At 41.3% G+C, this 57,671-nt stretch carries 51 protein-coding genes and 1 riboswitch (1 of these 52 running past the window's edge); of the genes, 23 read left to right on the top strand and 28 right to left on the bottom strand.

Annotation, left to right across the window (positions count from 1 at the left end; translation table 11 throughout):
• Window positions 1–170: 170 nt before the first annotated feature.
• Window positions 171–1,370 (bottom strand): hypothetical protein, encoded by a 1,200-nt coding sequence (locus tag AC59JO_RS07985; RefSeq protein ID WP_497304562.1) that lies wholly within the window; start codon window positions 1,368–1,370, stop codon window positions 171–173.
• A gap of 379 nt (window positions 1,371–1,749) precedes the next feature.
• On the opposite strand from AC59JO_RS07985, the gene AC59JO_RS07980 reads away from it, so the two are divergent.
• On the top strand, window positions 1,750–4,638 hold the full coding sequence (locus tag AC59JO_RS07980; RefSeq protein ID WP_497304560.1) for a T9SS type B sorting domain-containing protein: 2,889 nt from the start codon (window positions 1,750–1,752) through the stop codon (window positions 4,636–4,638).
• A gap of 123 nt (window positions 4,639–4,761) precedes the next feature.
• A complete protein-coding gene (locus AC59JO_RS07975) occupies window positions 4,762–6,390 on the top strand; it encodes an acyl-CoA carboxylase subunit beta (protein ID WP_413668162.1) in 1,629 nt (542 codons plus the stop codon).
• 164 nt (window positions 6,391–6,554) lie between these two features.
• Here the strand turns inward: AC59JO_RS07975 and AC59JO_RS07970 are convergent, their stop codons facing one another.
• From AC59JO_RS07970 to AC59JO_RS07945, 6 genes are all read right to left on the bottom strand, one after another.
• Window positions 6,555–7,298: a hypothetical protein gene (locus tag AC59JO_RS07970; RefSeq protein WP_497304558.1), complete on the bottom strand. Its 744-nt coding sequence runs from the start codon at window positions 7,296–7,298 to the stop codon at window positions 6,555–6,557.
• Window positions 7,299–7,314: 16 nt separating this feature from the next.
• The gene (locus AC59JO_RS07965; protein ID WP_497304556.1) at window positions 7,315–9,618 is read right to left on the bottom strand and encodes a family 20 glycosylhydrolase; all 2,304 of its coding nucleotides are present in this window, start codon (window positions 9,616–9,618) and stop codon (window positions 7,315–7,317) included.
• A 344-nt stretch (window positions 9,619–9,962) separates the two neighbouring features.
• Window positions 9,963–10,919, bottom strand: a complete 957-nt coding sequence (gene trxB, locus AC59JO_RS07960; RefSeq protein WP_497304554.1) for a thioredoxin-disulfide reductase — start codon at window positions 10,917–10,919, stop codon at window positions 9,963–9,965.
• A 73-nt stretch (window positions 10,920–10,992) separates the two neighbouring features.
• On the bottom strand, window positions 10,993–12,168 hold the full coding sequence (locus AC59JO_RS07955) for a dipeptidase (RefSeq protein ID WP_497304552.1): 1,176 nt from the start codon (window positions 12,166–12,168) through the stop codon (window positions 10,993–10,995).
• A gap of 113 nt (window positions 12,169–12,281) precedes the next feature.
• On the bottom strand, window positions 12,282–12,572 hold the full coding sequence (locus AC59JO_RS07950; RefSeq protein ID WP_497304550.1) for a DUF3592 domain-containing protein: 291 nt from the start codon (window positions 12,570–12,572) through the stop codon (window positions 12,282–12,284).
• A gap of 170 nt (window positions 12,573–12,742) precedes the next feature.
• A complete protein-coding gene (locus AC59JO_RS07945) occupies window positions 12,743–13,738 on the bottom strand; it encodes an aldo/keto reductase (RefSeq protein WP_413668158.1) in 996 nt (331 codons plus the stop codon).
• Between the two features lie 176 nt (window positions 13,739–13,914).
• On the opposite strand from AC59JO_RS07945, the gene AC59JO_RS07940 reads away from it, so the two are divergent.
• The 5 genes from AC59JO_RS07940 to AC59JO_RS07920 all read left to right on the top strand — a co-directional run bounded on the left by AC59JO_RS07940 (window position 13,915) and on the right by AC59JO_RS07920 (window position 19,250).
• Window positions 13,915–15,963 carry a vWA domain-containing protein gene (locus AC59JO_RS07940; protein WP_497304548.1) on the top strand — a complete coding sequence of 683 codons (2,049 nt, stop codon included), beginning with the start codon at window positions 13,915–13,917 and terminating at the stop codon, window positions 15,961–15,963.
• A 32-nt stretch (window positions 15,964–15,995) separates the two neighbouring features.
• Entirely contained in the window at window positions 15,996–17,246 is a 1,251-nt protein-coding gene (locus AC59JO_RS07935; RefSeq protein ID WP_497304546.1) for a dihydroorotase, read from the top strand.
• 7 nt (window positions 17,247–17,253) lie between these two features.
• On the top strand, window positions 17,254–17,919 hold the full coding sequence (locus AC59JO_RS07930; RefSeq protein WP_497304544.1) for a hypothetical protein: 666 nt from the start codon (window positions 17,254–17,256) through the stop codon (window positions 17,917–17,919).
• 36 nt (window positions 17,920–17,955) lie between these two features.
• Window positions 17,956–18,537 carry a DUF4199 domain-containing protein gene (locus tag AC59JO_RS07925; protein WP_497304542.1) on the top strand — a complete coding sequence of 194 codons (582 nt, stop codon included), beginning with the start codon at window positions 17,956–17,958 and terminating at the stop codon, window positions 18,535–18,537.
• 146 nt (window positions 18,538–18,683) lie between these two features.
• Entirely contained in the window at window positions 18,684–19,250 is a 567-nt protein-coding gene (locus tag AC59JO_RS07920) for a DUF4199 domain-containing protein (RefSeq protein ID WP_413668153.1), read from the top strand.
• Between the two features lie 171 nt (window positions 19,251–19,421).
• On the opposite strand, the gene rseP is transcribed toward AC59JO_RS07920, so the two are convergent.
• The 6 genes from rseP to AC59JO_RS07890 form a co-directional block, all read right to left on the bottom strand.
• Entirely contained in the window at window positions 19,422–20,756 is a 1,335-nt protein-coding gene (rseP, locus tag AC59JO_RS07915; RefSeq protein ID WP_413668152.1) for an RIP metalloprotease RseP, read from the bottom strand.
• Window positions 20,757–20,775: 19 nt separating this feature from the next.
• A complete protein-coding gene (locus AC59JO_RS07910; protein WP_497304540.1) occupies window positions 20,776–21,963 on the bottom strand; it encodes a 1-deoxy-D-xylulose-5-phosphate reductoisomerase in 1,188 nt (395 codons plus the stop codon).
• Between the two features lie 6 nt (window positions 21,964–21,969).
• Window positions 21,970–23,469 carry a GH3 auxin-responsive promoter family protein gene (locus tag AC59JO_RS07905; protein WP_413668150.1) on the bottom strand — a complete coding sequence of 500 codons (1,500 nt, stop codon included), beginning with the start codon at window positions 23,467–23,469 and terminating at the stop codon, window positions 21,970–21,972.
• Between the two features lie 2 nt (window positions 23,470–23,471).
• Window positions 23,472–24,248: a glycerophosphoryl diester phosphodiesterase membrane domain-containing protein gene (locus AC59JO_RS07900; RefSeq protein ID WP_413668149.1), complete on the bottom strand. Its 777-nt coding sequence runs from the start codon at window positions 24,246–24,248 to the stop codon at window positions 23,472–23,474.
• 5 nt (window positions 24,249–24,253) lie between these two features.
• Window positions 24,254–25,222, bottom strand: a complete 969-nt coding sequence (locus tag AC59JO_RS07895) for a glycosyltransferase family 2 protein (RefSeq protein ID WP_497304537.1) — start codon at window positions 25,220–25,222, stop codon at window positions 24,254–24,256.
• 104 nt (window positions 25,223–25,326) lie between these two features.
• Complete coding sequence (locus AC59JO_RS07890; RefSeq protein WP_413668147.1) at window positions 25,327–26,277, bottom strand: glycosyltransferase family 2 protein; 951 nt, start codon at window positions 26,275–26,277, stop codon at window positions 25,327–25,329.
• Window positions 26,278–26,493: 216 nt separating this feature from the next.
• On the opposite strand from AC59JO_RS07890, the gene AC59JO_RS07885 reads away from it, so the two are divergent.
• From AC59JO_RS07885 to rplT, 5 genes are all read left to right on the top strand, one after another.
• Window positions 26,494–29,097 carry a M1 family metallopeptidase gene (locus AC59JO_RS07885; RefSeq protein WP_497304535.1) on the top strand — a complete coding sequence of 868 codons (2,604 nt, stop codon included), beginning with the start codon at window positions 26,494–26,496 and terminating at the stop codon, window positions 29,095–29,097.
• A 233-nt stretch (window positions 29,098–29,330) separates the two neighbouring features.
• The gene (gene thrS, locus AC59JO_RS07880; RefSeq protein WP_497304533.1) at window positions 29,331–31,256 is read left to right on the top strand and encodes a threonine--tRNA ligase; all 1,926 of its coding nucleotides are present in this window, start codon (window positions 29,331–29,333) and stop codon (window positions 31,254–31,256) included.
• A 1-nt stretch (window position 31,257) separates the two neighbouring features.
• Window positions 31,258–31,824: a translation initiation factor IF-3 gene (gene infC, locus AC59JO_RS07875; protein ID WP_091207084.1), complete on the top strand. Its 567-nt coding sequence runs from the start codon at window positions 31,258–31,260 to the stop codon at window positions 31,822–31,824.
• A 91-nt stretch (window positions 31,825–31,915) separates the two neighbouring features.
• Entirely contained in the window at window positions 31,916–32,116 is a 201-nt protein-coding gene (gene rpmI, locus AC59JO_RS07870; RefSeq protein WP_090525627.1) for a 50S ribosomal protein L35, read from the top strand.
• A gap of 81 nt (window positions 32,117–32,197) precedes the next feature.
• Window positions 32,198–32,542, top strand: coding sequence for a 50S ribosomal protein L20 (rplT, locus tag AC59JO_RS07865; protein ID WP_022829871.1), 345 nt, complete (start codon window positions 32,198–32,200; stop codon window positions 32,540–32,542).
• 110 nt (window positions 32,543–32,652) lie between these two features.
• Here the strand turns inward: rplT and AC59JO_RS07860 are convergent, their stop codons facing one another.
• Together AC59JO_RS07860 and AC59JO_RS07855 are read right to left on the bottom strand one after the other, a co-directional pair.
• Entirely contained in the window at window positions 32,653–33,387 is a 735-nt protein-coding gene (locus AC59JO_RS07860) for an SRPBCC family protein (RefSeq protein WP_413668144.1), read from the bottom strand.
• Window positions 33,388–33,452: 65 nt separating this feature from the next.
• Window positions 33,453–34,781, bottom strand: a complete 1,329-nt coding sequence (locus AC59JO_RS07855; RefSeq protein ID WP_413668143.1) for a serine hydrolase — start codon at window positions 34,779–34,781, stop codon at window positions 33,453–33,455.
• A riboswitch (cobalamin riboswitch) is annotated at window positions 34,755–34,950 on the top strand. Its footprint overlaps the gene before it by 27 nt.
• A 121-nt stretch (window positions 34,951–35,071) precedes the next feature.
• Between AC59JO_RS07855 and AC59JO_RS07850 the strand changes: the two genes are divergently transcribed.
• The 4 genes from AC59JO_RS07850 (at window position 35,072) to AC59JO_RS07835 (ending at window position 39,173) form a co-directional block, all read left to right on the top strand.
• Window positions 35,072–37,024 carry a TonB-dependent receptor plug domain-containing protein gene (locus AC59JO_RS07850; protein ID WP_413668142.1) on the top strand — a complete coding sequence of 651 codons (1,953 nt, stop codon included), beginning with the start codon at window positions 35,072–35,074 and terminating at the stop codon, window positions 37,022–37,024.
• Window positions 37,025–37,075: 51 nt separating this feature from the next.
• Complete coding sequence (locus AC59JO_RS07845; protein ID WP_497304528.1) at window positions 37,076–37,648, top strand: DUF6580 family putative transport protein; 573 nt, start codon at window positions 37,076–37,078, stop codon at window positions 37,646–37,648.
• An 86-nt stretch (window positions 37,649–37,734) separates the two neighbouring features.
• A complete protein-coding gene (locus tag AC59JO_RS07840) occupies window positions 37,735–38,421 on the top strand; it encodes an SIR2 family NAD-dependent protein deacylase (protein WP_497304526.1) in 687 nt (228 codons plus the stop codon).
• 38 nt (window positions 38,422–38,459) lie between these two features.
• Window positions 38,460–39,173 carry a Dph6-related ATP pyrophosphatase gene (locus AC59JO_RS07835; protein ID WP_497304524.1) on the top strand — a complete coding sequence of 238 codons (714 nt, stop codon included), beginning with the start codon at window positions 38,460–38,462 and terminating at the stop codon, window positions 39,171–39,173.
• 225 nt (window positions 39,174–39,398) lie between these two features.
• On the opposite strand, the gene AC59JO_RS07830 is transcribed toward AC59JO_RS07835, so the two are convergent.
• Together AC59JO_RS07830 and AC59JO_RS07825 are read right to left on the bottom strand one after the other, a co-directional pair.
• The gene (locus tag AC59JO_RS07830; protein WP_413668138.1) at window positions 39,399–39,647 is read right to left on the bottom strand and encodes a hypothetical protein; all 249 of its coding nucleotides are present in this window, start codon (window positions 39,645–39,647) and stop codon (window positions 39,399–39,401) included.
• 7 nt (window positions 39,648–39,654) lie between these two features.
• Window positions 39,655–40,356: a DUF3291 domain-containing protein gene (locus AC59JO_RS07825; protein ID WP_413668137.1), complete on the bottom strand. Its 702-nt coding sequence runs from the start codon at window positions 40,354–40,356 to the stop codon at window positions 39,655–39,657.
• Between the two features lie 74 nt (window positions 40,357–40,430).
• Here AC59JO_RS07825 and AC59JO_RS07820 point away from each other — a divergent pair, with 74 nt between their 5' ends.
• The 6 genes from AC59JO_RS07820 to AC59JO_RS07795 are packed head-to-tail and all read left to right on the top strand — an operon-like array spanning window position 40,431 to window position 45,237.
• Complete coding sequence (locus AC59JO_RS07820; RefSeq protein ID WP_413668136.1) at window positions 40,431–40,907, top strand: GAF domain-containing protein; 477 nt, start codon at window positions 40,431–40,433, stop codon at window positions 40,905–40,907.
• A complete protein-coding gene (locus AC59JO_RS07815) occupies window positions 40,907–41,557 on the top strand; it encodes an alpha/beta fold hydrolase (RefSeq protein ID WP_497304522.1) in 651 nt (216 codons plus the stop codon). The genes AC59JO_RS07820 and AC59JO_RS07815 overlap by 1 nt, the downstream gene beginning before the upstream one ends.
• Window positions 41,554–42,156, top strand: coding sequence for a DNA-3-methyladenine glycosylase (locus AC59JO_RS07810; protein ID WP_497304520.1), 603 nt, complete (start codon window positions 41,554–41,556; stop codon window positions 42,154–42,156). The genes AC59JO_RS07815 and AC59JO_RS07810 overlap by 4 nt, the downstream gene beginning before the upstream one ends.
• Before the next feature lie 25 nt (window positions 42,157–42,181).
• On the top strand, window positions 42,182–43,465 hold the full coding sequence (kynU, locus tag AC59JO_RS07805) for a kynureninase (RefSeq protein WP_497304518.1): 1,284 nt from the start codon (window positions 42,182–42,184) through the stop codon (window positions 43,463–43,465).
• Between the two features lie 9 nt (window positions 43,466–43,474).
• The gene (locus AC59JO_RS07800; RefSeq protein WP_413668132.1) at window positions 43,475–44,329 is read left to right on the top strand and encodes a bestrophin family protein; all 855 of its coding nucleotides are present in this window, start codon (window positions 43,475–43,477) and stop codon (window positions 44,327–44,329) included.
• A gap of 5 nt (window positions 44,330–44,334) precedes the next feature.
• Window positions 44,335–45,237: a histone deacetylase family protein gene (locus AC59JO_RS07795; RefSeq protein ID WP_497304516.1), complete on the top strand. Its 903-nt coding sequence runs from the start codon at window positions 44,335–44,337 to the stop codon at window positions 45,235–45,237.
• Here the strand turns inward: AC59JO_RS07795 and AC59JO_RS07790 are convergent.
• Genes AC59JO_RS07790 through AC59JO_RS07775 form a run of 4 tightly spaced genes read right to left on the bottom strand, consistent with a single transcriptional unit; the run spans window position 45,234 to window position 48,261 of the window.
• Window positions 45,234–46,616: an MATE family efflux transporter gene (locus tag AC59JO_RS07790; RefSeq protein ID WP_413668130.1), complete on the bottom strand. Its 1,383-nt coding sequence runs from the start codon at window positions 46,614–46,616 to the stop codon at window positions 45,234–45,236. The two genes, AC59JO_RS07795 and AC59JO_RS07790, sit on opposite strands and share 4 nt — an antisense overlap.
• A 52-nt stretch (window positions 46,617–46,668) precedes the next feature.
• The gene (locus AC59JO_RS07785) at window positions 46,669–47,301 is read right to left on the bottom strand and encodes an AlbA family DNA-binding domain-containing protein (protein ID WP_413668129.1); all 633 of its coding nucleotides are present in this window, start codon (window positions 47,299–47,301) and stop codon (window positions 46,669–46,671) included.
• A 15-nt stretch (window positions 47,302–47,316) separates the two neighbouring features.
• On the bottom strand, window positions 47,317–47,775 hold the full coding sequence (locus AC59JO_RS07780) for a GNAT family N-acetyltransferase (RefSeq protein ID WP_413668128.1): 459 nt from the start codon (window positions 47,773–47,775) through the stop codon (window positions 47,317–47,319).
• Window positions 47,776–47,784: 9 nt separating this feature from the next.
• Window positions 47,785–48,261: a DUF4442 domain-containing protein gene (locus AC59JO_RS07775; protein WP_413668127.1), complete on the bottom strand. Its 477-nt coding sequence runs from the start codon at window positions 48,259–48,261 to the stop codon at window positions 47,785–47,787.
• Between the two features lie 174 nt (window positions 48,262–48,435).
• On the opposite strand from AC59JO_RS07775, the gene AC59JO_RS07770 reads away from it, so the two are divergent.
• On the top strand, window positions 48,436–48,633 hold the full coding sequence (locus AC59JO_RS07770; RefSeq protein ID WP_413668126.1) for a hypothetical protein: 198 nt from the start codon (window positions 48,436–48,438) through the stop codon (window positions 48,631–48,633).
• 77 nt (window positions 48,634–48,710) lie between these two features.
• Here the strand turns inward: AC59JO_RS07770 and AC59JO_RS07765 are convergent, their stop codons facing one another.
• The 7 genes from AC59JO_RS07765 to gyrA form a co-directional block, all read right to left on the bottom strand.
• A complete protein-coding gene (locus tag AC59JO_RS07765) occupies window positions 48,711–49,505 on the bottom strand; it encodes an SDR family NAD(P)-dependent oxidoreductase (protein ID WP_413668125.1) in 795 nt (264 codons plus the stop codon).
• 116 nt (window positions 49,506–49,621) lie between these two features.
• The gene (locus tag AC59JO_RS07760) at window positions 49,622–50,425 is read right to left on the bottom strand and encodes a phytanoyl-CoA dioxygenase family protein (protein ID WP_413668124.1); all 804 of its coding nucleotides are present in this window, start codon (window positions 50,423–50,425) and stop codon (window positions 49,622–49,624) included.
• Window positions 50,426–50,432: 7 nt separating this feature from the next.
• A complete protein-coding gene (locus AC59JO_RS07755) occupies window positions 50,433–51,521 on the bottom strand; it encodes a GNAT family N-acetyltransferase (RefSeq protein ID WP_413668123.1) in 1,089 nt (362 codons plus the stop codon).
• A gap of 176 nt (window positions 51,522–51,697) precedes the next feature.
• Window positions 51,698–52,558 (bottom strand): glycosyltransferase family 2 protein, encoded by an 861-nt coding sequence (locus tag AC59JO_RS07750; protein WP_413668122.1) that lies wholly within the window; start codon window positions 52,556–52,558, stop codon window positions 51,698–51,700.
• A gap of 515 nt (window positions 52,559–53,073) precedes the next feature.
• Entirely contained in the window at window positions 53,074–54,336 is a 1,263-nt protein-coding gene (locus tag AC59JO_RS07745) for a tetratricopeptide repeat protein (RefSeq protein WP_413668121.1), read from the bottom strand.
• Window positions 54,337–54,341: 5 nt separating this feature from the next.
• On the bottom strand, window positions 54,342–55,460 hold the full coding sequence (locus AC59JO_RS07740) for a tetratricopeptide repeat protein (protein WP_413668120.1): 1,119 nt from the start codon (window positions 55,458–55,460) through the stop codon (window positions 54,342–54,344).
• Window positions 55,461–55,465: 5 nt separating this feature from the next.
• On the bottom strand, window positions 55,466–57,671 hold the 3' portion of the coding sequence (gyrA, locus tag AC59JO_RS07735; RefSeq protein ID WP_413668119.1) for a DNA gyrase subunit A. It continues 389 nt past the right edge of the window; 2,206 of the gene's 2,595 nt are visible here — the last part of the coding sequence; the start codon falls outside the window, past its right edge; the stop codon is at window positions 55,466–55,468.

Genomic DNA, 57,671 nt, shown 5'->3' with positions numbered 1-57,671 from the left:
ATGATAAAGCCGAGTATATTATATTTTTGTTGCAGTACTACCACCGGGTGCCTTTATATTAATATGCTACCGGCATCCGGTTGTCTGATTAAGCTAATGCCATTGCACCGCAATTTGTTGAAACACCCAGGGGTAAATTAGAAAGAAAAGTCTTCCTGTTTTGCCGGTTGTTAAGCAGCAGCCCATGTTTTCTTTGCATCGAGATTAGCCGTAGCATCTTTTACCGAAAGCACGAATTCAGTTGCGGTTGCGTCGGTACCTGTTGGTTGGTAGTCAAAACTGATTTCGGTTGGAGTTATCGTTATAGCCGATTTATCAATCACCTGATTATTGATCGTTATAATCAAATTCTTGAGGTTTAGATTTTGACCGGGTATTTTTACATGGTTTACTCCCTTAGTGTTAATCTTCTCCGGGCTTACCTTAGTCATATCTACCGTAGCAGCCTTGGCAGCCGGTTGTGGCGAAGGTGTATTTGCTGCTCCGGGATGTGTATCTGCCGGTTTTAGGATTGCTTCAAATATAACCTTTAGCTTTTGTGTCGCTATATCAGTAAATAATCCCACCAATCCGGCTGTTAGCATAATTGCCGTTAAATTAATTGAAGTACCCTGATCATTAGTTCCCGGGCTGGAAGTACCGTTTGTTGCAAAATAAATCAGCAGTGCCAGGCCTGATGCCGTAAAAGGCTTTATGATATACCACGGATACCAGCTTCGTTGAAACCTCTTCATCCCGATATAAAAAGTCAGTGACCTGCCTACATGGATTAAGTTGCCCAGGAAACCTGCTGCGGCAACAAGGATAAGCAGGAGATTACCCATTTGAATGGTGCAGATTTTCTCCGCAGATCCGGGGCACTCTTTCCTGACACATTTTGCAGCGCAAGTATGTTCCGAGGCTTCCTGCTTATCCTTTAATTTCTTCAATGCATTTTGAGCTTCTTCAATAGCCTTTTTTAGAACCTCCAGGGCTTTTATCGAATCTGGTCTCGTATCCTTAGCCAGGACGTCGCTACGTTTTTGCTGTTCAGCCAATTTTTTTGTCAGCGCGGCAATCGTATCAGCTGCTGTAGCTTTATGTTTACCATCTGAGGCCTTGGTTTCGTTGCCGCCCGGTGTAATAGGGCGTACATGAAAGGGTTTATTTAAATACAATGTATTCTTGTTTGTAGTTGGGTCTGCAGGCCACCATGCGATGATTATAAACATCGAGATGATCATTGCAGAAACGACAAGCGCAACCACAGTAAATTGCTCCTTTGGTGAAAGCTGAGGATTGTCGGGCTGGTTGGCAGCATCATTTTTCAGGGCATCGTTTGTAACAGTGCCTTCTGTTGAAGATTGGGGGTTTTGTTCTGAATTTGGCATGATAAGTTGAGGCTAAAGGTTTAAAAATCGGTTATAATAATATATCTCCGAACTGGAGGTGTATATAAAGTTATTAAGCTCGTTTAAACTATCTGAAAGCTAAGTAATTATATTAAAAAAATAAAAGATATTTTTTGAAAAAAAATACACACTTTTTTATACAGAAATAGCCATCTATTTCTCAAAGTCAGGCCGTACTTTAAGTAGCCTCGCACATCTCGTTACCGGTGATGACCACCGATATAATCCAGATTAAAACATATGCTGATTACGAGTTGCAACCTATCGTTAATCGATGTGCTACTTCTTAAATATATGTCGGTTTACGAGCTGCGGATTTTTATAGTATTTGATTAACTTCGCGTTGCAAAACCTTATCATGTGTCTTTCTCGTTACTTGCTGTTGTCCCTGATCGTTATTTCTGCTTATCGCGCCTGTGGGCAGGATGTAGATTTTCATTTGAACGGCACTTTCTTAAATGGCAAAAATATTCTGAAAGTTAAGCGCGATTTTAAAGACCCCTACTTGTGGGTGCTTGCGCAAAATCAGACGGTTTACCGGATCAACAGCATCACTAAAAGTATTGACGATTATAGTGGCTTTTTTAGTGCCTACCATAATCTCCAGTTTGTTGATATTGCCGGCACAGATGCCAATACGGTATTTGTAGCGACAAATTCGAGTAATATACTTGAGTTGAAAAATGGCATAATCAAGGTTATAGGTGCTGCCAAAGGGATACCGGGCATTGTTCTATCCATTGGTATAGATTACACCGGTAGCTATTTTGGGGATAACACCAACGGTTTAGGCGGCCATCCGCTGGCAGATCATATTTTGCTTATTGGTACAGATAATGGCCGGTGCAATTATGATTATGAACAGGAGGTAATGATGCCCAAACCCTCACACGTGCCCTCACAGATTTTTGATGCAACGTACCGCTCTGAGCTTTTCAGCGACCTCGAATTTGGCAGCTACCCCGATGCGCTGAAGCTGTATGGTGTTATGGAGCTTACCACCTATAGTGCCTGGGGAGGCTTTTTATGGTATGGCAACAATAGTATTTACGGTGAAAAAATCAATACTGCCTATAGCACCTTCGGTAATGTGACGGACGCCTTTGATTACGGATCGCTATCCCGATCGTTAATGAACCAGTTTTGGGGAACAGAAAAGGGCTTGTTCCAAAATTCCAGGGTTTACTCTAACAATTCTGACAAGGAGCATTATACCTACCTGCCTGGTATCAACGTAAATAAAATCGCTTCGATTTATGGATTGCGCTATTTCGGGACCTCGCAAGATAAAGGACTTATAAAAGAGAACTTACTTATAGGAACAGACCAGGGCTTTTACTATAGTAATTCAGGATATGTCAAGTCCGCCTTTTTTGAATATTCTCTGTTTCATTATGACGCGCTCGGCAATACCAAAATCAATGATATCTGCGTGAATGCCACATCATATTCCAGCCCGGTTTGTGAAGATGGTGTGTGGGTAGCAGCGGCTACCGGTTTGTATTTGCTCAAACCTGATTACGGCCCTTACGTAACTCCAACGCAGCAATTTAGTAGCATACAATTTGATGGCCAGGCTTTTAATGTAAACCAGTTAGACATATGCGCCAACACTACCGTTGATGCTATTGTACAAAACAGTGCATTTTCCGGAAACACGATACAATGGTATAAAGATGGGCAGGAGATACCTAACGAAAGCAATAACAAGCTTACAATAAAAAACTCAGGCGATTATTACGCTGTGTTATATGATCCATGTTCGCCTTTGCATGTGGAAAGCAACCATCTTAAGGTAACGCAAATAGCAGCGCCGGTTTTTTCTTTTAATTACCCAGATCAACTGAATTATTGCGAAGGCTCCGTCGCTAACCTTAAAACTGATGATAAAGCAGGTTACACTTATCGCTGGTATAAGGATGGCGTACTAAATGGTAACACCAGTGCATCACTTGATATCAGCGAAAACGGCAAGTATAAGGTGGAAGTAAGCGCCTGCGCAGGTAATTGGGTTTCATCAAAGGAAGTTGAAGTTAAATTTATTCCTGTCCCCAAGCCGGTACTTCAACAGGATAAGGCAGCTTATTGCGATGGAGAACAGGCAACGATAAGCAGTCAGGTACCAATTGACGGATCACAGATCATCAACTGGAGTCCTTATCAATACCGCTGGTACCGGGATGGCGTTTTAAACGGCGCAACCGCACCTAACTTACAGGTTACTCAGGCCGGTAAATATAAAGTGGAGGTTCGGGGATGTTCAAACTCGTGGGTTGCCTCAGATGAGCTTACCATTGATTTTATTAACCTGGAAAAGCCAGTTATCACAGCCGATAAGCCAGGTTATTGTACAGGTGATATCGCCAGCCTGACTACCAACTTCACCAACGACGGTACTTATACGTTAAACTGGTTCCGTGACGGGAATCTACTGGCCGCTGAATTAAATAAAACTAATATAACTGCCAGCCAACCCGGAAAATACAGTTTAAGCGTCAGCAGTAATATAACTGCCTGCAGCACCCTATCCGATCCTTATACTTTAAATTTTGATGCGGTGCCGGATATTAGCATTCAGCAGATCGTTAACACCAATCTGTGCGACGGCGAAACTATTACACTGAAGGCCAGCTTTTCAAACGGAACTGTAAAATGGCAGACGGGCGAAACTACTGATCAAATTAACGTTAACCATTCGGGCACATATACAGCAACGGTTAGCACTCCAGGAGGCTGCACCGCATTTAAAAATATGCCGGTTAGCTTTTTGCCTAAACCCACATTGTCGATTCCAGATGCCAGTTTATGCCAATATTCAAATGAAACCATCACATTGACGGCTCCCCCGGGCTTTGTAACTTATGAGTGGAATGGCCAACCCGGCAGACCTGATTTCAACACAGGCAGCTTGGGGACAGTTAGTCTAAGGGTCACTGACCATAATGGTTGCAGTGCCACACAAACTATTAACATTACCAGCCACTGCGATGACATTCACATCCCCAATACTTTCACACCCAATAGCGACGGAGCCAATGATAATTGGATTATCACCGGCCTTTCAGAATTGGACAAGGTTAGTGTTTACAACCGTAACGGCACATTGGTTTTTCAAAGCCAGGGCTACGCCGTACCCTGGAACGGGACCTATAAAGGAAAAAGACTTCCTACTGGCGTTTATTATTATGTGATCAACACCCCTTCATCTAAACAAGTGCATAGCGGTGCGGTGACTATTATTTACTAATGTTTGCCGCCAGCTATACTCCACAAACTCGTAACAGGTTTTCCTCTTTAAAACAAAACCGTTTGCAATTTCCTTTTTTAGATAGGAAATTTTCTAAATTACCTGTCCTATCTAAAACCAATTATGAATATCGAATTCAATAAAAATGAAGATATTAATAAGCAGCTTGTTTATGAGCTAAACACCCGGCTTAACAAAGTTTATCAGGGCGGCGGCGAAAAGGCCGCCGCCAAACAAAAAGAAAAGGGCAAAATGCTTGCCCGTGAACGGGTGGCCTACCTGATTGATAAAGACAAGCCATGGCTGGAAATTGGCGCTTTTGTTGCCGATGGCATGTACGCCGAACATGGTGGCTGCCCATCCGGCGGTGTTATTTGCGGTATCGGGTATATTTCCGGCAGGCAGTGTGTTGTTGTTGCTAATGATGCCACTGTAAAAGCCGGGGCCTGGTTTCCGATAACAGCAAAAAAGAACCTTCGCGCCCAGGAAATAGCTATCGAAAATAAATTACCTATCATTTACCTCGTCGATTCGGCGGGCGTTTACCTGCCTTTACAGGACGAGATCTTTCCGGATAAGGAACATTTTGGCCGAATCTTTCGTAACAATGCTATCATGAGCAGCATGGGCATTATCCAGATTGCCGCAATTATGGGCTCATGCGTTGCGGGTGGTGCCTATTTGCCTATTATGAGCGATGAAGCTATGATAGTAGAAGGTACAGGCTCTGTTTTCCTGGCGGGATCATATCTCGTAAAATCAGCCATTGGTGAGGATGTAGACAATGAAACTTTGGGCGGTGCTACAACCCACTGTGAAATATCGGGTGTTACCGATTATAAACAGCCTAATGACAAAGCTGCGCTCGATTCTATCCGCAATATCCTGAGCATGACCGGTGATTATACCAAAGCCGGTTTCGACAGGATCCAATCATCAGCTCCAAAACTCAATGAAAAGGAAATCTATGGCATATTGCCAGATAACCGGGAAAAAGCATACGATATGATGGAGATTATTCTCCGCTTGCTGGACAACTCCGAATTTGAACCCTACAAAGACGGTTACGGGCAATCCATTATCTGCGGCCTGGGCCGGATAGAAGGCTGGGCTGTAGGAATTGTAGCCAATCAGCGCAAGGTGATCAAATCAAAAAAAGGAGAGATGCAGTTTGGCGGTGTTATTTATTCCGATTCGGCAGATAAGGCCACCCGCTTTATCATGAACTGTAATCAAAAGAAAATCCCGCTGGTGTTTTTGCAGGATGTTACCGGTTTTATGGTAGGCAGCCGGTCGGAGCAGGGGGGCATCATCAAAGACGGTGCAAAAATGGTGAATGCAGTGGCAAATTCCGTTGTACCTAAATTTACCATTGTTGTAGGCAATAGCTATGGCGCTGGTAATTATGCCATGTGCGGTAAAGCATATGATCCACGACTGATCTATGCCTGGCCATCGGCTAAGATTGCAGTAATGGGAGGCGGACAAGCAGCCAAAACCCTGCTGCAGATACAGGAGGCGGGACTCAAAGCAAAAGGCGAAGAGATTGACGCGGTAAAAGAAGCAGAGTTATTGAAACAGATAACCGATAAATATAACGCCCAAACAACCCCATACTATGCTGCTGCCCGGCTTTGGGTTGATGGGATCGTCGATCCGCTCGAAACCCGTAAAGTAATATCAATGGGTATTGAGGCCGCCAATCATGCGCCAATTGAAAAAGCTTTTAATGTAGGGGTGATACAAACTTAGTGATTAGAGGTTGGAGATAAGAGGTTAGTTGAAATCCTTCTCCGAAAGTGGTTAGAAACAAGGCATAAATAAAACGTCATTGCGAGGCACGAAGCAATCGCAAACTATACAGGGTGAACCTGCCTGTTGGGGATTGCTTCGTGCCTCGCAATGACGTTTGCATATTATCCTCTATGTCTTTTATTCTTTTTCTTGGATGATTTTGATGAAGATGATGAACTTTGTTTATCCGAAGATTTTTTCTCATCCGTTTTAGCAGGCTGATTGTCCGGTTGTTTTACATCGGTTGAATCTTTACTCAGCTGTTTTACCGTAAATTCATTACCACGTAAGCCATATTCCAACTGGCGTTTTGCTCCTGAGGGTTTTGCATCTTTGCCGTTACCATTAAATATCGGAAACTCCCGCATCAGCTTACCTTCCTTAATATAAAAATTATCATTGCCGCGATAGCCTTTACGCTGCGAGCTGGTTAATTTCGGGAAGTCAAGTTTATTGGCCTTACTGTTATTGTCGTTGAACTCAAAGGCGTAGATAGATGTATAATTAGTCGTATCTTTCGATTTCGCCTGTATCAGGATTTCAGGATTGCCATCCACATCCATATCCGAATTGTAAACGTCGATAATAGCGCCATCCAGATCGCCGGTTGTTGTAGTATATTTTATGGCTGACGAATCCGAATGTAATATCATGAACGAACCGGCTTCTTCGGCACCACGGCCCCAGCTTAAAATATCATAGCTTTGTCCCGGCGAAACCTCTATCAGTTTATGAAACCTGAAAGGCGCCATCAGCTCCGGCTTTTTAGGTGCCGTAGGAGCGGCAGGCTTTTTTGTTTCCTGCCCGCCGCATCCAGCCATTAATGCACTTATCGCAAGCGCAAAAAGGTAAAACCTGTTAGTCATATTTTTTTCGTTCAACTTAGTTGTATAACGTATCTGGTGTTAGCTCGGCTTTTGATTTGCCAGGCGCAGTAATAAACACTTTTAACGATACAGGGCCAACTCCCTGGTCAAAATATTTTACCGTTACCTTATGGTAGCCTTTTAACAACGGCGCAGCTCCCATTTGTTCATTCATGGAATGTCTTCCGTCATTATCAACTACCGGTTGGTCATCAATTAATAAAACCGAACCACCCGCAGATGACGTTGCAAAGCCATAAACGCCATCGGTTTCAATATTAATAAATCCTGTATAAATCACACCATATTTACCTTTATTTTTTCGCAGATCGGCTGTATTAAAGGTTTTGGTTAGGCCGCTGTCGGCAGGCATAATGCCTAATTGATTTGTACTGGTATAAAGACCGGGAAAAACCTGATACTTAAGGCCTGTTGCTGCACCTGTATAAGTAACGGCGGCCATCGGCGCTTTATTATAAACCAATGTACGGGTCACATTGCTGCGCTTACCTGAAGGAGTGATCACAATAGTCTGTAATTCGCGGTACTGATCAACAGGTATATCCAAATTCAAAGGAGTAGAATAAATCAAATCTGTTTCGCGTGGGGTATAACCGTCAATAGTATAATGAACTTTTGCTCCTTCAACAGATGGTTTCAGTACAGCACTTAACTTACTGCCTATCATTACGGTATCTTTTGCACCTATAGCTGTTGGCACATGATAGTCAAACCCGTTTTTATCCAGCCATGCCAAATGTCCCGGTAAGCGTGTATCAGCAAAATCAGTGTAATTTTTATTGGCCAATGGCGACCATGCAATCTCTGACAGCGCAAGCAATCTCGGCAACAGCATAAATTCTACTTTAGCATCTGTGGCTACATATTCTGTCCACAAATTGGCCTGTACACCTTTAATGTATTTTTGCTCATCAGGCGTTAATACAGCAGGAGTAGGGTTATAGCTGTAAATTTTCGAAAGCGGTTCGTTACCGCCAATGCTCAATGGTTCCTGGCTTGGTTTTCCCTGGCCATGGTCAATGTATAAACCGTTGCTTCCCGGCGTCATGATCACATCATGTTTTTGTTGCGCTGCTGCAATGCCTCCTTCTTCGCCTCGCCAGCTCATTACGGTAGCGTTAGGGGCAAGGCCACCTTCTAAAATTTCGTCCCAGCCAATGATGCTGCGGCCTTTTGAATTTAGAAACTTTTCAATGCGTTGTATAAAATAGCTCTGCAACGCGTGCTCATCTTTCAGCTTTAACTTTTTAATTAACTGCTGACAAAATGGCGAGTTTTTCCAGGCATCTTTCGGAGCTTCATCACCACCAATGTGGATATACTTGCTCGGGAAAAGTGCCATTACTTCAGTCAGCACATCCTGTAAAAAGGCAAATGTTTTTTCGTTAGGGCAATAAATGTCGTTGAATACGCCCCAGGTTTCAGCCGGTTGATACGTTTTTGATGGGTCACAGCTTAACTCGGGATAAGCGGCAAGCGCAGCTTTAGAGTGTCCCGGCATTTCAATTTCAGGTACTATGGTAATAAACCTTTCTGATGCATATTTAACAACCTCACGAATCTGGTCTTGTGTATAAAAGCCGCCATAAGGTGTACCATCAAATTGTTGCGGCGTACGGTCATGATAACCTCCTATCAATGTTTGAGCGCGCATACTGCTGATTTGGGTAAGCTTAGGATATTTCTTTATTTCTATGCGCCATCCCTGATCTTCGGTAAGATGCCAGTGAAAGGTATTTAGTTTATAGGTTGCTAACAGGTCGATGTACTTCTTAACCATTTCTACCCCAAAAAAGTGACGGCCAACATCAAGCATAGCGCCGCGATAACCGAAACGCGGATAATCTTCAATCTGTACAGCCGGTAGTTTGATGGTAGCGGCATGTTCAGCAGGCATCAGCTGCAGCAGCGTTTGCACACCATAGAACAATCCGGCACCCTTACCTGCAACAATAACCTGTTGTGGCGTAATGGTTAAACGGTAACCTTCGGCGGGTAAACCATCAGTACCCGCAGCCGTAAGGGTTATAACGTTGGCGCTTTTACCACTTTTTACAACAACCGGTTTGTTATAAGCCTGGTTTTTGGCAAGGTAATCTTTTAAAAATACTACAGCTTTGTTTGAAGGGGTATCTGCCTGGACGGTAGTTTCCTGGCTCAAAACAAATTGACCGGGAGCTTTTTTCAATGAAACGGGAACTGGGATAATTCCCAGGTTTGGGTCCGCGTCTTGTGCGTTTACAGTGGTGGTGTACACTGCAAGCACGGCAAGCAGTACTAAAGAAGCCTTTTTATACATAATTTATCTAACAGGTTAGTGTGAGCCCGTAAGATAAAACTTTTTAAAAAAATATAAGAAGTTTTGATGTGTAAAATATTAGTTCGTTTGTTCGATAATTAATCAGGTGCTTATCTGAACTTACTATTGGAATCCAATAGATTCCCATAATTCGTTAATCTAACCTCAAAAAAACACCCCGTTGTCGTGTCCTCACGACAACATTCATGTATTATTTTGAAGCGGATCAGTTGCCGTGTCCTCACGGCAACTGGGGGAGTTGAAAGCAAAAAGCGACAAGTATAGCTACCTGTCGCTTTTTTAAAGCCCTCTCCCTTTAGGGGAGGGTTTGGGCGGGGTTCAACTTAAGCTGTCACCACATGCTCTTTGGCAGCGAGGTAGCGTTCAGCATCAATAGCAGCCATACAACCGGTACCGGCTGCTGTTACAGCCTGACGGTAAATGTGGTCCTGAGCGTCGCCGGCACAAAATACTCCTTCAACGTTGGTTTCAGTTGAACCGGGACGGGTGATGATATAACCGGTTTCATCCATATGCAACCAGCCTTTAAAAATATCGGTATTAGGATGATGGCCAATTGCTACGAAAAATCCTGTAACATCAAGATCAGTTTCAGCATTGGTTTGATTATTGATCACCTTAACGCCGGTAACACTTTGGCCGTCGCCTAAAATTTCTTTGGTTTCGGTGTTATATAAAATTTCGATGTTTGGCGTATTCAACACACGGTGAACCATAGCTTTGGAAGCGCGGAACTCATCCCTGCGAATTATCATATATACCTTGCGGGCCAATTTAGCTAAGTAAGTAGCTTCTTCGGCTGCGGTATCACCAGCGCCTACGATAGCTACATCCTGGCCTTTAAAAAAGAAGCCATCGCAAACAGCACAGGCAGAAACACCGAAACCACTGTATTTTTGTTCAGATTCCAGGCCAAGCCATTTGGCCGAAGCGCCGGTAGATATAATTACGGTATCGGCAGTGATGGTTTTTACGTCATCAACCACAACCTTATGTGGCAAACTTGAAAAATCAACAGAGCTAACATATCCAAAGCGGATTTCAGTACCCAGGCGCTCAGCTTGTTTACGGAAATCTTCCATCAGTTCAGGACCCATAATACCCTGCGGATAGCCCGGGAAATTTTCAACTTCGGTAGTTTGTGTAAGCTGACCGCCTGCCAGTAAGCCGGTATACATAACTGGTTTAAGATCAGCGCGGGAAGCATATATAGCTGCAGTGTAACCTGCAGGACCAGAGCCTATGATGAGGCATTTTACGTGTTCAGTTTCTTGAGACATTTTATTATAAATGAGTTGCGAATTTACGATTTTAAGCGCATAAGGCAAAGCGCATATCGTCAACAAAGTGACATCATTTGCCCGTATTTGCCGTTAGCACCCGCATCACATTTCCGCCCAATATTTTATCTATATCTTTTTGCTTATACCCAAGTTTAAGCAACTCTTCAGTTATTTTGGGATAGTCAGCCACACTGTCCAAGCCAAGCGGATAGGATTCGGCCCCGTCAAAATCGGATCCTATACCTACAAAATCAACTCCTATCAGCTTTACTATGTAATCGATGTGCTTGATCAGCAGTTCAAGGGGCGGCCTTAATTTGTCTGATTCAGCTTTGTACATAGCATTTATCCGGATATTGGCCAGGTCGACATCGTGGTAAACTTTTGTCAATGAATCAAGTTCTGCTTTGTGCTGCGCCAAAAACTTAAGTACTTTGGGTGTATAGGTGCTATCTACAAAACCGCTATAAAAATTAACGCATACCACGCCGCCATTTTTCGCAAGCGCCTTCAGTTGTTCATCTTTCAAATTGCGACGATTGGGGTCAATACTGTAGGCACAGCTGTGTGAGGCGATGACGGGTTTTGAAGTAGTTGCGAGCACATCATAAAAAGTATGTTCACCAACGTGCGATACATCAACCATAACGCCAAGTTCATTCAGGTGTTTAACAATATGCCTACCGTAATCGGTAAGCCCTAAATGTTTCAAACTATCTTTTTTTGTAACCTCGTCACGCGCCGAAGTTGCCCATGAGGTACTGTTATTCCAGGTTAAGGTAAGGTAACGCATCCCACGTTTAGCAAGGCTATCGATATAATCCATCCGATCCTCGACCATATGCCCGCCCTCAACACCTATCAGCGCAGCCAGCTTTTTATCCGCAACTGCTTTTTTAAGTTCTTTGGTATTGCGTACTAAAGTTATTTTATCAGGATTACGTTTGATGAGCGCATACAACGAATCTATTTCCCGGTTTGCAAAAGCAAAGGCAGTCCCTTTGCCATAGCTTTCACCACACCAGATAGAAAAGATCTGCGCGTCAAGTCCGCCTTCTTTAGCACGAACTAAATCAAAATTTCCTTCGTTTTGCCGTTTGCCTAAATCGGAGCCAGTTATCAGCTCGTTTGAAATAACATCGTTATGTGTGTCAATTAAAATGGCCTTTTGATGAATTTGTTGCGCGTTTTGAGCAGATAATCTCAAGCCAAACAATAACGGGAATAAAAGCAGTGATCTTTTCATAAATGGAAGATAGGGAAATTGACCGCTGATTTAATTGATTTTTTTGATTTCGCTGAAGTAATCTTATTTCATTATATAAATAACAACCGCTCCAATGATTAAGGCTAAGCCAATTAAAATAAAGGCAGGCCAGATGATTTTGATAAAGTATCATTAAGCGTAAATGATGAAGTGTCATTAGGATCATATATAACATTTACCAAATCGCCTTCTTTATATGAAGAGCCGCTACTGATACCTATGTTGTATTTTTTAGTTATCAGTTCATTTTGCAATGTCCGATAACTAATTACAGGGTAATTTAAGCTCGTCGAATTTTTGTTGCTCATTTCGCGTTCAATGCTTATAACCGTACCCTCAACTTGTACGCCTTCTTTAACCAGCTGTTTGCGGCGGTTATGCATTATGGCACCTATAAGCTAAATATAGCTCCTATGCCTCCCAATATTAAAGCGGTGGTAGCAGGATCATTCTTAGATGTTAAATGGTTATTATATAGTAATGCATCAATAATCATGATTAAGGTTTATTTGGTTAAGCGAAGAGCCTTTGACTCTTCGCTTCGAAGAAAAAATTAACCTACAATTTCCAGGTCACTTAACTGGTTATTGATAAATTCCATTTCTTCTCCGTTGATATGGATATTGATAGCCTTAGCATTCTGGATAGACTGCTCAGCATTACGGGCGCCAACCAGCGCAACAGTTATACCTGGATGATTGATCGTCCAGCGGATAACCAATTGCCCTAAAGTTGCACCTTTTTCATCGGCCAGCGGTTTTATTTTGGCAAGGAAGGCATTGATACGTTCAATATTTTGATCTTTAAAGTATTTAACGCCTGCACGGTGATCCCCTTCACCGAAATTTTGGCCAGGTTTCATTTTGCCGGTCAATAAACCGCGTTCAAGCGGGCTGTAGGCCAGTATTGCTTTCCTGTTCTCGATACAGTAAGGAATTAACTCATCTTCAATGCCCCGGTTTACCATACTAAACGGAACCTGGTTTGCAGCCAGTTTAATGGTTTTGGCAGCGATATGCATTTGACTTACATCGTAATTACAAACGCCTGCTTCGCGAATTTTACCCTGTTCCTGCAAGCGTAAAATAGCTTCCATGGTTTCATCGATGGGCGTAGTTTTGTCCGACCAATGAATCTGGTATAGGTCAATATAATCGGTGCCAAGGCGCTTAAGACTGCTTTCGCACTCTGAGATGATGCTATCTTTACCTGCATATCGATATACATCAATATCCTTCCCGCTGTTGTCTTTACTCTTGAAAAAGAACTCGCCTTTTGCGAGGTCCCAGCGTAAACCATATTTAGTTAATATCTGTACCTTATCGCGGGGGAGGTCTTTTATCGCTTTGCCAACCAATTCTTCGCTTTTGCCTTGTCCGTAAACAGGAGCGGTATCAATAGAGGTTATGCCAAGGTCGTAGGCAGCACGCATAGCATCTATAGCTTCCTGGTCATCATTGCCACCCCACATCCAGCCGCCTGCTGCCCATGCTCCAAAAGTTATTGCCGATACGCTTAGTTTACTTTCGCCTAATCTTCTGTATTCCATTTTTTTTAAAGTAGATTGATGTATGCACCAAATATATTTATTTATACATGATTTGAAAGGCCTATCATTTTTAGATGATGACTGATAAAGGCTAAGATCTGCACATCTGAAATTTGCACACCTGCATATTTAAAAAATTAGCACATTTGTAAACAGCACAACCGCCTATATAAAATATGTATTTTTTATATCCCGCTTTTTTATTCGCATTGCTGAGCCTGGCTATCCCGGTTGTGATCCATCTGTTCAATTTTCGTAAATACAAAAAGGTATACTTTAGTAATGTACAGTTTTTGAAAGAGGTGCAGGAACAGCAGGCCTCGAGCCGCAATTTAAAAGAGCGATTGATATTAGCTTCGCGTTTACTTGGTTTACTGTTCCTGATATTGGCATTTGCCCGTCCATATATACCCAATGCTCACAATCCAAATGCGGCCAAACAGCAGGTAATCAGCATTTTTGTGGACAATTCCTACTCCATGGAAACCCTAAACCGTGAAGGTTCATTACTTGATGAAGCTAAACGCCGCGCAAAAGAAATTGCTTCGGCTTATAATATCAACGACCGCTTTCAATTACTCACACAGGATTTTGAAGGTAAACATCAACGATTGCTGAGCCGGGATGAATTTAATGATGCGGTTGATGCAGTTAAGGTAAGCTCGCAAAGCCGAAACCTGCAACAGGTTATCAGCAGGCAGGAAAACTTATTGGAAAATCAGATAGGTGCTGCTAAATCGGTATTCATTATTTCTGATTTTCAAAAAAACAAAAACGATAAACCTGTTAAAGCTGATAGTAATATTACCGTAAACCTTGTTCAGCTCAAAGCCGGAAATCTGCCCAATGTTGCAGTTGATTCGGCGTGGTTGCTTAGCGCGGTACATCGCCCGGCCGAAAGTGAGAAACTGGTTGTTCGCCTGCATAATTATGCTATGGAAAAAGCCGAAAAGATCCCCCTTAAAATATTGATCAATGGTGAGCAAAAGGCGCTTGGCAGTTTTAGCATCAATGCCCGTCAAGTTCAAAACGACACCTTATCATTTTCGGGTTTAAAGCCCGGATGGCAACGCGGCGAAATTCAGTTACAGGATAACCCGGTTACCTTTGATAACCAGTTTTACTTCAGTTTTAATGTGAAACAGCAAATGCCGGTTTTGCTGATAGACGGTGGGATGGTAAATCCTTATCTGAAAGCAGTTTTTGCTTCAGATGCTTTCTTTGCCGCAACCCGTGTAACAGACGGCGGTGTTGACTATGCTGCGCTTAATAATTATCCTATAGTAATTATTAGCGATGTTAAAACTATCGCCACCGGGCTGGCACAACAACTGAGAACATACGTAACAAAAGGGGGGGCACTGGTTGTATTCCCATCGGTCGATGCTGATCTGGCTAATTATAAATCATTTTTATTAACCTTAAATACAGGATATCCTGAAAAACTGGTAACCCAGGATGTAAAAGTAGCTTCCATTAACAGGCAAAGCCCGGTATTTAAGAACGTGTTTGAAAGTTTTCCTCAAAACCCCGATCTGCCGTCTGTTAAAAAATACTATCAGCTAAGTAAAAGCGGCGTTAAACAGGAAAGCCTGATGAATCTTGCTACAGGCGAAGCTTTTTGGGAGGGTTACAGCAGCGGAAAAGGGAATGTTTACATGTGTGCTGTGCCACTTAACGAAGATTTTAGTAACCTGCCCCGGCATGCTTTGTTTGTACCAACACTTTTCAGAATGGCATTATTAAGCGGGCATGACCAACCCTTGTTTTATACCCTTGGTACCGATGAAAATTTTGAGGTGCCGCCTGTGCAAACTACCGAAAAGCAATTGCTAAAACTCACCAAAGGCAATCAAAGCATTATCCCTGATATAAGGCAGCAGGAGGGGAGTACACTGTTATATGTTTCTGACCAATTAAATGAACCTGGAATTTACTCGCTCAGGAAGCAGGACAGTACGCTGGCAACACTTGCTTTTAATGACAGCCGGGCCGAATCAGATATGAGTTATTTTACAGCGGTCGATCTCGAAAAAATACTGCCAAATGCAAAGCCCTTATTAACAGCAGGAAACGGTTCGTTAAAAAGTGTTGTTGCCGAATCAAATTTTGGCACACAATTATGGAAACTTTGTATAATTTTGGCGCTGATCTTCCTGCTTGCAGAAATATTGTTAATCAGATTTTACAAGCCTGATCAACAGGGTGTTATTCAGGCGGGATAGATCGATACAAATCCACACATAAAGCAGTGCTAATGAATTTGCTTATCAAATCAGCCACTATTCTTGATCCCGGATCATCCTTTCATCAACAAGTTGCCGATATTTTAATTGAAAAAGGTGTTATCACCCGCATAGCCGACGACATTGATGCCGACGCCGAACTATTTGATGCCGAAGGTAAATATGTTTCGCCCGGTTTTTTTGATCTTAACTGTAATGTAGGCGAGCTGGGCCTTGAAACCAAGGAGGATCTTCGCTCCGGTACAGTAGCTGCGGCAGCCGGAGGTTTTACCGGCATAGCACTAATGCCTAATACCCAGCCGCCGGTGCATTCCAAGTCGGAAGTTGAATATCTGTTGAACCGGTCAAAAGGTAACCTGGTTGATGTTTATCCTTTGGGTACTATATCTCAAAAACGAGAAGGAAAAGACCTTGCCGAAATGTACGATATGTACCAAAGCGGTGCCAAAGCTTTTACCGATGGTAGTCGCCCTGTACAGGATGCCGGTTTAATGGAAAGAGCTTTGCTGTATGCACAGGGCTTTGACGCATTGGTTTTCTCTTATCCTGAAGATACTGCAATAGCAGGTAAAGCAAAAGTTAATGAGGGCGAAATCAGTACACTGCTTGGCATGAAAGGCATTCCTGCATTGGCAGAAGAACTGATGGTTGCCCGCGATCTTTATCTAGCAGAGTACACGGTATCGCGCATCCATTTTACAACCATATCAACAGCCCGTTCGGTCGAATTGATCCGTGAGGCTAAGCGCAAAGGTATTGAAGTTACCTGCGATGTTGCCGCACATCATTTAGTGTTGACTGATGAGGCCCTTTTAGGTTTCGACAGCTTGTATAAAGTTAAACCCCCATTACGCACTGCCGATGACGTTGCGGCACTAGTAAAAGGTTTAAAAGATGGCACCATCGACGCTATTGTATCGCAACATACCCCACACGAAATTGAATTTAAAGATGTGGAGTTTGAGGTTGCCGAATACGGTATGGTGGGCCTGCAAACGGCGTTTTCCCTGGCTTTAAAAGCCGGCTTACCTGCTGAGCTTATAGTTGAAAAACTGGCCATCAATCCCCGCGAAATACTTGGTGTTGAACTGCCTGTTATTGCCGAAAATGAAAAGGCAAACCTGGTAATTCTTGATACTGATGCTGAATGGGAGTATACAGCGATCAATAACAAATCTAAATCTGCAAACTCGCCTTACATTGGGCAGCGTTTAAAAGGTAAAGTATTGTTAACTTACAACAATCAACAAATCTTTAAATAACATACCTATGATCGATCCTAAAATAGAAAATGCCTTTATAGCAGCGCTTGAGGCCTTTTCAAAATACAACAGCTTTGACGCAACCCAGTTAACCGACGAGTTTGCTGACGTTTTTGCATCCGACGAAGATTTTTTATCAAAAGTGGATGAATTGGACGCGGTTTTTGATGAAAACCCGGAGGTTGAAGAACTTCGCGAAATCTTCTTCGACCTGTTAATGATCAACTTCTTTAGTGCCGACGTTAAAAAGCTGGAAGAAGATTATCTTGATACGCCGGAATGGGAGAGTATTGAAGAAGAAACCCTTGATCGTGGTACCGAACTCCTTAATCTTTTACTGTACCTGAATGAGTGTGAAGACGAAGATATTGAACCTGAACTTGAAGATTACCTGAAGGAATTTTTACTGGTTGATGAAGATGAGTTCCAGGACGAGTACCGTATTTATGAGCCTGTAATTGCCAATCAAATCCTGATTGAAAGCCCGGTATCTGAAATCAGCAAGGTGGCAACAACACTTCCTGAAGATTCAGAACTTAAAGAATTGTTTTACCCAATGATGTGCTTTTTCCAGAACATAGATCCTTCTGATGAAGAGATAAAAGAAATTGCCGACAATGCCATCAACAAGGAATTCGATATGGCAGTTTTAGAGATCCTGGTTAATTTTTAATAATACACACAGCGTTTAAGTAATATAAACCAACAAATGAGTCAAGAAACAGATAAAGAGATAAAGAAGCAAGGATTGATTAAAGGAGTATTCTTAGGGCTGGTAATATCGGCCATAAGCATTATTTACTTTTATTTTATGGTTACAGTTGCTAAATCGGCCGTGATCATCACTTTTGGATCAATGGTGTTTTCATACCTGCTGCCTCTAAGTGCTGCAGCTTTGTTTTCATTAAGCCTGCGAAAAAAAATAGGTGGGCTATGGACAATGAGGCAGTCAGGTACCGGGATTTTTATCATGTTTTTTGTTTCATACCTAATGGTTTTTATTATTAAAGACCAGTTTTTTGCTAAGATAGTTGAACCCAATATGGTTCAAAAAACGGAGACAGCTATGGTTAGCGCCCTCAATAAATTAAAGGATGAAACAACCAAACCGGAGGAAAAGAAGGAAGCTGACGCAAAAATAGTGGAAATGAAGAAAGCTTTTGACGCCGAAAAAACCGTTACTATCGGGCAACAAATTCAGTCGTTGGGGATCAGCATTATATTTCTGTTCGTTCTGTCAATAATTTTTGCAGCATTTTTTAAGCGGGAACCAGCCGGTTCGGCTTCATAACAGCAAAACAGTTAAACCAATAACAAAGCAGGCTTTTCGGATTTTGAAAGGCCTGTTTGTTATTAAAACTCTTTTGGTTTAAAATAAAGATGTACATGATATAATATTATTGGTTAATTTTAACCAAACACTAAACAACCTATATCATGGAAGTAAAAAAAGCGAGCCCATCGCAACCAGCCCTGAAGTGGGCATTGATCAATCTGATAGCTTCAGTAGTCATAACTTACGCATTCCAATTTTTGGATCTCGACCCAAATTCTTCTCTTAAATACCTTAGCTTTTTGCCTTTCCTGGCGTTCCTGTTTCTTACTCAAAAGGAATATAAAGATCAGCTTGGCGGTTACCTTACTTACGGAGAGGGCTTTTTATCAGGTTTTCTGTATGCTATCTTCACCGGTGTATTTATAGCCATATTTACATATGTATACTACACCATATTAAGTCCGGACATGGTTACCAAGATCATGGATGCATCACAGAAAAAGATGACCGAAGACGGCAAATTAAGCCAGGACCAAATAGATGCGGCCATGAATATGACCCGTAAATATTTTGCAATTTTTGCTGTAGTAGGCGTTGTTTTTATTTATATCCTTTTCGGAACAATTGTAAGCCTCATTTCGGCAGCGATATTTAAAAACGAACGATCTCCATTTGATACGGTATCTGATAATTATGAAAGCCCAAAGCCAACTGATCCGGCAGTATAAAACAAGCTAAATGCAGAATGCACAGAGCTTAAAGTTAATAGATTGGTACAGCTATTCAATTAATTGATAAATTCATATATAAAAGAAAGGCCTTTCAGTAATTAAAAGGCCTTTCTTTTATATATGCTTGGGAGGCAACTAATCTCTAACCTCCAATCTCTAATCTCTAAATCACTTCTTCATTACCAGCTTTACAATATCGTTTCCAAAAACAAATACCATCAGGGTAACTAAAATTACAAAACCTACAATCTGTGCACGCTCAAGGAATTTATCGCTTAACGGTTTGCCTTTAATCATTTCTATAATCAGGAAAACTGCATGACCGCCATCAAGCGCAGGAATAGGTAATAAGTTCATCAGCGCCAATACCATCGACAGGAAGCCTACAAGCGTCCAAAAGTGAACCCAATCAACAGTACCGCCAAACAGGTTGGCTATAGCTACCGGTCCGCTTACTGCTTTGCCCGGGTTAACATCACCCCTGAAAATCTTTCCGATACCTTTGGCATTATCCCTGAAAGTTCCCCAAGCTCTTTGCGCTCCTATAGGGAAAGCTTCGAAAAAGCCATATTTTATGGTTTTAATATCCGGGAAATCACTTTTTGCACGATAGAAACCAAGCTTACCTTCCGGTGTAACCTGTGCTTTTAAGGTAACCAGTTCATGATTGCGTTTAATACCCAGTTCAACCTGCTTGCCTTTATTGGCAGATAGCTGAGCTTGCAACTCGTCCCAAAATACAATTGGATGGTCGTTTGCCATCACAATGCTGTCGCCTTTTTTTAAACCTGCTTTTACTGCGTTACTACCTGGCTCCAATGAATCAACAATGAACTTAGCACGGGGCAGGCGGCTGATGAAGCCTTCTATGTCATGATCGTTCAAATCGTTAAGGATTGTACGCGGAATACTGATCTGCAAAGTTTGAGTGCCGCGCAACACTGTAAATACAGTATTATCCAATAGTACCTGCGGGCTTGTAAGATCATCAAAACGTTCAAATGGTTTGCCATTGATAGCAACAACCTTGTCGCCAATTTGAAGGCCTATTTTTTTGCCTACTTCGCCAGGTACAATACCGTATTTTGCCGCAGAATTAGGGATATAGCTATCGCCAAAACGCATGGTTAACACCCAAAATATCAGAATCCCCAGTATAACATTTACCGTAACACCGCCAAGCATTACAATAAGGCGCTGCCAGGCCGGTTTTGAACGAAACTCCCAGGGTTGCGGCGGACCAGCCATTTGCTCAGTATCCATCGATTCATCAATCATTCCGGCAATTTTAACATAGCCCCCTAATGGTAACCAGCCAATGCCGTACTCAACGCCTTTATATGTAAATTTAAACAGGCTCACGTTCCAGGCATCAAAAAACAGGTAGAATTTTTCTACCTTAATGCCAAAGGCCCGTGCTGCCAGGAAATGCCCCAGTTCATGCAGGATTATCAAAATTGAAAGGCCCAGTATAAGCTGGCCCACCATGATCACTATACTCATTATCTATATCTATGTAATATTAAAATTGTAATGTTTTTGAAGGTAGTTGTTGTATATAATTTTGCGCAAAGATGCGTGTTTCTTTGTCAGTATTCAAATAGTCGGTTAGGGTTGGGTTTGCGATAAAATTTATTTTCTGCATACACTCTTCAATGATACCGCTCATAGTTAAAAAGCCAATTTTACGATCAAGGAAGCCTGCAACCGCTACCTCATTTGCTGCATTGATAATGCAAGGCATGTTACCTCCCTGTTTTAAAGCAGCGTACGCCAAACTTAGATTACGGAAAGTTTCCATATCCGGTTTTTCAAAACTGAGATTAGGGTAATCGGTAAAACTGAAACGTTTAAAATTAGTTTCGATCCGGTTAGGATAGGTGAGGGCGTACTGTATAGGCAGCTTCATATCGGGCAAGCCTAATTGAGCCTTAATTGATCCATCCCTGAATTGCACCAGTGAGTGAATAATAGATTGCGGATGAACTACTACTTCAATCTGATCGGCTTCAACATCAAATAACCATTTGGCTTCGATAACTTCAAGCCCCTTATTCATGAGGGATGCCGAATCGATAGTGATTTTGGCACCCATTACCCAGTTTGGATGTTTAAGCGCATCCTCGCGGGTAACGTTTGCTAAGAAATCCAGACCACGGCCACGAAATGGGCCGCCAGAAGCCGTGATGATCAGCTTTTCTATCGATTTATAGTCCTCGCCAACAAGGCTTTGAAATATTGCTGAATGTTCCGAATCTACCGGTAAAATTTGAACCCCATGTTGTTTCGCCAATGCTGTTATTATATCGCCGGCAACAACTAATGTTTCTTTGTTGGCAAGGGCAATATCTTTCCCTGCTTTAATAGCGGCAATTGTTGGTTCAAGACCGGCAAAGCCCACCATAGCAGTTAGCACAACCGCAATTTCGGGGTGGGTTACTGTGTCGATGATAGCCTGATGACCGGCAAGCACCTGTATTGGTAAGTGCGCCAAAGCCTCTTTAACTTCCTGGTATTTGTTTTGATCGCAGATAATGGCATATTCGGGCACAAACTCAATAGCCTGGCTAATGAGCAAATCGGCATTGGAATGTGCTGTGAGCAAAAACGCCCTGAATAAATTGCTGTTCCACCTTATAACATCAAGTGTTTGTGTACCGATGCTGCCTGTTGAGCCAAGGATGGCAATGTTTTTTATTTGGTTACTCAAGTATCTTTATTTTATAAAACTCTTTAATCCTTCGGCAATCTTCCTGTCGTTTGATAGCCGTGGTACTTTGTTTTGCCCGCCAAGTTTACCTTCAGCCCTCATGTAATTGATAAAGGCATCTTTTTGCAGGCTTTGGATTACCAAAGGTTGCAAAATGTTACCTTCAATCAGGTCAAAATAGTAAATATTTTTATTCTGGAGCGCTTTATCCACTTTTATGGCGAAAGCCTGAAGATCCACCGGGGCTGTGCCGAATTCGATAAACCACTCGTGGTAAGGCAATTGTTCTGCCGGCGGGTTAACCTGAGGTGCAACCGTAAATTCAACCACGTCGATACCTTCTTCCTTAGCCACGCTCATCAAGGCGTGCTCTACTTCTTCGCCTATGACATGTTCGCCAAAAGCAGATATGTAATGCTTGATACGACCGGTTACAATAATACGATACGGATCTTTCGAAATAAATTTAACAGTATCACCTATGCTATATCCCCATAAACCTGCGCTGGTATTCATGATGAGCGCATAGTTTTTGTTCAGCTCTACATCTTTAATATTGATGCGGGTTGGATTTTCATTAAAATATTCTTCCGATGGGATAAATTCGTAAAAGATTCCTGAATCAACCAACAATAAAAGCCCTTTTTCTTTCTGCGAGTCCTGGAACGCAATAAAGCCTTCGGATGCAGGGTAGGTTTCTATCGAATCGATCTTAAAGCCAATGCTCTCTTCTATACGGGCACGGTAAGGTTCGTAATTGACACCGCCGTAAACATAAAGCTTAAAGTTTGGGAATATGTCTTTTATCTTTTTGCCACCTGCTTTGGCCGAAAGCCTGTCGAAATACATCTGGCACCAGGGTGGGATCCCGCTGATGAGGCGCATATCTTCATTAAAGGTTTCGTCTACAATGGCATCAACTTTTTGCTCCCAATCTTCAATGCAATTGGTTTCGTAGGCCGGCAACCTGTTTTTTTGCAGATAGGCCGGAACATGATGCGCAACTATACCAGAAAGCCTGCCCGTTGAGATACCATGCTTTTCGGCTAAGATTGGGCTGCCCTGGAGGAATATTAATTTGCCATCTACAAAATCAGCATTACCCGTTTCATGTATATAGCTTAGCAAAGCATTTCGCGCCGCTTTGATATGCTCAGGCATGCTTTCTTTGGAGATGGGAATATATTTTACACCTGATGTTGTGCCTGATGTTTTAGCAAGGTAAGCAGGTTTGCCGGGCCATAGTACATCCTCCTCACCATTAACCAGTCGGTCGATATAGGGGCGAAGGTCTTCATAGTCATGTACAGGCACCAATCGCTTAAAATCTTCGTAATTATTGATCTTTTCAAACTGATGATCTTTGCCGAAACTGGTGTTTTTGGCTGCATGTACCAGATCTGTAAACGCCTTTTGTTGAAAGGAAACCGCGTTTTTACGCACCTTATTTAATTCCCGATTAACAAAGGCCGCAAATACTTTACTTAATGCAGATTTAAATCCCATTTTTAATTGGTTTCAGATAGGTCATCGTCCACATCCTGATGGCTGTAAACCAGTTTACGGTAAGTAACCATAATGATCACCTGGGTAAAAGGAAAGCAAAGAATGAACCAGCAATAAAATGCAAGCCTGAATGCAAAACCATCTTTTTCCTGGTCAAAACCAAATAAGCCCATCGTAGCTACTACAGGTAGTAATACGGCAACCAGTATCAGTATAATTATAGCAAAAACGCCTAAAGTTTTGAAGAAATTGTCTTTTGTGATCTCAAAGCTTTGACGCAACGATTCAATAGGCGATGAATCGTCATCAACAATGAAACAAATACAAAAGATGCACCTGAGGCTTATATAAAGAATAAACAGCAGCTCAATAACCTCAAAAATGCTGTCGTACCCAATGTTGCGTTTGGCCAATACGTATAAAAAAACCAAAGTAGCTACAAAGAACGCCGTTATTATACCTATGATCACGAAGTTGAAGGTCATTTTGAACGATGGCAAAATGTCTTTGAATTCAAATTCGTAATACTCTTTGTCGATAAGCGTGAGTATCAGTTTGTAAAAACTTAAACCGATAAAACACTGCACAACCATCTGTACAATTACAAAACCTATCTCAATGAAGCGGTCGTCATTATCAATGATAAATGCCTTTAAAAACTCAACAAATTCGTTTATAAACAACGATATGATAGAGTAAACCACTAGCGGTACAAAATTTCTTTTTAAAATATTCCATGCGGTTTTAATGGTCTCCGCTACAGAAAAGGTGTGGTACATATTGCTTATGATCTACTTAAAACTTTCCGCTTCCAAAAATCCTGTATAAATCCTAACCCGTAGGCAATAAGTTGTGTGAAGGCAGCTATAATGCTCAAAAATGCGATTTTTGCCGATTTATTTTTCCACCAGGCATGGAAAAAAATTAACAAAGTGAAAATCAACAGTATAAAATTACCTGCGAGTGCTAATGAAGAGCCAAACAGGTTTAATATAATGGTTAGGATAACGCCCAAAGTAAAAGCGGCCGGGAAGAAATGAACCAGTTTTAACTCCTGAGGAAAAAACTTTGAAATATTGATACGTGCCCTTCCAAAAAAATGCAACTGTTTATAAAACTGATAAAAGTTGGTACGACGTTTATGATATACAATAGCATCGGGGATTAACCCAATTTTAAAGCCCAGCGAATGGATCCTGATACTATATTCAATATCTTCTCCTAATCGGGTGATAATAAAACCGCCGGCTTTCTCCCAGGCCTGCCTTGAAACCCCCATGTTAAAACTACGCGGATGAAACTGGCCTATACCTTTTTTATTACCACGAATACCGCCGGTAGTAAAAGGAGAGGTCATGGAATAACTGATGGCTTTTTGCGTAGGGGTAAAAGAATCGTGTGCTCCATCGGGCCCGCCATAGGCATCAAGATAATTTGCAGCCAGCGAATTATTTACAATCTCCAAATAAGTGGGAGGGATCAAACAATCCGAATCAAAAATCACAAAATAGTCGCCTTTAGCACGCTCAAAACCAAAGTTGCGGGTAAAGCCCTGTCCTTCGTTTTGCTTTTTAAAATACCGCAGGTTAAGCTTATCAGTAAATGTATTTACTATAGCTTCAGCATCATTTACAGAACCATCCTCAATAACCAACACCTCAAATTCCCTGTACGTTTGCAGGGTTAAGGTTTCCAGCAGCTCTTTGATCTCCTGCGGGCGGTTATATAAAGGGATAATGATGGAAAAAAACATGTTTTGTAGATAGATGTGAGATTTGAGATGTTAGATATGAGACTTCGTGTTCTTGTTGAGTTTTCAAAAAGTCTCAAATCCCATATCTAACATCTCAAATCTAATTAAATTGTTTCCTCAATTTGATAATGGTTGCGTTCACTTGCGCTGCGCGATACAAGTTCGGCAACAAAGCCAGTCAAAAACAACTGGGAGCCTAATATGATTGCCACCAATGCTATGTAAAACAACGGGTTATCGGTAGGTTGCCGCACAGTTATTCCGTGAGCCAGGTTGTACAGTTTTTCACCAATAATCCAAATTGTTATAAAAAAACCTGTAAAAAAACTCAATGTGCCCAGCAAACCAAAAAAGTGCATAGGCCGCTTTCCAAATTTACCTACAAAAAATATCGAAAGCAGATCAAGAAAGCCATTGATGAACCTGCTTAATCCAAACTTTGTTTTGCCGTATTTACGCGGGCGGTGTTCAACAACCTGTTCGCCAATTTTGGTAAAACCAGCCCACTTAGCCAGCACCGGGATATAACGGTGCATTTCGCCGTAAATTTCAATATTTTTAACCACTACGCCACGGTAGGCCTTTAAACCGCAATTAAAATCGTGCAGGTTATTTATCCCACTCATTTTGCGGGTGGCGGCGTTGAATAGCTTGGTCGGGATAGTTTTACTCAGCGGATCATGCCTTTTGGCTTTCCAGCCAGATACAAGGTCATATTTCTCTTCAGTTATCCGACGATAAAGTTCCGGGATTTCATCAGGGCTATCTTGCAGGTCGGCGTCCATGGTAATTACAACATTACCTTTAGCTGCAATAAAGCCGGTGTTTAGGGCTGCCGATTTGCCGTAATTACGCCTGAATTTTATTCCTTTTATAAACGGATTGCCGGTTTGCAATTTCCTGATCATTTCCCATGATCCGTCCTTGCTGCCATCGTCAACCAAAACTATCTCGTAAGTAAAACGGTTTTCATCCATAACCCGGCTAATCCATGAGGTTAATTCGGGTAATGATTCTACTTCATCGTAAAGAGGTACTACAACTGATATATCCATTTATAGGGCTGCGATCAACGACTATATGTGCCGTAAATCATCCGCAAAAATATAAAAAATAGGGATTGATTTGCAACATTGTATCAACGGCGATTTTAGCGAAATAGTTTATTCATTATTGCGATAAAAAAATGAACCTGATACTACGTAACCAAGCAATTACGTTTCAAGTCAAATATATTTTAATATCTTTCCCTCACAATTAAAACACAGTTAATGAAATTCTACAAAGCCGCGTTGTTATTGGTTTTAGGCTTTTATGCCCTCGAAGTAAAAGCGCAAAATGCAGATCAGGCCCCCCCCAAGTATGATCAGCATAAAGTATTTAACCCTATGTTTTACCCCGAAAGAGGTGGCGAATTCAGGCTGGCCAGTGGTGCCCCGGGCCCAAAATACTGGCAAAACCGGGCCGACTATAAGCTTGATGTTACGCTCGATACTACTAAACATCGTATAGAAGGCAGTACATTAATAACTTATACCAATAACAGCCCGGATGCACTTGCCTTTTTGTGGCTCCAGGTAGATCAGAATATTTATAAAGAAGATTCACGTGCCGAAGCTACAAGCAACGTTTCAGGAGGCAGGTTCACAAATAAATCATATACCAAGGGTGCCGAAATAAAATCAGTTTATATCATTAATAAAGGTAAAACGCTGAAAGCGGACTACCTGATCACCGATACTCGTATGCAGATAAAACTGAAGGATTCATTACGTGCAGCCGGAAGTAAATTGCAGATTAAAATAGAATATGGTTTTGATATCCCCGAATACGGTACCGACAGAATGGGGCGCCAGCATACCAAAAACGGCTGGATCTATGAAATTGCGCAATGGTATCCTCGCATGGAGGTTTATGACGATGTAACGGGTTGGAATACCATACCTTACCTTGGCGCAAGTGAGTTTTACCTGGAATATGGTAATTTTGATTATACCATCACCGCGCCTGCAAGTTTAGTTGTCGCAGGATCGGGTGAGTTGCTTAATCCTGTCGAAGTATTATCACCAACTACCATAAACCGTTTGGCCGAAGCTCGTAAAAGCGATAAAACAGTTACTATTAAAGATTCAACGGATATATTACGCAATAACGATTATCCTAAAAAGCCAACGCTGACCTGGCATTTTATGTGCAAAAATGCACGTGACGTTGCCTGGGCTGCGTCAAAAGCCTTTATTTGGGATGCTGCGCGGATCAATCTACCAAGCGGTAAAAAAGCATTGGCACAGTCGGTTTATCCGGTTGAGGCTAAAGGGAATAATTCATATGGCCGCTCGACGGAATATGTTAAAGCAGCCATTGAGTTGTACAGCGACAAATGGTTTGAATATACCTATCCTGTTGCCACCAATGTGGCGGGAATAGTTGGCGGGATGGAATACCCCGGCATTGTATTCTGTGGTTCAAACAATCAAAACGGTGGCTTATGGGAAGTTACCAACCATGAGTTTGGCCATAACTGGTTCCCGATGATTGTTGGCTCAAATGAGCGCAAGTACGCCTGGATGGACGAAGGTTTTAATACCTTTTTGAATAACGTTGATACCAAAGTGTTTAACAAGGGCGAATATTATGAAAAGCCCGATCAGCAAAAAAACGCCGCTTATTTGTTTAGCCCCGGTGCCGAGGCTATTATGAATACGCCGGACGTGATACAGGAAGATTTTTTAGCGGTTGCAGCTTATGAAAAACCTGCATTAGGCCTGGCCATTTTACGCGAACAGATTTTAGGTGAAGAGCGGTTTGATTATGCTTTCAAAACCTATATCAAACGCTGGGCCTTTAAACACCCAACTCCCTGGGATTTTTTCCATACGATGGATAATGTTGCCGGCGAGGACCTGAGCTGGTTTTGGAACGAATGGTTTTTTACTACCTGGAAAGTGGATCAGAGTATAAAAGATATTTCGTACCCGGATAATGATGCTTCAAAAGGCGCTATGATCACGCTCGAAAACCTGGAGGAAATGGCCTTACCTGTTACCATATCGATTAAGGAAGAAAATGGAAAAACAGGTATTGTAAAACTCCCGGCCGAGATCTGGCAGCGTGGTGATACCTGGACATTCCCATACAAATCGACCTCGAAAATTGCCTATGCAACTATTGATCCTGATCATAGTCTGCCCGATGTTAATCCCGAAAACAACTCATACAGCGGATTGCCAATACCACAGGGCACAACCGCAGGTTCTGTTATAAAAACGTACTTAGATGCCATTGGAGGCTCCGACAAGCTTAAGAATATTCGTGATCTGCAAACATCGGCGATAGGTAATATACAAGGTGCAGACGTTCAATTGGTAACACGATATAAAATGCCGGATAAGTATTTCCAGGAAGCAATTGTGCCATCATATAATAACATGATTGTATCTCATGTTACCCTTAATGGCGATAGTATAAAAGCAAAGCAGGTTAACAGGGACGTACAGCTGGATGATGCCGGTAAAAAAATGATCAGACTTAAAAGCCGCCCGTTCCCGGAGCTTGATTACGAGCGGATAAATCAAAATATGATGTTGCAGCCTATTTTACGCGTAGTAAACGGTGAACTTGCTTATGAGGTTGATGTTAACATAGGCACCGATATTCATATTCATAATTATTACAGCCAAAAAACAGGGTTGAAACTTAAACAAACCATCGAAGGGGCGAATGACCTCTCCGTTGAATTTGGTAATTACGAGGGCATAAACGGAGGTATTAAAATTCCGTTCTCCATAAAAACTACGCTTGTTGGGCAGCCGATAGAGTTTAAGGTTAAAGAAACGTCGGTTAACTCCAACCCTTCGAACGAGGCTTTTAAATAGGCTTGATTTGCATTGGCCGAATGGGTATTCTGATTTCCGGTTTATGTGGAAATGAGAATACCCATTTTTTGTTTTCGAAGCATTAATTCCTTCTGATATCATCGAATAAAATTTTGAAAATGGTATGATGCTAAATGCTATTTAAAATTCTATTTTTGTACCCACAAAATGAGGGTCACTTTGTAGGTGACCGTTTAAACGTAATTTTATAAAACTTTAAATCATAGTTGTAGATGATTAACATTACACTTCCCGATGGATCCGTTCGTCAGTATGACAAGGGGATCTCTTCTATGCAAATCGCGCAGTCGATTTCTGAAGGTTTAGCACGTAACGTATTAGCAGCCGAAGTTGACGGCCAGGTTTGGGATGCAAGCCGCCCTATTGAGCAGGATGCCCATGTTAAATTATTAACCTGGAATGACGTCGATGGTAAATCAACTTTCTGGCATTCATCAGCCCACTTAATGGCCGAGGCTTTGGAAGCCCTTTATCCGGGTACTAAATTTGGTATCGGTCCGGCAATTGAAACTGGTTTTTATTACGATGTTGATTTTGGCGACAAGGTTTTATCTTCTGATGAGTTTAAGCAGATCGAGGATAAAATGATCGAGCTTGCTAAAACCAAAGAGGAATACATCCGTAAACCGGTGAGCAAGGCTGATGCTATTGAATATTTTACTGAAAAAGGTGACGAGTATAAACTGGACCTGATCAAGGACTTGCCCGACGGCTCTATTACTTTTTATACCCAGGGTAACTTTACCGATCTGTGCCGTGGGCCACATATTCCAAATACAGGCTTTATAAAAGCGGTTAAGCTGATGAGCGTTGCCGGAGCCTACTGGCGTGGTGACGAAACCCGTAAGCAGTTAACCCGTATTTATGGTGTTACTTTCCCGAAAGCCAGCGAACTTACCGAATACCTGCACATGATCGAAGAAGCTAAAAAGCGCGATCACCGCAAATTGGGTAAAGAATTGGAGTTGTTTGCTTTTTCGGAAAAAGTAGGCATGGGGCTACCATTGTGGTTGCCTAAAGGCACTGCCTTGCGCGAACGATTGGTAACCTTTTTACAAAAAGCACAGGTTAAAGCCGGTTACGAGCAGGTAATTACTCCGCATATCGGTCATAAAAACCTGTATGTAACATCAGGCCACTACGAAAAATATGGCGCCGATTCATTCCAGCCGATAAAAACACCGCAGGAAGGAGAGGAGTTTTTCCTTAAACCGATGAACTGCCCGCATCACTGCGAGATCTATAAAACAAAACCACGTTCGTACAAAGACCTGCCGGTGCGTTTTGCTGAATTTGGTACTGTGTACCGTTATGAGCAAAGTGGTGAGTTGCACGGTTTAACCCGTGTGCGTGGCTTTACTCAGGATGATGCCCACTTGTTTTGCCGCCCGGACCAGGTAAAAGATGAATTTAAAAAAGTGATTGACCTGGTATTGTATGTATTTAAGGCTTTAGGCTTTGATAATTACATAGCACAGGTATCATTACGTGATCCTGAAAACCGTGCTAAATATATAGGTACCGACGAAAATTGGGCGCTTGCCGAAAATGCAATCATTGAAGCAGCAGCCGAAAAAGGTTTACCAACAGTTGTAGAATATGGCGAGGCTGCATTTTATGGCCCTAAGCTTGATTTTATGGTGAAGGATGCCCTTGGCCGTAAGTGGCAATTGGGTACTATTCAGGTTGATTATAACCTACCTGAGCGTTTTGAACTGGAATATACAGGCAGCGATAATCAAAAGCATCGTCCGGTAATGATTCACAGGGCACCGTTTGGCTCGATGGAGCGCTTTATAGCGGTATTAATTGAGCATTGCGCAGGTAATTTTCCACTTTGGTTATCGCCAGAGCAGTTCATTATACTTCCCATATCAGAAAAATATGAAGAATATGCAAAAAAAGTTTCTGATATATTAAAAGATTCCGATATTTGCGGGCTAATCGACTTCAGGGACGAGAAAATAGGCAGAAAGATACGTGATGCTGAAGTTAAAAAAATCCCTTACATGCTGGTTGTGGGCGAAAAAGAAGCTGCCGAAGGCTTGGTTTCTGTACGTAAACATGGTACCGGTGATTTGGGAAGTATGAGCATTGAAGATTTTAAAGAACAGATAACTAAAGAAATAACAGTATAACTTGGCATTAAACAAACCTTTCAATAGAGGACCAAGGCTTCCTTTTAAGAAAAAAGAAGCCGAACATAACATAAACCAATTCATTAGGGCTCAGGAAGTTCGCCTTGTGGGTGATAACGTTGAGCAGGGAGTTTACTCATTAAGGGATGCCCTTGCAATAGCGCAGGAGCAGGAACTGGATTTGGTTGAAATATCTCCTAACGCCGTACCGCCGGTTTGTAAAGTAACTGACTACAATAAGTTTATTTACGAGCAAAAGAAAAAGCTTAAAGAGATAAAAAGCAATGCCAAGCAAACGGTTATTAAAGAGATCCGTTTCGGACCGAATACTGACGATCATGACTTTGAATTTAAATTAAAGCATGCTATCAAGTTTTTGGAATCTGGCGAAAAGGTAAGGGCCTACGTACACTTTAAAGGACGCGCCATTGTTTATAAAGAACAAGGCGAGATTTTATTACTTCGCTTTGCCCAGGCATTGGAAGAAGTTGGTAAAGTAGAGCAGTTACCAAAGCTTGAAGGAAAAAGGATGTTTTTAACCCTTGCACCTAAGGCAGCAAAAAAATAATGAGAATGTGCAGATGTGCAAATTAAAAATGTGCAGATGCTAAAAATAAAACGTTGAGAAACGTTAATATCTAACACAAATAAATAGAGTTATGCCAAAAATGAAAACCAATTCCAGTGCTAAAAAGCGCTTTAAGCTTACTGGAACAGGTAAAATCGCAAGAAAAAACGCATACAAAAGCCACATCTTAACCAAGATGTCGACAAAACGTAAGCGTGCCCTTGGTCAAACCAGCTTAGTATCTGATGCCGACATGGGTAACGTAAAACGTATGCTTTGTATCGGAAAGTAATTCACAAATTTTAAAACCAGGTATTAGAGTTTTAAGTCCGGCACACGAGATGCAGGCACTCACTACCAAAAAACACACAAGATGCCACGTTCAGTTAACGCAGTAGCGTCGAGAAGACGCAGGAAAAGGATCATGAACCTCGCCAAAGGTTATTGGGGTTCACGTAGCAAGGTATACACCATTGCAAAAAACACAGTTGAAAAAGGTTTACAGTACGCTTACCGCGACCGTAAAACCAAAAAGAGAGAGTTCAGGGCTTTATGGATCCAACGTATCAACGCTGGTGCCCGTCAGCACGGAATTTCTTACTCTCAGTTAATGGGTAAATTAGCCGCTAAAGAAATCGGTTTAAACCGTAAAGTATTAGCCGACTTAGCTATGAACAACCCAGATGCTTTCAAAGCAGTTGTTGATGCAGTAAAATAATATCGCATTATAAATGCATGAAAAAGGCCGCAAATTGCGGCCTTTTTTGTTTTATCTCCCTGGCTCTTGTTCCTCACAAAAGCATTGCCTGCCAAATGAAAGGCACATGATCATTCAATCACAATCACTTCTACAAACTCGTCCGGGTCATTATTAATATCCATATACTGCTTGAAATTCTGGATATCTTTATCAACCATATTTTTGAATACCGGGTTCAATATCCTGGCGATTCCTGCACCCACGCCACCTGCAGGCGGCTGATAACTGATGACTATATCAATAATAGTTCCCTGCCCGTCAACCGTATCCTGAAAGCGTATTTTGCCCGCGTTGTTAATCATAGAATCGGGTAGCGAACTCCATCCAATAGCTTCATTGGGTTCATCATTAACAATTTCGGCATGCCAGCTAACTGTAGCGACATTTTTAGGCAGCTTCAAAACCCAGTGCGAGTATTTTGCGTCGATAACCTCTACGCTTTCCAGGTGTTTCATAAACAGCGGCAGGTTATCCAGCTTGCGCCAAAACTGATAAACTTTTTGCCGCGGTTTGTTCACGATAAATGACGAGCGAATGTTTACATTTATGGGATTGGTAGATAGTTTGCCAATGCGTTTGTAAAGTTCACAATGCCCGGTAATACCCCGGTTTAACAGGTAACCGCCAGCTCCTATCTTTACGATACTTGCAAACGGATTTTTAAAAATGTTTTTAAAGCCTGAGAATCCGAGTTTCATGCCGCCTGCAATAGAGGTAAAGCGCTCGGGCCAGTTCAGGTTTATGCGGTCATCACCATAAAGTACAGGGAAGTTGTCGGTATATTTTACTATTGTAGTTGCCATAGGTTTTTAAATAGTTGTCGTTTTTAAAACACCTATTGTGCTACTAAGTTTTTCTGAAGTGAATTTTATTGCTTTTTACTATAGGTGAATTTAAACTTAGTTAAATCGGGCAGGTGTTTTTTAGGGCGATTTAATTCGTATTGATATATCACCTGACCAAGGTTTTTCAGGAAAGGCAGGCACACGGTAGTATATTCATATTTATTATCATTCAGTATCCCATCTTCGTTTGATTGCACAACGGCACTGAGTATAAATTCCACCTTGTTTTTAAAATCAACGATATAGGCATTATCAATATCGTAACCATAACTGTCGCCAACTTTATTAAAGATCCTGATATCAGCGTTAATGACAGCGGTACTATCACCTCCATAAAATAAGAATTTGCAATAGGCCGGGAAATATTCAGGTCGGTTATAGGTAGGCTTTGTATTCTCTGTAGGAAAGGTACTCATGTAACGGTAAATGAACCGATAATCGTCCGCCGTTAAATTAAAGCGTTGTTTTTCCGGAAATGTTTCGGGGAATAGCAATCGCTTAAGCACCATCTGCTGATCGGCAAGTGAATAGACGTTCTTTTCAGAAAAATCAAGGGGTTTGTTGACCAGCCGGTCGCTGCTATCTAAATACGCTTTGCCCTGTAGCATATTTTCCAGGTGCATAGGGTAGTTTAAAGCATCATATAATGCCGGCTTGTAATAAACCAATTTATCGCCGTTATAAAAATTGACAGGGTTGGTGTGCCGGGTACTTTCACCTGCATCTCCGATAGCCAGCCGGCCTACAATACGCGTATTATCAAGGTGATATTTTTTTAGCTTTTGATTGATCTCTTCACGACCAACAAATTCGTACAGGCGATTATATGCATCGTTATCGCTTACCAGTAAAATCTTTTTAATGTAGTTTTCGATGGATGGGAGACCCGTGGCTGATGATGTATCCACCTGTACTTTGGTTTGGCCTGCAAATGCGCTGTCGGTAATCATGGTTGCCTTCCGGTTTAAGCCTTTTATTTTTAGTTCATTTAGCTTTTCAAGTGCATATATGGCTGTAGGGAGTTTTACTGTGCTTGCCGGGTAAAAATAATGATGCGCATTAAGGTGGTAGCTATATGAGGTAAAGTGAGGTGTGTTGTTATTATCCCTGTCTATCCGGGTATATAGTATTTGCACCTCGTTTTGCGTGGGATGATTAAGCACGCCAGAAAATAATTCAGGATGTTCATGTAGTAACCCCTTCAGAAAAATGGTATCTGGTTGCTGGGCAAAACTGCCGAGTGCGCTCATGATCAGCAAGAAAGTACAGAAATATTTCATCACGATAAATATAGTCATGTGATTTGAGGTTAACAGATACTTATTGTACTTTTGCAGCGCTTTAGGTTTCATTAAAGTTGTTTTAATGAATTAAAAGGGAATACGGTGTAAGTCCGTAACTGTCCCGCAGCTGTAAGCTCCGTAACCGTTGCCAAATCTATAGGTCACTTTCTGAAAAAAGGAGGGAAGGCCAGGCAAATGGGGAGTAAGTCAGAAGACCTGCCAAGGCATTATATGTTATTCATAGCTTTCGGGGATTGAAGCTTGAATGTGAATGCTCTTCAATTGGCGTGTTTTCATTTTACTCATTTCCGTGTATGCTATTCAGGCTGCATTATTATTTTATACATTATCAATCATACATGGAAAAAAAGTACGCTAAAATTACTTTGGGTTTCGGCTTGTTAGCTGTTGGTTTATCAGCCAATGCTGCATATGCACAGGACACCACACGCACTTTAAATACGGTGGTAGTAACGGCAAGTCGTTCGCCTAAAAAACTGTCAGACATCGGTCGCGTTGTTACTATAATCTCTGCCGATGAGATCAATAAATCACAAGGCAAATCATTGCCTCAATTATTAAATAATGTTGCAGGCATAACATTTTCAGGAGCAAACAACGCACCGGGCATCAGTACTTCTGTTTTCCTGCGCGGAGCGTCATCGGGCAATACCCTTATCCTTGTCGATGGCTTCCCGGTAAACAATGCATCAGGCATTGACGGCAGTTACGATCTTAATGCCTTTTCGCTGGATATGATAGATCATATCGAGATTTTAAAAGGAAGCGGTTCAACACTGTATGGTTCTGACGCTGTAGCTGGCGTTATCAATATCATCACCAAAAAAGCAAAAGAGCAAGGATTAACCGGTGGCTTGCAGTTAACCGGCGGCAGCTACAATACATTTAAAGAATCGGCGTCATTAATTGGGCGTGTAAAAAATACCGATATTGCCATCAATCTTTCAAATACCGATTCAAAGGGATTTGCCGCTGCTACAGATACTACAGGCAAAGGCGGTTTTAAGAAAGATGGTTTTCATCAGCGCTCTGCCAGTGTAAACTTGAGCCAAAATGTTTCATCTAAGTTTATCCTGAACGGAAACCTGCAGGTAAGTCACAACACAGGCGATTTGCCTTATGGTGCTTTCACTAATGATAATGATTATACCTATAAAAACACCTTTTTATTTGGCGGAGTAGGTGCAAAGTTGATTTTGCCTAAAGGTGACCTAAACGTGAACCTGTCGCAAAATACGGTTCAAAATGATTTCAATAACCTGCCGTCTGACAATTACGGAACCCACCAGGTTACAAAAAATACAGGTCGTATAACTAATGCTGAAGCTGTGTTTAATTATGAATTGAATAAGTATTTTGATATTACCAGCGGCGCGGCCTTTAAATACAGCAACACAAGCCAGTACAGCCTGTATGAATCAACATCCTATCCGGGTGTGCCAAGCATTATAAAAGCAGGCGACGCTGCTAATAACATCTTCAGCGCTTATACTTCGTTGTTTTTCAAATACGATATCTTCCACATGGAGTTAGGCGGCAGGTACAACAACCACAGCAAATATGGCGACAAGTTTACCTATACCATCAATCCATCGTTGTTCCTTGCCGATCAGTTTAAAGTTTTCGGCACAATAGCTTCAGCATTCAGGTCGCCTTCGCTATATCAGTTGTTTTCTCAGTATGGCAATCCTAAATTAAATCCTGAGATCACCACATCATACGAAGCAGGTTTTGATTGGGAGATTGTTAAAAACACGCTGTCATTTAATACCCAGTTTTTTAAGCGTAATACAAAAGATGTGATCTACTTTTTCTCTGAATCGGCCCCGCCGTATAGCTCCTTCTATAAAAACGGACAAGAGCAAAAAGATAAAGGCTTTGAAACTGAGTTAAAATATCGCGACACCAAAATACACGCATCTGCCTATTACGCTTATGTAACAGGTAAGCTTACCGATGAAACCGGTGTACAAACCAGCAATCTTTACCGCAGGCCTAAAAGTACTTTCGGCGCTAATATCAGCTACGATGTTTTAAGTGATTTTGAGGTAGGTGTTAACTACAAATATACAGGTAACCGTACTGATTTGACTTTTACAAACACAGGATCAGAAGTGATTACATTGAAGCACTATAACCTGGTAGATTTGCACCTGGGATATAAGGCAACCAAAAACTTAAATGTTTTCGGCGACCTGAACAACGTTTTGGATACTAAATACGTAGACTGGTTAGGATATAACACACGTGGTATCAACTTCATGCTTGGTGCCAGGTATCAATTTAAATAGCGTTTGCTTATTGTTCGGATTATTAAGTAATTTTACGCCATATATAAAATCATGACCGCAAAAGATAACACCAACCGCAACCTGTTCCTGATCCTGATGATCGTGGTTGCTGCCGCATTCAGGCTTTTAGCATTTAAGTATAAAGAATTGAGTAATTTCAATCCGGTGGGTGCTATTGCATTATTTGGTGGTGCTTATTTCGCATCAAAGTGGAAAGGTTATGCAACGGTATTGCTTACATTATTTACAACAGATATTGTGATTAATTACCTGTACACGTCAAAGCTGACTTTGTGGTACGGCGGAGCTGCATGGGTTTACTTATGCTTTGCATTAATGGTGCTTGTTGGCAATCTGCTTGAAAGGGTAAACGTTGTTAACGTGCTTTTAGGCTCAATTGCAACAGTTTTAATTCACTGGTTAATTACCGACCTACCATGGTTATACGGCACGCTTTATCCGCATACCTTAGCAGGCTATGGCGAATCATTGATTAAAGCTATTCCGTTTGAGAAAAATATGGCATTGGGTACATTGGTATTTAGTGCAATACTTTTTGGTGGTTTTGAATTGGCTAAGAATAAGTACACTTTTCTTCGGGACAAAAAGCAATTGGCTTTATAATATAAATGCATTTAAATTTAAAGCGGATTGTTGAAAGGCAGTCCGCTTTTTTTATGGCCTAACCAATTATCATCTATTTATATCAAATGAAAAATTTAGTAGTATTAACCGGTGCCGGTATTAGCGCCGAAAGTGGCTTAAAAACCTTCAGGGACAGTGATGGTCTGTGGGAAGGTTATAATATTGAAGACGTAGCTACGCCCGAAGCCTGGGAACATAACCCGGTTTTGGTACAGCAATTTTATAACGAGCGCCGTAAAACAGTACTGGAAGCTAAACCTAATGCAGCTCATTATGCACTTGCAGCGCTCGAAGAGAAATATAAAGTAACTATCATCACCCAAAACATAGATGACTTGCATGAACGCGCGGGTTCAACTAATGTAGTGCACCTGCATGGTATTATTACCCGTTCGCAATCGAGTATAAAACCCGAGCTTACTTATCCAATTGAGGGCTGGGAAATTAAAATGGGGGAGCTTTGCGAATTAGGCTCACAATTGCGTGCACATGTAGTTTGGTTTGGCGAACCTGTGCCGATGATTGAACATGCAGCTGCGATATGTGTTGGGGCCGATGTATTTATGCTTATAGGTTCTTCCCTTGCCGTTTACCCTGCGGCGGGGCTTATCGGCTATGTAGATCGTGAGGTGCCGAAATACATTATCGATCCTAATATTCCTTCAGTAAATGTTAAAGGGCCTGTAATTAAGATCCAGGAAAAAGCTACCATAGGTGTGCCGGCATTAGTAAATGAATTATTGAAAGATTAAATCACTAATTCGTCAACTCACTAAATCACCAATTAAATATGAAATGTATCTTCAACTGGAGCGGCGGCAAAGACAGTGCCCTTGCTTTATATCATTGCTTGCAAAATCCTGGCCTGGAAATCGTCTACCTTGTAACTACGATCAATGATGTTGTCGACAGAATTTCAATGCATGGCGTAAGGACAGAATTGCTGACTAAACAAGCAGAAGCTATCGGCATTCCATTATACCAGATCCGCTTGCCCGAAATGCCCGGGATGAAAGAGTATGACGATGTCATGCGCCACCATTTAACCTATTTCAAAAATGAAGGTATAACCCATTCTGTTTTTGGTGATATATTTTTGCAGGACCTGAAAGATTACCGTGACGCACGTTTAAGCGAAGCTGGTCTTAAAGGGATTTATCCGTTATGGAAACGGGATACATCTGAACTTATAAATGAGTTTTTAAATCGCGGTTTTGGAACGGTGATAGCCTGTACCCAACAGCGTTTGGAAAGGATAGTTGGTAAAGAAATTACCCGCGAACTGATTGATGCTTTACCTGATGATGTTGACGTATGTGGGGAGAACGGGGAGTTCCACACCTTCACTTTTAAAGGGCCTATATTTAAAAATCCAATCGACTATAAAACAGGTGTAAAGATTTTCAAGGAATACGCAGCGCCGAAAAATGCCGATGATTCCTGTGTTTCGGCCGCGGACTCAAAACCTTCCGGATTTTGGTATTGCGATCTTTTATTGGCTTAACTTGGCATTTATTCTGCCATATTCAACGCAGAATAAAATTTTGTTTAGTATTATAGTGTTTTAAATATCAGTGATTTAACTTAAAATAAGTTAACTTTCTATTTAGATAGAGCCAAAGGATAAGGCAATCGCTGTCCGAAAGGCAATCGATTTGCCAAATTAAATTCTGTATTAGGCTTTGATTTTTTATAAATAACTAATTATTAGATACTTGCAATTATTATCCTAATAGTTATATCTAAAATAAGCGTCTTTATAATCGTTGCGCATGTCGATAAACCGGGCAGCTATCTTTTTTAAAAACTCTTCATCAAGTAATTCAAAAACACTGTTAACACCATCAGTTAAATCCATCTCGGGGATCTTGTAACTTTGCTCAAGGGAGCCCTGTTCTATCTTTACAATAAATTTATTGTTCATATTAAGGATAGAAATTTTAAAATCGGGATGGGGGAGTTCTGCAATAATTCTCATGTCTTTTTTATTTATCCAATAATCCGTTTAACGGATCTTTTCCATTGATGGTACCAAAGCTGGCAACCAGTTTAAACCGGGCGAAGAGCTCTTCACTGTACCAGCCTTCGCTTCTTGTCCTTTTTATCACTTCGGCATGTTCGGGACTTTTATATGCAAAAGCTTTTACGTGTTCCAGGCTTTCCCAAACAGAAAATGTAGCCTGGCGGTACATTGGCGCTTCGCCAACGCCAAATGAATTTACATAGCCTGGAGCGGATGCCATTATATCTGCTACAGTATCAACATTGGCCCAAAAATTCTTAAGTCTGTTAAACCGGATAGTAGCACGGGTAAGCACCGCAACCGGGCCGCTAATATCGCTTACGTCTGGCTTGCCAAAAGGTTCTTTGCCATCCCAGCTTCCGTGACTTTGCAGGGGTTGGCAAATTACTGTCCAGCTCTCTGTACCCAAAAGCTGCCACCAGGAAGATACGAACGACCGGTTATAAAACGCGTCAAAATCTTCCCGGCTATCCCAGCAAGCTAATAAGCCCCATTGCTGCCAATCCGGTTCAAGGTCGAAAGTTCCGTTTTTACCTGAGCCAAGAAGCTTGTAAAAACTACATCCTTTTTGCATCAGCAGAGGTAGACGATGAATAGCCATTGCCAACAGGGCAAAAGGAATAAATAGTTTGCGGTAGCGGATTATAGTGAGGCTAACGATCATGCAGATGCTAAATAAAAGATTAAATATGATATTTGCCTTATTTACTTTCAACGCAGCATAGTTACTTTTACATCATGGCAGAAGATCTAACAATAAATACATCAACCGATAAAGCGGAGCAATACGCAACACTTGTCCCTCAGATAGAAGCATTACTTTACGGCGAACCTGACCTCGTTGCCAATATGGCCAATGTTGCAGCAGCTTTAAAAGAGCAGTTTAGATGGTTTTGGGTAGGCTTTTACCTGGTTAAAGAAAACGAGTTGGTATTAGGGCCGTTTCAAGGCCCCGTAGCATGTACCCGCATTGGCCTGGGGAAAGGTGTTTGCGGCGCAGCATGGCAGCAGGCTAAAACATTGGTTGTACCCGATGTTGATGCATTTCCGGGGCATATTGCCTGTAGTTCACTTTCCCGCTCGGAAATTGTAGTGCCGGTATTTAAGGATGACAAGGTTGTGGCGGTACTTGATGTGGACAGCGAATTGCTTGATCAGTTTAACGAAACAGACGCGCAGTATCTTGAGCAAATAGTAAAGCTTGTTAATTTTTAATGAGCAGGATCTATCTGATCGCTGGTCTCGGCGCCGACACCCGTGTCTACAATAATATCAATCTCAATGACGAGCATGAAATAATTACCGTAGATTGGGTTGAACCCGACTTAAACGATACTTTACCTGGTTATGCGCAAAGGCTTATTTATCAGCATGATATCAAGCCTAACTCTGTACTTATTGATAATTCTTTAGGTGGGATCATCGCCGTTGAAATGGCAAAGTTCATACCGGTAGAAAAGGTTGTCCTGATCTCCAGTATTAAGACCAGCGATGAAGCGCCAGGGTATTTTAAGCTCTTCCGCGCACTACCCATTTACAAAATGATTCCGGGTAAAGTATTTAATTCGATGGGCTTTATGATTAAACCTTTGTTTGGTCACATGAGCCAGGAGGATGCATGGTTATTTAGCGATATGCTCAAAAAGTCATCACCGGTATTTATGAAATGGGCTATGTATGCCATTTTGCATTGGAAAAACGAAATTATTCCACCCAATCTCTATCACATTACCGGCGATAAGGATCTGGTGTTTGATTATAAAAGAATAAAAGGTGCTACCATTATTAAGGGCGGCACGCATATCATGATCTTTGATAAGGCAAAAGAGATCAATAAATTATTGAAGGGGATCCTGAAAAAATGAAGCTACCTGAAAGTTACTATTTGGGCAATGATGTGGTGAGCATCAGTAAAGACCTGTTAGGTAAGTATTTATTTACCTGTATTGATGGTATAATTACCGGTGGATATATTGTTGAAACAGAGGCTTATAATGGTATTGTAGATAAGGCATCACATGCGTTTGGTAATCGCAACACACCCCGGACTAAAACCATGTTCATGCAGGGCGGCATCGCTTATGTTTACCTGTGTTATGGCATTCATGAAATGTTCAATATTGTTACTTCTGTTGAAGGGCACCCGCAGGCTATCCTTATCCGTGCTATTCAACCCACTGACGGGATTGAAGCCATGCAGGTACGGCGCAATATGCAGGTTTTTAAGCCTAATATTACAGCAGGGCCAGGTTCCGTAGCTAAGGCTTTAGGCATTTCACGTAATATCAATGCTTTTAGTCTGCAAAGTGATACTATCTGGCTTGAAGATCGTGGTTTAACTTTTCCTGATGAGCAGATAAAAGCCGGTCCGAGGATAGGGGTAGCCTACGCTGCTGAAGATGCCTTGTTACCTTATCGTTTCTATGTAAAGGGCAATATTTACGTAAGCAAGCCCAACAAATAAGCTTCCTATTTTGTAATATTGGCGAATGAACTATCAAAACGATCTGGTATTTGCCCGACAGCAGGATGAGCAGGACCCGCTTAAAGATTTCAGAAGCCGCTTCTTAATTCCTCAGCATAACGGGGAAGATGCAGTTTATCTTTGTGGCAATTCGCTTGGATTGCAGCCTGTATCGGCACAGCAATATCTTGCCGATCAATTAAATACCTGGAAAAACCTTGCCGTTGAAGGTTGGTTTCAGGGAGATGATCCCTGGCTTGACTATCATAAATCAATTACCGGTTCAATTGCCCGCATTGTTGGTGCGCAGGAAAATGAGGTTGCTGTAATGAACTCACTTACAGTAAATCTTCACTTACTGATGGTAAGTTTTTATAAGCCAGACAATAAACGTTTTAAAATCATCATAGAAGGAGGGGCTTTCCCTTCGGATCAATATGCGATGGAAAGCCAGGTGAAGTTCCATGATCTTGATCCTGAAGATGCAATAATTGAAATTTTCCCACGGGAGGGTGAGGTTACATTACGAACTGAAGACATCATCCAAACTATCGATCAACATAAAAATGAGCTCGCTTTGGTGTTATTTGGAGGCATCAATTATTATACCGGACAATTCTTTGATCTGAAAGCAATAACCGATGCGGCCCATGCAGCAGGGGCTTATGCCGGTTTTGATCTGGCTCATGCTGCGGGCAATGTACCCGTACAGCTGCACAACTGGGGTGCAGACTTCGCCTGCTGGTGTTCGTACAAATATATGAACTCCGGACCTGGCGGGATAAGCGGCATTTTTGTACATGAGCGGCACTTTACCGGGAAAGAACTTAACAGGTTTGCAGGCTGGTGGGGATATCGCCGTGATAAGCAGTTTCTGATGGCTCCGGGCTTTGATCCGGAGGTTGGTGCGGCCGGTTGGCAGGTAAGTACAAGCCCAATTCCGCTTCTCGCTTTATTTAAAGCCTCTATGGCAATTTTCGATGACGTGAAAGGATTAAATACCATCCGCCAAAAAAGCGTTCGTTTAACGGGCTATTTGGAGTTCTTAATTCGAGAGATCAATAAGGAGCAGGGCGAAGAGGTTTACAGGATTATTACTCCGGCCGATCCGGCTGCCCGCGGCTGCCAGCTTTCGATAGTTTGTAAACGAAATGCCAAAGCTATTTTCAACTATCTTGCACAAAACGGTGTGATAAGCGATTGGCGCGAGCCTGATGTGATCCGCCTGAGTCCGGTGCCACTTTACAATACATTTGAGGATGTTTACAAAACAGCCAAACTGATGGCTGATGCATTAAAAGCTGTTTAAATTTAAAATATGGTTTATTACAATCCTAAAGAGTGGTTTTCATTCATCTTTAAAATAAACAAAGCCGAAACGCTGCGTGAGCTGTTTCCGCTTATGATTGCAGTGAGCGCTTATGCCGGTGTCGTTACTTATCTGCTGATCGATTTTTGGCATCTGCCCGATACAAGCATACTCAAAAAGGTAATCTTTATTCATCAAACAATTGGTTTTGTATTTTCATTACTGTTGGCGTTCCGGATCAATTCGGCATATGACCGCTGGTGGGAAGGACGCAAGATCTGGGGGAGTCTGGTTAATAACAGCCGCAATCTTGCCATTAAGCTAAAACACCTGATTAGCGAGGAGGACCTTGCTTTTTTTAATTACATCATCCCGCGTTATGCACGGGCACTCCGTGATCATTTAAGAGATGAATATGTATCCGAAGATCAACCCTTTATTGATATCGATGCCAAAAAACATGTACCTAACCAGGTAGCATCCGAAATGATCAAAAACATTTACCGGTTAAACAAAGATGGCATTATTAACCCGGAGCAATTGTTTAGCATAACTGCCGAAATAACTTCTTTTACAGATATTTGTGGTGCTTGCGAACGCATTAAGAAAACACCTATTCCGTTTTCATATAATGTATTTATAAAGAAATTTATCTTTACTTATATCATGACGCTACCCTTTACCTGGGCCTTTGATCTTAAATACTTTATCATTCCGATAATTGGTTTTATACTTTTTGTTTTTGCAAGTATTGAGTTATTGGCCGAAGAAATTGAAGATCCCTTTGGTCGTGACGCTAATGACTTGCCTTTGGATAGTATTTGCGAAAACATCCAGAAGCACGTAGGGGAGTTGATAGGATAAGAGGCATGCTCAAAATAGCTTACGATCCAATTTATGCTCATCCGCTACCCGAAGGCCACCGCTTTCCGATGCTGAAGTATGAGTTAATCCCGGCGCAGTTATTGCACGAAGGTGTAATTAGTAAAGATAACCTGTTTTCGCCGGAGTTACTTACCGAGGATATTATCATCCTAACACATGATGAAAGTTATTGGCATCAACTTCGTGATTTAGCTTTGCCGCCAAAAGAACAGCGACGCACAGGCTTTCCTTTATCAGCAAGGCTGGTGGAGCGTGAAATAAGGATAGCTAAGGGTACGATTGATGGCTGCCATTATGCTTTTAAAAATGGAATTGCTTTTAACGTTGCAGGTGGAACCCATCATGCGGGCAGCGACTGGGGAGAGGGATTTTGCTTATTAAATGACCAGGCAATTTCAGCTAATTATCTATTGCATAATAAATTAGCTAAATCCATCTTAATAATTGATTTAGATGTGCACCAGGGCAATGGCACTGCCGAGATCTTCGAAAACAAACCGGAGGTTTTCACTTTCTCCATGCATGGGGCTAATAATTTCCCTTACAGAAAAGAGCGATCTGACCTGGATATTGCTTTACAGGACGGCGTTGGCGATGACGAATTTCTTGATATCCTCGAAACAACATTACCGGGATTGATTGAACAACAGCGGCCGGATTTTATCTTTTACCTGTCAGGTGTCGATATTTTGGCAACGGATAAGCTGGGTAAGCTTGCCTTAAGTAAAGAAGCATGCAAGGCCCGTGATCAGTTTGTTTTTGAGCAGTGCATTAAGCGTAATATCCCGGTACAGGTAAGCATGGGAGGCGGTTACTCGCCCCAAATTAAGGATATTGTTGATGCGCATTGTAATACCTTCAAGGTTGCTGTCGACCTCTATTTTTAGTCTTTTGCAATTATAGGTATTACCGGTTTAATCTTGTGCTTTTTACTAAGCAGACTGAAGCGCGCAAACAAAAGTATTGATGCAGTTCCGAGGCCAAGTACAAGACCATACCACACCCCATATACCCCAAGGTTAAATTGGATACCGAGCAGGTAGCCAACAGGTAAACCTATCACCCAATAAGCCAGAAAGGTAATAACAGTTGGGATATTTACATCCCCCATACCCCTTAGTATACCCAGACCAACAACCTGTGCCCCATCAAATAATTGAAAGAAAGCTGCAATGATAAGTAGCTGTGATGCAATAACTATTACCTCTTTATCAGAAGTAATTATCCATGGTAAAAGATTTCTTGCCAGGGCAAATACTATTGCTGTAAAACACATGAACAGCAATACGATATGGTAATTGGAGATAGCAGCCAGCCTTAAATTGCGATGGTCGCTAACACCAAAATAATTCCCCGATTTGATAGCGGCGGCAGCGCCGATACCACTGGCCATCATGTAGGTCATCGACGCCATAGTGATAGTTACCTGGTGTGCTGCCTGTGCCACCACACCAATGGTGCCAACCAGTAAAGCCGCACCACCAAAAGCACTGATCTCAAAAGTATATTGCATAGCCACGGGCGCCCCGATTTTCATGATTTGAATCCCCCGCAATCTGTCGATATTTTTGATAGCGAAATCAGTTAAATAGGCTTTGAAATTCTTCGAACGGAAAACATAAATTCCCATTACGGTAGCCATTACACATCTATCAATGAGTGTACTGTAACCAACGCCCCTGATGCCCATTGGTTGAATACCGAACAAGCCTTTAACAAAAGTTATCCCCAATAAGATATTGATCAAATTACCCCATATGGATATCATCATGGCTTGCCTGGTAAAGCCCAGGCCTTCGGCAAACTGTTTAAACGTATTGAAGATAAGCAGCGGAATCAAGGACAAGCTAAGCAAGAATAAATAAGGCCTGGCTTCTTTCACAACCTCCGGCGATTGATCAAGATGCCCGATAAGCAACATCGTACCAAAGTAAATTCCACAAAACAGGATAATCCCACTCAGGATATTCAGAAATAAGCTATTGGACAATAGCAGCCCACATTCTTTATAATTTTTACGGCCGTTATTTTGAGCAACGAGCGGTGTTAGCCCATAGGAGATGCCCATGCCAATAACTAACGGAACCATGAAAAGGCTGTTTACCGTTGATACTGCAGCTAACGAAACGGTGCCTGCAAAGTGCCCTACGATAATAGTATCAGACATTTGAACAAGCGTATGCCCAACGTTTGATATAATTACCGGGATAGCCAGCTTAAGGCTTTCAAGATAATAAGGCTTGTATTTTTGGTAAACGGCTCTCATAATTACTCAGGCAACAGGAGCGCAAAAGTAACCATTTGGGCACACACAAAAGTCAGCAGGCTGTATAATATTCTTCCTTTTCGGTTGTGTTGATCTTGATCAGGCCCGATAATATCAGGTCAACAAGTACATTCTGAGCACGGCGTCGCCCAACTTTAAGTAGTTCGCTGCATTCTTTTATGGTTATGCGGCCTGCCTTTTCTAAATGACCGAGCAAGGTGCTTTCGTTTTCAGAATATTCAATTAAAACGCCCTGGTCATTTGATGAGCGTTTCAAAACCTCCAGTACAATTTTACTGGCCAGTACGCTTTTATCTTTTACACGTACATACGCCCACCATTTACCATCTTCGGCAAGGGCGTAATGTGGCTTCAATTCACTTGCCGGTGTATCAACAACCAACACAAGCTTATCATCAAAATAAATTTCTTCGAACGTAGGTTCAAGAGCGGGACGCGAAAATAAATGTGCCGCTTTTGTTATCATGTACTTTTCTTCGTCTTCCGATTTCACGCCTTTTATCGTGCCATCATCAGTTACGCCGATAAGTAGCTTGCCACCTTTATTGTTGGCAAATGACACCATTGTCCGGGCTATTTTTTCGCAGCTGGTTATCGTTTTTTTAAAGTCGACGCTTACACCTTCTCCTTCAAAAATCAGCTTTTTAACATTTGTTCTACTCATAGCCTTTTTATTAATTTATTGGGGCTTAATATATGGTGTAAAAATCTCCATCCAGGTTTCAGGTCGTGAGATGGGTGAAAAACCGAACTGGCTATACAGGTTGTGCGCATCCTTTGTAGCCAACGACCATCTCCTTAAGCCTTTTAAATCGGGATGCTTAACAATTGTTTGCACCAGCCACTTGGAAAGGCCTTTACCCCGATGAGCGGGCAAAACAAACACATCGCAGATGTACGCAAAGGTGGCATTATCAGAAACAACGCGTGCAAAACCTGCTTGTTCATTATTAAAATAGATACCGAAACACATGGAGTTTTCCATAGCCCGGGCTAATTTTTGCCTCGGAATGCCTTTTGCCCAGTATGACTCATTATTGAGGTAATCATAAATAACGTCAACATTAAGCAGGTTTTTATCGGTTGAGATCGTAAAGCCTTTTTTTTCGAAAGCTTCGTCATTCATAATTACAGTCATCAGTATAAGTTATATAGTAGTATCAATAAAGTTTAAGTTTCGAACGTATACCTCAATCATGAGGGACACGCATATTTCGCCATCTTTATTGTAAATGTCAATAGGGAACGAGCGAATAAATTTCCCGGTTGTATTTAAAACATGCTCTGCCTGGGCTATATCGCTGTCTGTTAGTTCGATATTAAAAGATAAATTTGTTGCTGCAGGCTTTGCATATTTTACTGTTGCCGATTTTGACCACACCGTAAGTTTATAGCCTTTATGGCTAAATATTTGATAAAACAGGATAGGGTAAAAAGGATCTGCGGCCGAGAAAAGCGTACCGCCAAAAATTGAGTTATTGTAGTTTTTATTAAGAAAACTCTTCCTGATCCTTACCTTAACGCCGCGATAACCTTTACTGAATTTAACTACCCAGATACGCTGGAAAAGGAGAGGAGGGTAGAAGCGCATTACCCACTTTAATAATCCTTCGGATACTACCATAGCGCTTAAAGATCAGAAAAAAATCAAACAATAAGCGGCAAATGTGGATCAAACAGGCCTATGTTTAAAAATAAAAGATAATAAAATCCAGAATTGCCGGTAAACAATACGGTTAAAGCTTGGTTAATAGTATGGTTCAACATCAATTGATCATTTAATCAAAAGCAAATAACTATGAAAAAGCAATTTTTAAGTTTCGCACTTGTCGCGGCAATGATCGGCGCCATTGCAACAAGCTGCAGTTCGGAAAAAAAAGCAGGTGATGGCTCCGATAGTACAAAAATGGATTCAACAAGCCAGAGTGCACCTGCACCGGCTGCTACTGACACGGCAAAAACAGACACTGCAAAAAAAGATACTACGAAGCATTAGTAATTAAAAATGCATAAAAAATCCCGGCCGGGTATTTCACCAGACCGGGATTTTTTATGCGTTTTTCTTTTTAAATTTTAGAATGCGGTTTTTATAACACCGCCATCAGCGCGTAAAGTTGCGCCATTAGTTGCCGCCGATAGCGGACTGGCAATATAGGTAACCATGCTGGCAATTTCATCGGTAGTAATAAAGCGTTTTATTAATGAGGTGCCACGCACATTGGTAAAAAATTCTTTTTCTACCTCAGTATTGCTTAAACCCTGATCTTTGGCCAAAGCCTCAATGAAATCACCAACGCCCTCAGATAATGTTGGGCCCGGCAAAACGGTATTTACAGTAACGCCAGTGCTTTTAGTAAGCTCGGCCAGGCCACGTGCAACTGCAATTTGAGCTGTTTTGGTAGTACCGTAATGGATCATTTCTTCGGGGATCTGATAGGCTGATTCGCTGGAGATAAAAATGATACGGCCCCAGTTTTTGCTGAGCATTTTATCAAAATAAGCCCTTGATAAACGAACCCCGCTTAGTACATTAACTTCAAAAAATCTCAGCCAATCGTCGTCAGTAATTTCGGCAAATGGCTTGGGTTCAAAAATGCCAACATTGTTTACCAGGATATCAACTTCCGGCAATTGTGCTGTCAATGCTTCAACTTGCACAATATTTGAAAAATCAGCAGCAATGCCTTTAATCTTATTATTGCCGGTTTCTGCAATCAGCTTTTTTACAACTTCGTCAACCTTGGTTTGGTTGCGGCCATTTACATATACAGTAGTACCTTCATTAGCCAGTGATTTCGCAATGGCATAACCAATGCCAGCTGTTGACCCTGTTACAAGTGCGGTTTTGTCATTAAGTTTAAGATCCATGATTTTGTTTTTAGCTTATAACACAAGTGTAGCACTGTTGTTAACTATTAGCTGATATTAAAATCAAAGATTGAACAATACTGACAATTGACATGAAGTATTGAACACAAACAAACTCAACCCTGTCCGGGTTGATACATTCTTTTTTCAACCGGCTGATAATATTCATCCAGGTTTTCCGGCACACGGGACTTGTAACCCAAAATTTGCCTTAAGTCATCACTTAGCCCTTCACCAAATTCATAGCCTAAAAATCTTGGATAGTCAAGCTGTTGTTTGAAAAAAGGTTTAGTAAAGGCCATGGTTAAAGTCCGCCTTGTTGCGTCGGTATAGTTTTTACCGGCTGCATGCCATAAATTGGAGTCGAACAAGATAATACTGCCTTTTTTTGTATTAGCGCGATCTGCATTTTGATAAAAGAAATCACTTTCTGGTTTGTCATCCTTTTTATGAGAGCCTGACAAAAAATAGGTCGACCCATTTTCAGCGGTGAATTCATCTAAGGTGATCATCATCTGAATCATTACCTTAAAATCTCCGGTAAAGCTCCTTATGTCCCTGTGAATATTCTGCACATAAGGTTTTTCATCTTTTAAATTAATTACCGCACCTAATGAATTGATAATGTAATTTCCCTTTAAAAAGTGCGTCATCTGGTCTGCGCAATATTTTCGTTCAAGAAACTTCAATGAAAATCTTTCCCGTTCAACAAGGTGGTGCAGGGTTCCATTCATATTGTCGCCTATACCATTAGCAATTTGAATTTTGCGCCTCACATCATATGCCGGCACCAATGAATCTCTTATTTCGTCAATGAAGGCATCATCCAGGGCGTCTTCATATATAATCCACCCATATTCATCCATTACCTGGTCAAATACAGCAAGGTCAGCATCGGAATAGTTAAACTTATTTTTCATTTTGCAATTAATTAAGGTTGTCAATTGTGGTGGTTTCGGGCTCAGAGGTAGTTGCTTGTGTTTTTCTGTTAGGATGACGATATAATGGAAAGAATTTAATTTCCGGATTGGTTTCTACGCCCGACCTTAAAACAAGATCGTTATAAGCAGGTTCATCATTGACATAACACCAGATCCGGTCTTTTACCTGCAAGTTTGAGAATAGCTTTTTGAAATTGAAAAGTGAATCCTCTTTTCCGCCAACGCCGCCACCAAGGTGAAAGATCTTTTTTCCTAATCTTCTCCCAATCATACTTATTTCGTCTGTTAGTAACTTACTCGGAGAAATACTCAAATAATCGGGAGAAGTAGCAGAAAGGTGGTTTCTAACTATGTTATCTGATAATAAAATGAGCGCCCCGCACATCAGGTTTAGGCCATCGTAAATTAAAATCAGTTTATTTTTCATGTATTCTTCGTTAAGAAGATTGATAAAATGCTGAACATCAAAATAATAATTAGATGAAGCATGCAGCCTATCCATGTTTTTATAATACATTTCAGCAAAACGTTCGATTTCCTGAATTGTATCTGCTTCTTTAATAACAAAGCCCATTTTTCGCAGACTTCTTATCTGGCGGCCAAGCCTTTTATCGTAGCCATTCCGTTGATCTTCTTCAGACATCAAAAGATCAATGTACAGCGTTGTGCCGTTATCCTTAATACCGCCGATATTTTCTAACAGATGATGCTGATTGAGGAACGGATGTAATCTTGAAAAGATACAAATGGCCGATTCTTCTTTCATAAAATCCGTAAATGCAACCTTAAATTGTGTAGTTATTGCGGCTGATAGGTTTTCAAGGGATATGTTAGATAAAGGCCCTGAATAGCCATACACGCAAGTCATATCGAAGTATTCGGAGCCTTCGATTTTCCTTTTGATTACGGGTAATGCTATAAAAACTACATCTTCTTCATAAACAAATAAAAGAGGCTCGCCTTCATTATTTAAAGAGTGATAATACCAGGTATGAAACCCCTCGTGTGTATATGACCGCTTTATATATTCGTCCCAATCCTTTCTATTACGTATGGTGAAACTTCGATAGCTCATAAGTGGTTTTTAATTATGTATTTAATTATTGATTATACGCCCTGAGGGTAGGGCATGGGGTACTTGTTAGCCAATAATACTGGCAGTTTATGCCTTAAAATGAAAATACTTATCAAGGGTACGCGATAGGGTATAGGTGGATAATAGCGCAGCAGGAAGAAAAATTGCAATGAAGTTTAAAGCAGGTATTTTACTGTGTCGAAAGCTTTGCGTAACCGAAATCGACCCAATTCAAATAGTATATATCTTTTAAGATACAACAGCAGCAGCATTTTCTTTTGCATTCCGCGATAGCGAAAACGCCTGATAATGAGATTAAAATCACTGATAACCATTTCCATCCTGGCTTCATTTTTGATCATACTCCAAATGCCGCCCACGTGATTGCGATAACAGCTCATGACCTCGGGCATCACATATATTTTACGACCGGTATTAAATGTGGCAAAAATTTTAAAGAACTTATCGGCCGCATAGCAACTGGTATACCATTGTTCCTGAAACAATTCGTGCACTTCAGGGATGTTATGATATACAACTGTAGCGGTTTTAGTTTCTACCTGTCGGCCAACCAGTAAATCGTGATAAGTATATTCAAGCGGTACAGGATTTGACTCGATATTCAGGGTATTATTGTTGATGTCAATTACTCTTGTATAGTGGCAACAAATAATATATTCCGGGTTATTTTCCAGGAAATCGACTTGCTTTTGCAACTTTTGAGGGCTTGTCCAAAAGTCATCACCGTCACAGAGGGCAATGTATTTTCCTTCACATGCTTTGATGGTATTAATTGTATTTAAATGAGCTCCGCGGTTTTTTTCCGGATATATGATCTTGATTTTATCAGGATATTTTTCCTTGTATGATCTCAGTATCTCAGTCGTGCCGTCGGTTGAACAATCATCGCCAACAACAATCTCATATCTAAAATTAGTTTCCTGCATCAGGAAACTCTCGATAGTTTGACTGATAAAATCTTTATGGTTATAAGTTGTACAACAAATGCTAACCATCAAGTTCTGATCTGTTACCATATAAAAAGTAATTTTTTTGCAGAGGTATTATAAATTGGATTTTTCGTCGCGGCGAGCCTGATGTTTTAATAAATACTGAAAGTCCGGCGTGCTTTTCGATTATCGCACAGTGCTTCGCCATATGACTCACATTTCTTATCAATCTGATCGAAAGGTCTATTGTTTAAATAAACTTTTTAATACAAATGTAGTTCGATCAAAAAGCAATAATTACGAGTCGGCTATTGCGGCATTTTGCTATATCAAATATATTTAATTCATACTTATCAGCAGCCCACACAACTTTATTGACTCTTAAATTGTAAACTACCTTTCAATTACTTTACATACCTGTGAACGCCTGTAAATATATATCTGTATACCCGTGCAATTCGATATAATTTCACCCCAAAATTGATAGCATCCATGTAAAAAAACAGCAATACATTATTTCTCATAATTAACATTATGTTAAATAATGTATTTAGGAGAAAGGCCTTTTAAAAAGGCCCCTCTCTTTATAGTATCTTTCGATATTATTGATTAGCTGGTAATGCGTCAATCTGCGCTTTCAATTTTGAAGCATTTGCGTCATCTTTAACACCTAAGTAATAGGTTCTCAAGTTTTGCAACGCATCAATTGATTTTGGCTGAAGTTCTACGGCTTTTACCAAATATGGTTTAGCTTGTTCAAACTGTGCTTTAGCTTTGGCAATAGCAGCATCATATTCTTTCTGTTTGTTAGCTGGTAATTTATTAGCCGCATTATAAGCATCAATTGCCGGGTTGAGAATTACGTAACCGTAGTTTAAGTTAGCTTCGAAATAGTTAGGATCAATTTCTAAGGCTTTTTTATACATCTCACCAGCTTTAACATAGGCTTCGGCTTTTGATGCATTTAATTTAGCTTTTGCAGCCGCATCTTTAGTTGAGCCCGCTTCTCTTGCGTAATTATCGGCTGTTTGTGAGTAAGTTAAACCAGCATAATAATACAAAGTTTTGTTTTTTGGATCGTTGGCTAACGCTGCCTGAATTTTATCGGTAACTTCTTTTTCTTTTCCTGTTTGCAAGCTGATCTCGATTTCGCGTTTACGCAGCTCACTGTTCGCCGGATATTTGCTTACTCCTTCAGATACAGCTTTAAGCGCACCTGCGGTATCTTTACTTGCAAGGTATAACGAAGAAAGATCAAGATAAACACCGGCATTTTTTGAATATTTAGTAGTTACCAGTTTGCTGTAGTTTGAAATTGCGGCGGGGTAATTTTTTCCGTTTGCTGCTGCAAGGCCTGTATAATAGATAGCATTTGTATCTTCAGGCAGTACCGTACGGTAAAAGTCAAATGACTTGTAAGCAAGATCATATTTGCCCGCAGAGTATTCTTTAACACCTTTGGTTAACTGATATTGGGCAAGGTTTAAATATGCCTCGTCAATCATTTTTTTATTTTCCCCTTTGGTATCAACCTCTTTAGCTTTTTTCAAAGCTTCTTCGGCAGTAGTAAATAGCGGCAATGAAGTGGTTGGCACAGTGTCCTGAACAGCTAAAGCCGAGTAAATTGAACCTTTTACAGCATAAGTAAGCGGTAATGTAGCGGTTTTTTCATTGACTGAGGCTTTGTCAATTGATTCTTTCGCAGTGGTAAGGCTTTTACCTGCCATTGATGCCATTGCCGGCTGGCCCCTTAAACCCGAATATTTTTCGTATTCTTCTTTTGCGGTATTTAACTCACCTTTTTGCGCAAAAGCTGTTGCTGAAACTAAGCCTAACAGGCCCGCCATCAAAAGTTTGATTTTCATGATTATTATTGATTGGTTAACTGTTTTAGTTTATTGTTTATTCTGTCTAACTGATCCTGGTTATTGGTTTTGGCATATGCCAGTTGCAAAGCCTGCAGGCTATTGACGTTGTTGGGCGATATTTCATTAGCCTTTTCAAGCCATTGTATAGCACGTCCCAGATCCTGGATGCTCCTCTCCCCTTTTGTAGTTGAGCTTTGTTTTAAATATAATAACCCTAAATTAAATACCGGGTCAAAATATGTTCCGCTCAGTTCAATGGCGTGTAAATAGAGAGATTCCGCCTGGTCAAATTTATCTAAATGATCATAGCAATTAGCAGCTACAAATGCAATATCGGCGTTATTTGCATTAATATCAAGCAGTGGGCCAATTAAGGGCTCTAACGCCTTGTAATTTTTCTTATTGTTATAAATATTGGCCTCGTCAAGCAGCAAAAAACGGTCATTCGGCAAAATTTTTCGACCTTTTTGGAGTATTTGTAACGCCTTAGTTGTATCGCCTAATGATTTGTAGATATTTGATGCGGTTTCGATATACTCAGTACGGGCACTGTCAACCTGCAGCATGGTTGTATAGTACCTGGCTGCATCCTGCAAATTACCGGCTTTGTTGTTCGAAAAGGCAATATAAGTATTGATCTGGTTCATCCCCGGCGCATACTTCTTCGCGTTTTCAAACGAAGTTCTGGCATTGGCAAAATCCGAATTATTTACAGCTTCAAACCCTTTCCGGATATAAACATTAGCCAAACACCGCTTGGTGTAATCAAGCTCTGACTGGTACTTGAAAATTTTGCTCATGCCAGATAACCTGTCAACCAGTTTGGTAGTTTTATCCAGCATATCCGCGGGCATACCAAGCTTGTTTAGCGAATCAATATACAGGATACTTGTATTTACAATAGCCCTGTAAAGATTCTTTTCTATATCAGCCGTATCCGACTTTGTAATGATCAAACTATCTGCAGATTTTTTGGCTGCGGCCAAATACTTCAGGTCGTTTTTCTGTTTATAAAAAGCCAGGTTATTTACCACAACCTTAAGCGCTTCCTTTTGCGCAAACGCAAAGGATGTAGTAAAACAAGTAATTAAAACCGATAAAATGATCTTGCGGTAGTGCATATTTGTTATTCTGTTGTATCGTCAGTTGATGGTTCGGCACCATTCTCGGCCGTATCACCATTGCCTGTGTTTTCAGCAGCAATATTATCAGAGCCTTCAGCATTTTCGTCGCCGTCTTTTACTTCTTCATCCTCGTCATGCTCAATTTTGGCTACTGAAGCTATTTCGTCGTTATTTTTAAGTGTAATCAGCCTTACACCTTGTGTGGCACGACCCATTACCCTTAATTCGCTTACAGCTATACGGATAATAATACCTGATTTATTAATGATCATCAGGTCTTCTTTATCTGTAACACCTTTTATGGCTACAAGGTTTCCGGTTTTTTCAGTAATATTAAGTGTTTTTACACCTTTGCCACCGCGGTTTGTAACACGGTAATCTTCAATATCGGTACGTTTACCGTATCCCTTTTCTGATACTACCAATACGGTTGTTTCTGCGTCATCAATAGCAATCATGCCAACTACCTCATCATTTTCGTCATCAAGCGTAATACCGCGAACACCAGTAGCGGTACGTCCCATAGGTCTTACGGTTGACTCATTGAAACGGATAGCACGGCCAGATTTAAGCGCCATAACAATCTCGCTGCTGCCGCTAGTTAAGCTTGCTTCAAGTAATGAATCGCCTTCATTGATATTGATGGCATTGATACCGTTTGAGCGCGGACGTGAGTAAGCCTCAAGCGAAGTTTTCTTGATGGTACCTTTTTTGGTACACATGATGATGAAATTGTTTTCAAGGTAATTTTGATCTTTAAGCGAGATCAGCTTGATATACGCCTTGATATTTTCTTCCTTAGGAATATTGATGATATTCTGAATTGCACGTCCTTTCGATGTACGGGTACCTTCCGGTATCTCAAATACCCTGAGCCAGAAGCACTGCCCTGATTCGGTAAAGAACAGCATGTAATTGTGGTTCGAGGCAATAAGCAGGTGTTCAATGAAATCCTCATCACGGCTGTTGCTGCCTATAGCACCTTTACCTCCCCTGCTCTGCCTGCGGTATTCGGTAAGTGGGGTACGTTTAATATAACCTTCGCGCGAAATTGTAATTACTACATCCTCATCCTCGATAAAGTCTTCAGTTTGCATTTCTGCAGATGAGTGAACCATCTCTGTACGGCGCTCATCACCGTATTTCTCCTTAACTTCCAGTAACTCATCCTTAATGATCTGCATCCTTAAGCCTTCGTCGCTCAGGATGTTCTTTAAATGTTCGATGAGTTTCATTAAGGCAGCATATTCATCTTTAATCTTATCACGTTCAAGTCCTGTTAACCTCCTTAAGGTCATATCAAGGATAGCGCGTGCCTGGATATCAGTCAAACCAAAACTGGTCATCAAGCCTTCCCTTGCTTCGTCAGGTGTTTGCGAAGCGCGGATCAAACGGATAACCTCATCAAGATGATCTAAAGCAATCAATAAACCTTCAAGGATGTGCGCGCGTTTTTCAGCTTCATTAAGCTCAAATTTAGTACGGCGAACCACAACCTCATGACGGTGCTCAACAAAATGATGGATCAGGTCCTTCAGGTTAAGCAGCATTGGCCTGCCGTTAACCAGGGCAATGTTGTTTACACTGAAAGATGTTTGAAGTGCAGTATATTTAAACAGGTTGTTTAATACGATAGCTGCATTGGCATCGCGTTTTATTTCGTAAACTATACGGATCCCTTCACGGCTCGATTCGTCACGAATAGCCGATATACCTTCCAGTTTCTTTTCATTGACCAGTTCGGCGGTACGCTCAATCATTAAAGCTTTGTTTACCTGGTAAGGTATTTCGCTTACAACGATGCGTTCACGTTCGCCGTTATAGGTTTCGATTTCGGCACGGGCGCGGATCACAACCCTGCCACGACCGGTTTCCAGCGCTTCGCGCGGGCCATCGTAACCGTAAATGATGCCCCCTGTAGGGAAATCGGGGCCTTTTACATATTTCATTAACTCGGCAACCTCAATCTGGCGGTTATCAATCAATGCCATGGTAGCATCAATAACTTCCGAAAGGTTGTGCGGCGCCATATTGGTAGCCATACCTACTGCAATACCCGAAGCTCCGTTAACCAGTAGGTTGGGGAATTTAGATGGCAATACTGTTGGCTCCTGCAGCGAGTCGTCAAAGTTTAATTGGAAATCAATGGTATCTTTATTGATATCGGCAAGCATCTCTTCGGCAAGCTTTTGCAAGCGCGCTTCCGTA

The sequence above is a fragment of the Mucilaginibacter sp. A5337 genome, from assembly GCF_059690695.1.
The sequence above is the reverse complement of the archived record's forward strand: the minus strand, read 5'-3'. Positions and strand labels throughout refer to the sequence as shown.

Excerpts from the sequence above, each read along its gene's own strand:
- AC59JO_RS07930 (WP_497304544.1), top strand. The coding sequence starts at position 17,254 with ATGATCGATCCTAAAATAGAAAATGCCTTTATAGCAGCGCTTGAGGCC.
- AC59JO_RS07850 (WP_413668142.1), top strand. The coding sequence starts at position 35,072 with ATGGAAAAAAAGTACGCTAAAATTACTTTGGGTTTCGGCTTGTTAGCT.
- AC59JO_RS07920 (WP_413668153.1), top strand. The coding sequence starts at position 18,684 with ATGGAAGTAAAAAAAGCGAGCCCATCGCAACCAGCCCTGAAGTGGGCA.
- AC59JO_RS07790 (WP_413668130.1), bottom strand. The coding sequence starts at position 46,616 with ATGAGAGCCGTTTACCAAAAATACAAGCCTTATTATCTTGAAAGCCTT.
- AC59JO_RS07810 (WP_497304520.1), top strand. The coding sequence starts at position 41,554 with ATGAAGCTACCTGAAAGTTACTATTTGGGCAATGATGTGGTGAGCATC.
- AC59JO_RS07800 (WP_413668132.1), top strand. The coding sequence starts at position 43,475 with ATGGTTTATTACAATCCTAAAGAGTGGTTTTCATTCATCTTTAAAATA.
- AC59JO_RS07975 (WP_413668162.1), top strand. The coding sequence starts at position 4,762 with ATGAATATCGAATTCAATAAAAATGAAGATATTAATAAGCAGCTTGTT.
- AC59JO_RS07740 (WP_413668120.1), bottom strand. The coding sequence starts at position 55,460 with ATGCACTACCGCAAGATCATTTTATCGGTTTTAATTACTTGTTTTACT.
- AC59JO_RS07890 (WP_413668147.1), bottom strand. The coding sequence starts at position 26,277 with ATGGATATATCAGTTGTAGTACCTCTTTACGATGAAGTAGAATCATTA.
- AC59JO_RS07885 (WP_497304535.1), top strand. The coding sequence starts at position 26,494 with ATGAAATTCTACAAAGCCGCGTTGTTATTGGTTTTAGGCTTTTATGCC.
- kynU (WP_497304518.1), top strand. The coding sequence starts at position 42,182 with ATGAACTATCAAAACGATCTGGTATTTGCCCGACAGCAGGATGAGCAG.
- AC59JO_RS07900 (WP_413668149.1), bottom strand. The coding sequence starts at position 24,248 with ATGTACCACACCTTTTCTGTAGCGGAGACCATTAAAACCGCATGGAAT.
- AC59JO_RS07895 (WP_497304537.1), bottom strand. The coding sequence starts at position 25,222 with ATGTTTTTTTCCATCATTATCCCTTTATATAACCGCCCGCAGGAGATC.
- trxB (WP_497304554.1), bottom strand. The coding sequence starts at position 10,919 with ATGTCTCAAGAAACTGAACACGTAAAATGCCTCATCATAGGCTCTGGT.
- AC59JO_RS07840 (WP_497304526.1), top strand. The coding sequence starts at position 37,735 with ATGAAAAATTTAGTAGTATTAACCGGTGCCGGTATTAGCGCCGAAAGT.
- AC59JO_RS07955 (WP_497304552.1), bottom strand. The coding sequence starts at position 12,168 with ATGAAAAGATCACTGCTTTTATTCCCGTTATTGTTTGGCTTGAGATTA.
- AC59JO_RS07785 (WP_413668129.1), bottom strand. The coding sequence starts at position 47,301 with ATGAGTAGAACAAATGTTAAAAAGCTGATTTTTGAAGGAGAAGGTGTA.
- AC59JO_RS07905 (WP_413668150.1), bottom strand. The coding sequence starts at position 23,469 with ATGGGATTTAAATCTGCATTAAGTAAAGTATTTGCGGCCTTTGTTAAT.
- AC59JO_RS07755 (WP_413668123.1), bottom strand. The coding sequence starts at position 51,521 with ATGAGCTATCGAAGTTTCACCATACGTAATAGAAAGGATTGGGACGAA.
- AC59JO_RS07925 (WP_497304542.1), top strand. The coding sequence starts at position 17,956 with ATGAGTCAAGAAACAGATAAAGAGATAAAGAAGCAAGGATTGATTAAA.
- AC59JO_RS07775 (WP_413668127.1), bottom strand. The coding sequence starts at position 48,261 with ATGGTAGTATCCGAAGGATTATTAAAGTGGGTAATGCGCTTCTACCCT.
- AC59JO_RS07830 (WP_413668138.1), bottom strand. The coding sequence starts at position 39,647 with ATGAGAATTATTGCAGAACTCCCCCATCCCGATTTTAAAATTTCTATC.
- AC59JO_RS07985 (WP_497304562.1), bottom strand. The coding sequence starts at position 1,370 with ATGCCAAATTCAGAACAAAACCCCCAATCTTCAACAGAAGGCACTGTT.
- AC59JO_RS07970 (WP_497304558.1), bottom strand. The coding sequence starts at position 7,298 with ATGACTAACAGGTTTTACCTTTTTGCGCTTGCGATAAGTGCATTAATG.
- rplT (WP_022829871.1), top strand. The coding sequence starts at position 32,198 with ATGCCACGTTCAGTTAACGCAGTAGCGTCGAGAAGACGCAGGAAAAGG.
- thrS (WP_497304533.1), top strand. The coding sequence starts at position 29,331 with ATGATTAACATTACACTTCCCGATGGATCCGTTCGTCAGTATGACAAG.
- AC59JO_RS07815 (WP_497304522.1), top strand. The coding sequence starts at position 40,907 with ATGAGCAGGATCTATCTGATCGCTGGTCTCGGCGCCGACACCCGTGTC.
- rpmI (WP_090525627.1), top strand. The coding sequence starts at position 31,916 with ATGCCAAAAATGAAAACCAATTCCAGTGCTAAAAAGCGCTTTAAGCTT.
- AC59JO_RS07855 (WP_413668143.1), bottom strand. The coding sequence starts at position 34,781 with ATGAAACCTAAAGCGCTGCAAAAGTACAATAAGTATCTGTTAACCTCA.
- AC59JO_RS07820 (WP_413668136.1), top strand. The coding sequence starts at position 40,431 with ATGGCAGAAGATCTAACAATAAATACATCAACCGATAAAGCGGAGCAA.
- AC59JO_RS07780 (WP_413668128.1), bottom strand. The coding sequence starts at position 47,775 with ATGACTGTAATTATGAATGACGAAGCTTTCGAAAAAAAAGGCTTTACG.
- AC59JO_RS07795 (WP_497304516.1), top strand. The coding sequence starts at position 44,335 with ATGCTCAAAATAGCTTACGATCCAATTTATGCTCATCCGCTACCCGAA.
- rseP (WP_413668152.1), bottom strand. The coding sequence starts at position 20,756 with ATGAGTATAGTGATCATGGTGGGCCAGCTTATACTGGGCCTTTCAATT.
- AC59JO_RS07860 (WP_413668144.1), bottom strand. The coding sequence starts at position 33,387 with ATGGCAACTACAATAGTAAAATATACCGACAACTTCCCTGTACTTTAT.
- AC59JO_RS07965 (WP_497304556.1), bottom strand. The coding sequence starts at position 9,618 with ATGTATAAAAAGGCTTCTTTAGTACTGCTTGCCGTGCTTGCAGTGTAC.
- AC59JO_RS07940 (WP_497304548.1), top strand. The coding sequence starts at position 13,915 with ATGTATTTTTTATATCCCGCTTTTTTATTCGCATTGCTGAGCCTGGCT.
- AC59JO_RS07935 (WP_497304546.1), top strand. The coding sequence starts at position 15,996 with ATGAATTTGCTTATCAAATCAGCCACTATTCTTGATCCCGGATCATCC.
- AC59JO_RS07950 (WP_497304550.1), bottom strand. The coding sequence starts at position 12,572 with ATGCATAACCGCCGCAAACAGCTGGTTAAAGAAGGCGTACAAGTTGAG.
- AC59JO_RS07825 (WP_413668137.1), bottom strand. The coding sequence starts at position 40,356 with ATGATCGTTAGCCTCACTATAATCCGCTACCGCAAACTATTTATTCCT.
- AC59JO_RS07945 (WP_413668158.1), bottom strand. The coding sequence starts at position 13,738 with ATGGAATACAGAAGATTAGGCGAAAGTAAACTAAGCGTATCGGCAATA.
- AC59JO_RS07835 (WP_497304524.1), top strand. The coding sequence starts at position 38,460 with ATGAAATGTATCTTCAACTGGAGCGGCGGCAAAGACAGTGCCCTTGCT.
- AC59JO_RS07770 (WP_413668126.1), top strand. The coding sequence starts at position 48,436 with ATGAAAAAGCAATTTTTAAGTTTCGCACTTGTCGCGGCAATGATCGGC.
- AC59JO_RS07745 (WP_413668121.1), bottom strand. The coding sequence starts at position 54,336 with ATGAAAATCAAACTTTTGATGGCGGGCCTGTTAGGCTTAGTTTCAGCA.
- AC59JO_RS07760 (WP_413668124.1), bottom strand. The coding sequence starts at position 50,425 with ATGAAAAATAAGTTTAACTATTCCGATGCTGACCTTGCTGTATTTGAC.
- AC59JO_RS07750 (WP_413668122.1), bottom strand. The coding sequence starts at position 52,558 with ATGGTAACAGATCAGAACTTGATGGTTAGCATTTGTTGTACAACTTAT.
- AC59JO_RS07980 (WP_497304560.1), top strand. The coding sequence starts at position 1,750 with ATGTGTCTTTCTCGTTACTTGCTGTTGTCCCTGATCGTTATTTCTGCT.
- AC59JO_RS07765 (WP_413668125.1), bottom strand. The coding sequence starts at position 49,505 with ATGGATCTTAAACTTAATGACAAAACCGCACTTGTAACAGGGTCAACA.
- AC59JO_RS07845 (WP_497304528.1), top strand. The coding sequence starts at position 37,076 with ATGACCGCAAAAGATAACACCAACCGCAACCTGTTCCTGATCCTGATG.